57 protein-coding genes and 3 pseudogenes are annotated in these 56,154 nt (G+C 58.9%); 31 read left to right on the plus strand and 29 right to left on the minus strand.

Annotation, left to right across the window (positions count from 1 at the left end):
• Positions 1-866 precede the first annotated feature (866 nt).
• The 5 genes from PQQ52_RS07490 to PQQ52_RS07510 all read left to right on the plus strand — a co-directional run bounded on the left by PQQ52_RS07490 (position 867) and on the right by PQQ52_RS07510 (position 6,463).
• Positions 867-1,340, plus strand: a complete 474-nt coding sequence (locus PQQ52_RS07490; RefSeq protein WP_408208646.1) for a hypothetical protein — start codon at positions 867-869, stop codon at positions 1,338-1,340.
• Positions 1,341-1,690: 350 nt separating this feature from the next.
• A complete protein-coding gene (locus tag PQQ52_RS07495; protein WP_408208649.1) occupies positions 1,691-3,490 on the plus strand; it encodes a hybrid sensor histidine kinase/response regulator in 1,800 nt (599 codons plus the stop codon).
• Positions 3,491-3,699: 209 nt separating this feature from the next.
• The gene (locus PQQ52_RS07500; RefSeq protein ID WP_408208652.1) at positions 3,700-4,449 is read left to right on the plus strand and encodes a response regulator; all 750 of its coding nucleotides are present in this window, start codon (positions 3,700-3,702) and stop codon (positions 4,447-4,449) included.
• A gap of 676 nt (positions 4,450-5,125) precedes the next feature.
• Positions 5,126-5,395: a hypothetical protein gene (locus tag PQQ52_RS07505; protein ID WP_408208654.1), complete on the plus strand. Its 270-nt coding sequence runs from the start codon at positions 5,126-5,128 to the stop codon at positions 5,393-5,395.
• 666 nt (positions 5,396-6,061) lie between these two features.
• Complete coding sequence (locus PQQ52_RS07510; RefSeq protein WP_408208657.1) at positions 6,062-6,463, plus strand: VOC family protein; 402 nt, start codon at positions 6,062-6,064, stop codon at positions 6,461-6,463.
• A 230-nt stretch (positions 6,464-6,693) separates the two neighbouring features.
• Here PQQ52_RS07510 and PQQ52_RS07515 read toward each other — a convergent pair whose 3' ends face one another.
• From PQQ52_RS07515 to PQQ52_RS07525, 3 genes are all read right to left on the minus strand, one after another.
• Entirely contained in the window at positions 6,694-7,194 is a 501-nt protein-coding gene (locus PQQ52_RS07515) for a GNAT family N-acetyltransferase (RefSeq protein ID WP_408208660.1), read from the minus strand.
• Between the two features lie 268 nt (positions 7,195-7,462).
• On the minus strand, positions 7,463-7,756 hold the full coding sequence (locus tag PQQ52_RS07520; RefSeq protein ID WP_408208663.1) for a GNAT family N-acetyltransferase: 294 nt from the start codon (positions 7,754-7,756) through the stop codon (positions 7,463-7,465).
• Between the two features lie 278 nt (positions 7,757-8,034).
• A complete protein-coding gene (locus PQQ52_RS07525) occupies positions 8,035-8,925 on the minus strand; it encodes a LysR family transcriptional regulator (protein WP_408209541.1) in 891 nt (296 codons plus the stop codon).
• A gap of 103 nt (positions 8,926-9,028) precedes the next feature.
• Between PQQ52_RS07525 and PQQ52_RS07530 the strand changes: the two genes are divergently transcribed.
• The 6 genes and pseudogenes from PQQ52_RS07530 (at position 9,029) to PQQ52_RS07555 (ending at position 12,077) form a co-directional block, all read left to right on the plus strand.
• Positions 9,029-9,823: an SDR family NAD(P)-dependent oxidoreductase gene (locus PQQ52_RS07530; RefSeq protein WP_408208666.1), complete on the plus strand. Its 795-nt coding sequence runs from the start codon at positions 9,029-9,031 to the stop codon at positions 9,821-9,823.
• A 456-nt stretch (positions 9,824-10,279) separates the two neighbouring features.
• Positions 10,280-10,561 carry a CppA family protein gene (locus tag PQQ52_RS07535; RefSeq protein ID WP_408208669.1) on the plus strand — a complete coding sequence of 94 codons (282 nt, stop codon included), beginning with the start codon at positions 10,280-10,282 and terminating at the stop codon, positions 10,559-10,561.
• Between the two features lie 38 nt (positions 10,562-10,599).
• Positions 10,600-11,004, plus strand: coding sequence for a DUF2471 domain-containing protein (locus PQQ52_RS07540; protein WP_408208672.1), 405 nt, complete (start codon positions 10,600-10,602; stop codon positions 11,002-11,004).
• An 87-nt stretch (positions 11,005-11,091) separates the two neighbouring features.
• Positions 11,092-11,391, plus strand: a complete 300-nt coding sequence (locus tag PQQ52_RS07545) for a GNAT family N-acetyltransferase (RefSeq protein WP_408209544.1) — start codon at positions 11,092-11,094, stop codon at positions 11,389-11,391.
• A gap of 99 nt (positions 11,392-11,490) precedes the next feature.
• Positions 11,491-11,787, plus strand: a pseudogene (locus PQQ52_RS07550) (GNAT family N-acetyltransferase); the annotation flags it as partial.
• 26 nt (positions 11,788-11,813) lie between these two features.
• Entirely contained in the window at positions 11,814-12,077 is a 264-nt protein-coding gene (locus tag PQQ52_RS07555) for a glutathione S-transferase family protein (RefSeq protein ID WP_408209546.1), read from the plus strand.
• Between the two features lie 64 nt (positions 12,078-12,141).
• Here PQQ52_RS07555 and PQQ52_RS07560 read toward each other — a convergent pair whose 3' ends face one another.
• The 3 genes from PQQ52_RS07560 to PQQ52_RS07570 form a co-directional block, all read right to left on the minus strand.
• A complete protein-coding gene (locus tag PQQ52_RS07560; protein ID WP_408208674.1) occupies positions 12,142-12,591 on the minus strand; it encodes a nuclear transport factor 2 family protein in 450 nt (149 codons plus the stop codon).
• Positions 12,592-12,797: 206 nt separating this feature from the next.
• The gene (locus tag PQQ52_RS07565) at positions 12,798-13,397 is read right to left on the minus strand and encodes an NADPH-dependent F420 reductase (protein ID WP_408208677.1); all 600 of its coding nucleotides are present in this window, start codon (positions 13,395-13,397) and stop codon (positions 12,798-12,800) included.
• A gap of 71 nt (positions 13,398-13,468) precedes the next feature.
• A complete protein-coding gene (locus PQQ52_RS07570) occupies positions 13,469-14,203 on the minus strand; it encodes an SDR family NAD(P)-dependent oxidoreductase (RefSeq protein ID WP_408208680.1) in 735 nt (244 codons plus the stop codon).
• Positions 14,204-14,314: 111 nt separating this feature from the next.
• On the opposite strand from PQQ52_RS07570, the gene PQQ52_RS07575 reads away from it, so the two are divergent.
• A complete protein-coding gene (locus PQQ52_RS07575; protein WP_408208683.1) occupies positions 14,315-14,689 on the plus strand; it encodes a winged helix-turn-helix transcriptional regulator in 375 nt (124 codons plus the stop codon).
• A 358-nt stretch (positions 14,690-15,047) separates the two neighbouring features.
• Here PQQ52_RS07575 and PQQ52_RS07580 read toward each other — a convergent pair whose 3' ends face one another.
• Both PQQ52_RS07580 and PQQ52_RS07585 read right to left on the minus strand, forming a co-directional pair.
• The gene (locus tag PQQ52_RS07580; RefSeq protein WP_408208686.1) at positions 15,048-15,989 is read right to left on the minus strand and encodes an SDR family oxidoreductase; all 942 of its coding nucleotides are present in this window, start codon (positions 15,987-15,989) and stop codon (positions 15,048-15,050) included.
• A 50-nt stretch (positions 15,990-16,039) separates the two neighbouring features.
• Entirely contained in the window at positions 16,040-16,675 is a 636-nt protein-coding gene (locus tag PQQ52_RS07585) for an NADPH-dependent F420 reductase (RefSeq protein WP_408208689.1), read from the minus strand.
• A 125-nt stretch (positions 16,676-16,800) separates the two neighbouring features.
• On the opposite strand from PQQ52_RS07585, the gene PQQ52_RS07590 reads away from it, so the two are divergent.
• The gene (locus tag PQQ52_RS07590; protein ID WP_408208691.1) at positions 16,801-17,253 is read left to right on the plus strand and encodes a winged helix-turn-helix transcriptional regulator; all 453 of its coding nucleotides are present in this window, start codon (positions 16,801-16,803) and stop codon (positions 17,251-17,253) included.
• A gap of 236 nt (positions 17,254-17,489) precedes the next feature.
• On the opposite strand, the gene PQQ52_RS07595 is transcribed toward PQQ52_RS07590, so the two are convergent.
• A complete protein-coding gene (locus PQQ52_RS07595; protein ID WP_408208693.1) occupies positions 17,490-18,428 on the minus strand; it encodes an AraC family transcriptional regulator in 939 nt (312 codons plus the stop codon).
• A gap of 107 nt (positions 18,429-18,535) precedes the next feature.
• Here PQQ52_RS07595 and PQQ52_RS07600 point away from each other — a divergent pair, with 107 nt between their 5' ends.
• Both PQQ52_RS07600 and PQQ52_RS07605 read left to right on the plus strand, forming a co-directional pair.
• Positions 18,536-19,369: an SDR family oxidoreductase gene (locus tag PQQ52_RS07600; protein ID WP_408208696.1), complete on the plus strand. Its 834-nt coding sequence runs from the start codon at positions 18,536-18,538 to the stop codon at positions 19,367-19,369.
• Positions 19,370-19,953: 584 nt separating this feature from the next.
• A complete protein-coding gene (locus tag PQQ52_RS07605; RefSeq protein WP_408208699.1) occupies positions 19,954-20,775 on the plus strand; it encodes a hypothetical protein in 822 nt (273 codons plus the stop codon).
• A gap of 51 nt (positions 20,776-20,826) precedes the next feature.
• Here PQQ52_RS07605 and PQQ52_RS07610 read toward each other — a convergent pair whose 3' ends face one another.
• The gene (locus PQQ52_RS07610) at positions 20,827-22,197 is read right to left on the minus strand and encodes a hypothetical protein (protein WP_408208701.1); all 1,371 of its coding nucleotides are present in this window, start codon (positions 22,195-22,197) and stop codon (positions 20,827-20,829) included.
• 427 nt (positions 22,198-22,624) lie between these two features.
• On the opposite strand from PQQ52_RS07610, the gene PQQ52_RS07615 reads away from it, so the two are divergent.
• The 3 genes from PQQ52_RS07615 (at position 22,625) to PQQ52_RS07625 (ending at position 24,751) form a co-directional block, all read left to right on the plus strand.
• Positions 22,625-23,251 (plus strand): tyrosine-type recombinase/integrase, encoded by a 627-nt coding sequence (locus PQQ52_RS07615; protein WP_408208704.1) that lies wholly within the window; start codon positions 22,625-22,627, stop codon positions 23,249-23,251.
• 84 nt (positions 23,252-23,335) lie between these two features.
• Positions 23,336-23,842, plus strand: coding sequence for a DUF4431 domain-containing protein (locus PQQ52_RS07620; protein WP_408208707.1), 507 nt, complete (start codon positions 23,336-23,338; stop codon positions 23,840-23,842).
• A 165-nt stretch (positions 23,843-24,007) separates the two neighbouring features.
• Entirely contained in the window at positions 24,008-24,751 is a 744-nt protein-coding gene (locus PQQ52_RS07625; RefSeq protein ID WP_408208709.1) for a transporter substrate-binding domain-containing protein, read from the plus strand.
• A gap of 361 nt (positions 24,752-25,112) precedes the next feature.
• Here PQQ52_RS07625 and PQQ52_RS07630 read toward each other — a convergent pair whose 3' ends face one another.
• Positions 25,113-26,234: an FAD-dependent oxidoreductase gene (locus tag PQQ52_RS07630; protein ID WP_408208712.1), complete on the minus strand. Its 1,122-nt coding sequence runs from the start codon at positions 26,232-26,234 to the stop codon at positions 25,113-25,115.
• A 110-nt stretch (positions 26,235-26,344) separates the two neighbouring features.
• Between PQQ52_RS07630 and PQQ52_RS07635 the strand changes: the two genes are divergently transcribed.
• Positions 26,345-27,025 carry a TetR/AcrR family transcriptional regulator gene (locus tag PQQ52_RS07635; protein ID WP_408208715.1) on the plus strand — a complete coding sequence of 227 codons (681 nt, stop codon included), beginning with the start codon at positions 26,345-26,347 and terminating at the stop codon, positions 27,023-27,025.
• 184 nt (positions 27,026-27,209) lie between these two features.
• Here the strand turns inward: PQQ52_RS07635 and PQQ52_RS07640 are convergent, their stop codons facing one another.
• The 8 genes from PQQ52_RS07640 to PQQ52_RS07675 all read right to left on the minus strand — a co-directional run bounded on the left by PQQ52_RS07640 (position 27,210) and on the right by PQQ52_RS07675 (position 38,023).
• Positions 27,210-29,966, minus strand: coding sequence for a UPF0182 family membrane protein (locus tag PQQ52_RS07640; protein WP_408208718.1), 2,757 nt, complete (start codon positions 29,964-29,966; stop codon positions 27,210-27,212).
• A gap of 212 nt (positions 29,967-30,178) precedes the next feature.
• Positions 30,179-31,213, minus strand: a complete 1,035-nt coding sequence (locus tag PQQ52_RS07645; protein ID WP_408208721.1) for a porin — start codon at positions 31,211-31,213, stop codon at positions 30,179-30,181.
• A gap of 75 nt (positions 31,214-31,288) precedes the next feature.
• Positions 31,289-33,769 (minus strand): glucose/quinate/shikimate family membrane-bound PQQ-dependent dehydrogenase, encoded by a 2,481-nt coding sequence (locus tag PQQ52_RS07650; protein ID WP_408208723.1) that lies wholly within the window; start codon positions 33,767-33,769, stop codon positions 31,289-31,291.
• Positions 33,770-34,062: 293 nt separating this feature from the next.
• Positions 34,063-34,488 carry an organic hydroperoxide resistance protein gene (locus PQQ52_RS07655; RefSeq protein WP_408208726.1) on the minus strand — a complete coding sequence of 142 codons (426 nt, stop codon included), beginning with the start codon at positions 34,486-34,488 and terminating at the stop codon, positions 34,063-34,065.
• 362 nt (positions 34,489-34,850) lie between these two features.
• The gene (locus PQQ52_RS07660; protein ID WP_408208729.1) at positions 34,851-35,318 is read right to left on the minus strand and encodes a hypothetical protein; all 468 of its coding nucleotides are present in this window, start codon (positions 35,316-35,318) and stop codon (positions 34,851-34,853) included.
• Between the two features lie 834 nt (positions 35,319-36,152).
• Positions 36,153-36,908, minus strand: a complete 756-nt coding sequence (locus PQQ52_RS07665) for a hypothetical protein (protein WP_408208732.1) — start codon at positions 36,906-36,908, stop codon at positions 36,153-36,155.
• Between the two features lie 360 nt (positions 36,909-37,268).
• Complete coding sequence (locus PQQ52_RS07670; protein WP_408208734.1) at positions 37,269-37,547, minus strand: hypothetical protein; 279 nt, start codon at positions 37,545-37,547, stop codon at positions 37,269-37,271.
• Complete coding sequence (locus tag PQQ52_RS07675) at positions 37,547-38,023, minus strand: DUF2778 domain-containing protein (RefSeq protein ID WP_408208737.1); 477 nt, start codon at positions 38,021-38,023, stop codon at positions 37,547-37,549. Before PQQ52_RS07675 ends, PQQ52_RS07670 begins: the two co-directional genes overlap by 1 nt.
• A 522-nt stretch (positions 38,024-38,545) precedes the next feature.
• Between PQQ52_RS07675 and PQQ52_RS07680 the strand changes: the two genes are divergently transcribed.
• From PQQ52_RS07680 to PQQ52_RS07690, 3 genes are all read left to right on the plus strand, one after another.
• Entirely contained in the window at positions 38,546-38,725 is a 180-nt protein-coding gene (locus PQQ52_RS07680) for a hypothetical protein (RefSeq protein WP_408208740.1), read from the plus strand.
• A 147-nt stretch (positions 38,726-38,872) separates the two neighbouring features.
• Positions 38,873-41,002 (plus strand): alpha-galactosidase D, encoded by a 2,130-nt coding sequence (locus PQQ52_RS07685; protein WP_408208743.1) that lies wholly within the window; start codon positions 38,873-38,875, stop codon positions 41,000-41,002.
• 23 nt (positions 41,003-41,025) lie between these two features.
• On the plus strand, positions 41,026-42,231 hold the full coding sequence (locus tag PQQ52_RS07690) for a hypothetical protein (RefSeq protein WP_408208744.1): 1,206 nt from the start codon (positions 41,026-41,028) through the stop codon (positions 42,229-42,231).
• 168 nt (positions 42,232-42,399) lie between these two features.
• Here the strand turns inward: PQQ52_RS07690 and PQQ52_RS07695 are convergent, their stop codons facing one another.
• Both PQQ52_RS07695 and PQQ52_RS07700 read right to left on the minus strand, forming a co-directional pair.
• A complete protein-coding gene (locus PQQ52_RS07695; RefSeq protein ID WP_408208746.1) occupies positions 42,400-42,624 on the minus strand; it encodes a hypothetical protein in 225 nt (74 codons plus the stop codon).
• Positions 42,625-42,643: 19 nt separating this feature from the next.
• Positions 42,644-42,994: a hypothetical protein gene (locus PQQ52_RS07700; protein WP_408208748.1), complete on the minus strand. Its 351-nt coding sequence runs from the start codon at positions 42,992-42,994 to the stop codon at positions 42,644-42,646.
• Between the two features lie 317 nt (positions 42,995-43,311).
• On the opposite strand from PQQ52_RS07700, the pseudogene PQQ52_RS07705 reads away from it, so the two are divergent.
• Positions 43,312-43,419: pseudogene (locus PQQ52_RS07705) on the plus strand (TetR/AcrR family transcriptional regulator); the annotation flags it as partial.
• A gap of 21 nt (positions 43,420-43,440) precedes the next feature.
• Here PQQ52_RS07705 and PQQ52_RS07710 read toward each other — a convergent pair.
• Positions 43,441-44,145 (minus strand): SDR family NAD(P)-dependent oxidoreductase, encoded by a 705-nt coding sequence (locus tag PQQ52_RS07710; protein ID WP_408208750.1) that lies wholly within the window; start codon positions 44,143-44,145, stop codon positions 43,441-43,443.
• 182 nt (positions 44,146-44,327) lie between these two features.
• Between PQQ52_RS07710 and PQQ52_RS07715 the strand changes: the two genes are divergently transcribed.
• Complete coding sequence (locus PQQ52_RS07715; protein WP_408208753.1) at positions 44,328-45,254, plus strand: LysR family transcriptional regulator; 927 nt, start codon at positions 44,328-44,330, stop codon at positions 45,252-45,254.
• 74 nt (positions 45,255-45,328) lie between these two features.
• Positions 45,329-45,418: pseudogene (locus tag PQQ52_RS07720) on the plus strand (SDR family oxidoreductase); the annotation flags it as partial.
• Between the two features lie 46 nt (positions 45,419-45,464).
• Here the strand turns inward: PQQ52_RS07720 and PQQ52_RS07725 are convergent.
• On the minus strand, positions 45,465-45,611 hold the full coding sequence (locus PQQ52_RS07725) for a hypothetical protein (RefSeq protein WP_408208756.1): 147 nt from the start codon (positions 45,609-45,611) through the stop codon (positions 45,465-45,467).
• Between the two features lie 143 nt (positions 45,612-45,754).
• On the opposite strand from PQQ52_RS07725, the gene PQQ52_RS07730 reads away from it, so the two are divergent.
• From PQQ52_RS07730 to PQQ52_RS07740, 3 genes are all read left to right on the plus strand, one after another.
• Positions 45,755-46,468, plus strand: a complete 714-nt coding sequence (locus tag PQQ52_RS07730) for a hypothetical protein (protein ID WP_408208758.1) — start codon at positions 45,755-45,757, stop codon at positions 46,466-46,468.
• Between the two features lie 158 nt (positions 46,469-46,626).
• Entirely contained in the window at positions 46,627-46,947 is a 321-nt protein-coding gene (gene ppnP / locus PQQ52_RS07735) for a pyrimidine/purine nucleoside phosphorylase (RefSeq protein WP_408208760.1), read from the plus strand.
• 114 nt (positions 46,948-47,061) lie between these two features.
• On the plus strand, positions 47,062-47,445 hold the full coding sequence (locus tag PQQ52_RS07740) for a hypothetical protein (RefSeq protein ID WP_408208763.1): 384 nt from the start codon (positions 47,062-47,064) through the stop codon (positions 47,443-47,445).
• Positions 47,446-47,475: 30 nt separating this feature from the next.
• On the opposite strand, the gene PQQ52_RS07745 is transcribed toward PQQ52_RS07740, so the two are convergent.
• The 4 genes from PQQ52_RS07745 to PQQ52_RS07760 all read right to left on the minus strand — a co-directional run bounded on the left by PQQ52_RS07745 (position 47,476) and on the right by PQQ52_RS07760 (position 52,250).
• The gene (locus PQQ52_RS07745) at positions 47,476-49,401 is read right to left on the minus strand and encodes a potassium transporter Kup (protein ID WP_408208765.1); all 1,926 of its coding nucleotides are present in this window, start codon (positions 49,399-49,401) and stop codon (positions 47,476-47,478) included.
• A 388-nt stretch (positions 49,402-49,789) separates the two neighbouring features.
• Positions 49,790-50,197, minus strand: coding sequence for an RcnB family protein (locus tag PQQ52_RS07750; protein WP_408208767.1), 408 nt, complete (start codon positions 50,195-50,197; stop codon positions 49,790-49,792).
• Positions 50,198-50,455: 258 nt separating this feature from the next.
• On the minus strand, positions 50,456-50,956 hold the full coding sequence (locus PQQ52_RS07755; protein ID WP_408208768.1) for an ATP-binding cassette domain-containing protein: 501 nt from the start codon (positions 50,954-50,956) through the stop codon (positions 50,456-50,458).
• A gap of 271 nt (positions 50,957-51,227) precedes the next feature.
• Positions 51,228-52,250, minus strand: coding sequence for an aldo/keto reductase (locus tag PQQ52_RS07760; protein WP_408209548.1), 1,023 nt, complete (start codon positions 52,248-52,250; stop codon positions 51,228-51,230).
• A gap of 112 nt (positions 52,251-52,362) precedes the next feature.
• Between PQQ52_RS07760 and PQQ52_RS07765 the strand changes: the two genes are divergently transcribed.
• A complete protein-coding gene (locus PQQ52_RS07765) occupies positions 52,363-53,292 on the plus strand; it encodes a LysR family transcriptional regulator (RefSeq protein ID WP_408208771.1) in 930 nt (309 codons plus the stop codon).
• A gap of 27 nt (positions 53,293-53,319) precedes the next feature.
• On the opposite strand, the gene PQQ52_RS07770 is transcribed toward PQQ52_RS07765, so the two are convergent.
• The gene (locus tag PQQ52_RS07770) at positions 53,320-53,655 is read right to left on the minus strand and encodes a DUF2322 family protein (protein ID WP_408208774.1); all 336 of its coding nucleotides are present in this window, start codon (positions 53,653-53,655) and stop codon (positions 53,320-53,322) included.
• A 219-nt stretch (positions 53,656-53,874) separates the two neighbouring features.
• On the opposite strand from PQQ52_RS07770, the gene PQQ52_RS07775 reads away from it, so the two are divergent.
• On the plus strand, positions 53,875-54,336 hold the full coding sequence (locus PQQ52_RS07775; RefSeq protein ID WP_408208777.1) for a TerB family tellurite resistance protein: 462 nt from the start codon (positions 53,875-53,877) through the stop codon (positions 54,334-54,336).
• On the opposite strand, the gene PQQ52_RS07780 is transcribed toward PQQ52_RS07775, so the two are convergent.
• Positions 54,309-55,190 carry a LysR family transcriptional regulator gene (locus tag PQQ52_RS07780; protein WP_408208780.1) on the minus strand — a complete coding sequence of 294 codons (882 nt, stop codon included), beginning with the start codon at positions 55,188-55,190 and terminating at the stop codon, positions 54,309-54,311. The two genes, PQQ52_RS07775 and PQQ52_RS07780, sit on opposite strands and share 28 nt — an antisense overlap.
• A gap of 121 nt (positions 55,191-55,311) precedes the next feature.
• Between PQQ52_RS07780 and PQQ52_RS07785 the strand changes: the two genes are divergently transcribed.
• Positions 55,312-56,064: a TerC family protein gene (locus tag PQQ52_RS07785; RefSeq protein ID WP_408208783.1), complete on the plus strand. Its 753-nt coding sequence runs from the start codon at positions 55,312-55,314 to the stop codon at positions 56,062-56,064.
• Positions 56,065-56,154: the final 90 nt, after the last annotated feature.

Consider the following 56,154-nt stretch of genomic DNA (forward strand, 5'->3'; position numbering starts at 1 on the left):
AAAGGCGCGCTGCCATTCGCGTTGATGTACTGGTTCCTGCAAAAGACAAACGGATGGTTCGAGCAGAACCGCGCAACCGAAGTTGCGGACGTTCAACCCGCGTGAATATCAAGGGCGCGCACCGTGAGCGACATCTCGACTTTCTGAGCACTGAGCGGGTCGACGAAGCGCCGCAACAGCCGCAACGGCAGAGTAAGCGCGCGTTGCTGTTCCGGCCTGCCGCGGTCGAATAGCCTATAAGAGCTATTTGAATGTCCGCTTTAGCTGAGACCAACTGTCCCTTGTGGGTCGGAAATGTGAGTTCGCCGATGGAGAAAGCTGCCGTTCCGCTGTGTGGTGCCCTGACCGTCAGCAATCCGTCACATTGCTGACGTAGAACCAAGCCGGCCTCAACGTCAGCAAAGGCCGATGAACCGCCATCCATCGCCAAGTTCGAACATTTGCAAAGCCCAGATACACCTGCGCGCTGACTGTCGGCGTAGAGACGACTAACCGCGCGCCCTCTGCGGCCTCCGAATTCGCGACAACACGCTAACCTCCGCCGAAGCCTTATCCAATCGGCCAAACGCAAACACTTAGCCAGCCTGGTTGAACGCTACGCCGCTGCCTTGATTTATAATCATCAAGCCATCGGGAAACACCCGGCGGTCAGGTTTGGAAGCCTGCTAGCTAAACCCGCACACCCGCTCAGGCGGGTCGTGCGTCTACCTCTGCACGTCTATATTCCAATGGGCGGGTCGTGGTGGGGGAGCCGCAAGGCTCGCCGGTTTGGTTTAGCGCCGGTCTTCCAAACCCGCCACGTGCCCGCTCACCCACTTCCCCAAGCGAGTGTCGGGCGATCCAAGATGTACCAGGGAGGTCGCACCATGAGCAGCAAACCTACAAAACAATCTCAACCCGTTTCACGCCCGCCTGTCGACGCGCTCCAGTACGAAAAACTTGCATTGCAGACCTTCGATCTATGCAACCGGCAGTTGAGCCAACTCAACACGCTGATCACACTTGCGTCTTCAATATGTAGGAATCCTGCCATCACGAGCGACGAAAGACGACGTCAACAGACGATGCTTGAATTGCTAGTCGACACAGCAGAGCAATATCAGCGAGAGCTCGAGTGTGACCGTGAGCTGTATCAAGTGATCGCGCTCGACGCGAAGGGTGTTCCACAAAGCCGCATCACCGCGAGCCGTGCAGCGCGCCTTCTCGCAGAGGCGTCACAAAAAGCGGCGACGGAAACACCGACAGCCACGAAGCCGAGCCCGAGCAAACAAACGTCAGCCAAACCCACGACAAACGAAGAAGCAGACGCGGCCCAACAGCCTGCTCCCACCCAGCACTAACCATCGCGAAGGTGAGCGACTTCAGTCGTTCAGATTTGCAGGATGCCTGCCCTCAGTCACAAGCCTGAGCGAGCGCCACAAGCAGATGTGGGCAGGCGTCGTATAAACCTAAACACCATCAGGCGTCCGCCATCGATCGAATCCGGAAAGACGTAGCCGCTCCTGCTCTGCCAGCCGCATCTAGACCACTACATTTGTAGGTATAACTTTGGATAGCGCCCTGCTATCCTGTTTGAATTGCACGCTGCCCTATCCGCGGGCAGCGAATTTCCTGATCGAGCGTCGTCATGAGATCGTCAGGCCTCAGGGTGCGCAGGTTCAGCTCGGCGGCTCAGGAACGCGCGTTCCGGATGGACTACGCGCGACGCTTCTCCGGACAGCGCAGACTCGCCATCGCAATCTTCACCGCGTTGTGGGTCGTATTTTCCATCCGCGACTTCCCCCGGTTAAACGTACTCGATCCCGCCCATCTGCACCACAACGAGCTCATTCTCCTGCGAGTCGCCGGAGCGATCGGCATGGCGATTCCCGTGCTGTTCTGGACCCCGCGCGCACTCGATGAGCGTTGGGCCGTCGGGCTGCTCAGTGTCTGGACGATCAGTTGCTGGTTCACCACCCTGAGAATGCTGCAGTTTTATCCAGGCGACCTTGGCTGGCGGGAAATCTATCCGGTGCTGATGCTTTGCCTTTTCGTGATATTCATGGCCTTTCGGCTTCGGGTCATAACGGCGGCTTGGCTAATCGGGATATGCATCGTCAGCTATCTGATCATGCTTTATTTCAAACCCGTCGGCGGGAGTGTCGAACTGCGCGTGGAGTCGGTGGCTGCGCACGCCACGATGCTGCCGCTAATGTCTATCGTCGGCGTGCTGCTCAGCATCCCGCTGGAACGTGCCGCGAGGCGCGAATTCATGTACAGACGCACCTTGCGCGCGGCCAAGGCGCGCGTCGAAGCGGCGTCGCGCGTGGTCAACGAGCAGAACAGACGCATGCAAGAGCTCGTCAGGGAGAAAGAGCGGTTCTTTTCATCGGCGTATCACGACATCCAGCAGCCTCTCGCCGCAATCAACCTTTTCATCCGAAGCGCCCGGACGAGGATCAGGGGCGGCCGCGCAGTGGATCGCGAGCTTGATGTCATCGAGGAGACCGCGTCCGACATCCTCGACATGTTCAAGGACATTCAGGACTACAGCGAGCTGGGTTCATATGTTCCCCATGTAGTACCGGTCGATACCCACGCGCTATTGACCGAGGTCTTCGAGCAATACCAGGAGATGGCCCGATTGCGTGGCATCGATCTGAGAATCGCGGGGCGGCGAGCGTACCCGCCGTCCATCGAGACCGACCGATCGCTCTTCAAGCGGTCTGTGTCGAATCTCGTCTCGAACGCGATCAAGAACACGTCATCGGGTGGCGTTGTGCTCGGCTGGGTGCAACTGAATGAACGGCTGCGCGTCGATGTATGGGACACCGGCATCGGCATTGCGCCCGCCCATCGAGACGCGATCTTCTCCGAGTACTATCAGATCAACAATCCAGGGCGCGACCGTTCGAAAGGGCTGGGACTGGGGCTGTCGATTGTGCATCGTGCGATCCACATTCTGCCGGGACACAGCATGCGTTTCGCCTCCGTGGAAGGGCGCGGATCGCGATTTTCCCTTTACGCGACGGTTTCGGCATCAACCCCGACCGTCGGGGCACATGCTCAGGATGGCGACGTCTACACGTCCGATCTCACTGGCACGTTCATGCTCCTGTGCGACGATGAACCTACCGTCCTCGAAGGCCTGAGGCGTCTTTTCTCAAGCGCGGGCGCGCTCGTGTACGCCGCTGAGTCGATGGCCGGATTCGAAGCCATCCTTGCCGATGACAGCCGCATTCCCGATCTCATCGTCGCGGACATCCGTCTACGCGAAGGAGCCACCGGCAAGGAGGTGGCTGATCGGATCAGGCGTCATTTCGCATGGGCGGGCGTTATTCCCGTCGCATTTATCACCGGCGAGCTGCTGTCCGATCACGTCCTTCGCGACTTCCCCGAACCGTTCGTGCTATTGCGCAAGTCCTCCGCCCCCAAAGACCTGCTGGCCGAGATCAGCCGGTACGTGGCCGCTCAGCGGAAGATGAAATTCGATCTCGCAAACGATCAGTGACTGAACGCGTCCCGAGCACGGTGGTCCTTTCGGTACGCCATCATTCGTCTAATGATGGGCGAAAACCGCCACTTTTCAGGCGACACCGTATAGATCAGCCGCCACTGTGTACTATCAGACCTGAAGACATCGGACGATCACTACCGATTTAGCCATCCTCCGATGTCTAATCGCAGCCCGACTCGAAGACAGTTCTGGGAGACGATTGAATGCGCGTACTGATCGTCGACGACCATGAACTCTTCAGAGCCGGATTGGCGCTTCTACTAACGGAGCTCTTTCCGAACATCGAGTTGCTGCACGCGAGCACATTGTCGCAAGGGGTGAATCATGCGCTTTGCGAGCTCCTGAACATCGTATTTCTCGATCTCGACCTGCCCGATGGCAACGGTTGCAACGCGCTTGCCGAATTGAAGGAGTCGCGGCCGTCTTTACCGGTGATCGTGATATCGGCCGATGAGCGAGTGGAAACCATCAGTCGATGCATCCAACTTCGCGCCATGGGATACGTGCCCAAATCGTCGCCGCCTGAAGCGCTTCGTGCGGCTATAAGCGCAGTGCTTGCGGGGGGCGTGTTCCTACCAGCCTCCAGCATCGCTAGCCTCAGTCGTGATATGGACACTGACAAGGCTCGGGAAAATGGCCCTGAGGATAGACAGCCGCGCGTTAAATCGGAAACGAGCAATGCATCCGAGCTGGGACTCACACCGAGGGAGTTCGAAACGTTGGCGTGGCTGGCGCGCGGACTTCCGTCCAAGGCCATTGCCCTGAGAATGGGGCTCGAGGACATTACGGTACGGAAATACGTCAGTCATCTGCTTGCGCATTTCAATCTGCGGCGCCGTACGGAACTCATCGTCATGCTGGCGAATAAAGGGATCAAGCTCGGCGTCCCGCCGGTCACGGATCCGGCGCTTGACCGAAACCTGCCGAATACCGGCGGGCACCCAACTCACTGACTTCAGCTAGCGTGCTTTCGATCGATCGCCTTCGATACACAAATGTATCAGCGATGTGACATGCGCTCGCCCCGTACCTGAGCAGTTCAGGAAGGCGCCGTTGGGACGCGAGTATCCGCCCATGTCACCGGAATCGGACGATGACAGTGCATACATCTTTCGTCGACGATTGCTGTCCACCACCTACGCATGTGCGTTGCGACGGCGTTTCGCCTGACCAAGAATGAATATGACAGCAACGCTGAGGGGGCATTCGTCGAGTGCTCCCTCAGCGGTGGGTCGTCGTGATGAGCTGAACCGGCCTTGGCTCGTGCGAAACGCGAATAGCGAATCGCATGAGTGGAAAACTCAACGTAGTTAAAGGAACCAACATGAAATCACCTCTGATAGTCGCATCCGCTGTCGTGCTGTTTGTCGTGGCCGGTGTTGCGCATTCGCAAGGCGCGCCGCAAGCCTCTCAACCCGCCCCGCAAGAAAACGCCGCAACGCAGGCCTCTGACCCGAGTGCGGGGATGGAAGCATACGGCGGTACGCCCGACACACAGGTACAAGGCGGTACAAAAAATGTCAGACCGTGCCGGATGGATCCGCAATGCAACGTTTTTTTCGGCGGGAGCTAACAAAGATCTGACGGCGCGCGAGCCATGCAACCTGTTGATGACGAAAAGGTGAAGAAATGAAAGTGCAGCTCTCGGCTGTAATCATCGCGCTATTCCTGCTCACCGTAGCCGGCGCGGCCGACTCTCAGGAAATGCAACCGTCAGACGTCGCTAGCCACTCGTCCAGTCAGCAGCCGATAAATTCATCGCAGCGGGCGATGCCGATGGACGGCGATAGTACGTGGGACTACGGAGCCCAACCGGGCGGACGCAATGGTTACGGCAAAACCCGAGACGGTCAACCGTGCGTGGTGGGCCTGTCGTGCGATATCTATCAGGGCAGTTAGCCAGGGTGGCTGTGTCGCGATAGGCTACATAGCTGACGTAGAACCGAGCCCGCTCCAACGTCAGCTATGGCCGATGAACCGCCGGACAAAGCCAAAATCCAAATCAGCGATATTGGCCAGGTTCTCCCAAAACCCGGGGGCGCGGCCTGATCGCCGCAGATGAACGCATGACAGGTGGAATCTTGCGTGACCGTGGCTTCTCGGTACAGCTTTAACAATAGTGTCCCAGTGTCCGTCCATTCGTGGATGGACACGATGCTTCCGAACCCCTTGATGCAACTCGAGACCTCCTGTCCGTGGGCTTAGGACGCATCCGAGGTCAGGCGACGAGGTTCGTCTAGAGTCCGTTTCCCAAAACCTTAGCTGGCTAGTGGCGCGGCATATGCCGATCGCACAAGGCAGTGACCGGCCAGTTTGAGACGTTCGACATCGTCCCCGAAATCGTCGACAAAGTGGCGTCCCTTCGCATGTGTTGCTTGACGCAAACGGCACGGACCAGTCAGAGAATGATTCAGCAAATTCCTGCACTTGTTTGGTGGAAGCTTTCGGCGCGGGTAACATAGGCAACGCTCGCATAGAAGAAAAGCGACGGTCGGCTTTCCGATGCGGCCTATGATAAAAATCTGTTTAGCGAGGGAGGACGGCGTGGCTGAGACATGTAACTGGTTGATCGATCATACCGGCATCGGGGTCTCCGACATTTACCGGTCGGCGAAGTTCTACGAGGCAGCACTGAAACCGATCGGTGCCGCAGTGGTAGCGCGCATTACGCGTGACTTCAGTCCGGCGGGAGAAGGCGACGCGGACCTAGCCGGCGTAGGTTTTGGCTACGATTACCCAATCTTCTGGATTGATGTTTTTCACCCACACAACCTTAAGCAACATACCGCATTTCGAGCTGTTAGCCGGGAACAAGTCGAAGCTTTTCATCGCGAAGGTTTGATAGCTGGCGGAGAGGACAATGGAGGGCCCGGCCTTCGGTCTGGTGGATACCCGAAGGGGTACTATGCGGCTTTCCTAATCGATCCCGACGGCAACAACATCGAAGCCGTGTTCCGAGAAAAATAATAAACGATCGGGTTTTATGCGGTGAGCCTACTGACCCAGCGTGAGCGACCGTTTTAGAGGTTATCGGCCGACCGTTGTGGGTCGCACTGAGACAAATAACCACCGCCCACGACGCTGGCCACCGACCTGCGCCGAACTTCCGTAGCCGACCCACAGCAGCCTGTCGATTTTCTCCGAAGCTGCCGTTCAGCATTTCATGATGAGCGTGTCTTATTTCATCAACTCAGCGCTTAATTTTCGCTTTGTGGACCTGCCGAGATGCCGCGCTTGCCGGCAGCGCGTTGAATCGATGGACGCCTGCTGATTGTCGAGACCGACGCGAAGAATTCGACAGCTTTCTCGTTCTCACGCGTGATGTGAAACCCGAGCTTTCTATGGAAAGCCATCGATAGCCGGTTCGTCTTGTAGACGTTGCTTCGCAGTTCGACTATTCCCGTTCTGCCCGCGAGCTCGGCCAGTTTGGAAAGCAGTTCGGACATTACCGCCGGCGTTCGATGCAGCGGATGCGTGCTCAATCCACTCACGAACCAACAGGTTTCCGATTCCCGACGGAGCATGGCGTATGCAACAAGTTCACCCGCTCTTCGCACTGAACATACTTCGCAGTCTTCCAGCGATGCTTGTAAGCGAACACGATGCTGATCGGCATCGAAGACGTCGCCAGCGCGCTCGGTGTGTTCGCGCAGAGTGAGCAAGTCAAGCGTAAGGATTTCGTTGACCGTTGGCATCATGCTAAATGACTGAGTTCGTGGGTACGTCCATGGGTCCGAAACGCTCCGATTAGCCGTTGCTGTTGTGCCCGCTAATGGTCCCGAATACTTCTCTGGAAAGACACTGTGCCATACCAGATCGTTTCCCGCGCGGAACCACGTTTCCGAACTCAGCCGGATGACGAGCGACTCAGTTCGACCCTGAAGGGACCGTCGATTTTCGCGATAGCGGATCGTTGATCAAGCGCCAGAACCTACGCTGTGGGAGAGATGGGTCGTTCAGCCTTGATCAAGGAAAAAAGACGAACGTCGTGAAATGCGTCTTTCCAGTACCCCACTGTCGCATGATGCCTTCCTCTATAAATCCCAAGCCGCGCAGAAGCCCTATAGACGCGTGATTGTCGAGGTCGGTCGTTGCCTGAATTCGATTGATGTCCCAGCGATCGTAGGCATGGTCGACAATTGAGCTAAGAGCTTTGCGCATGAGACCTTGTCCCCAAAAGCGTCTCTCCAACTCGAAACCGATGCTCGCCGACCGGAAGGCCCCATTGATGGCGAGTCCGCAGGTACCAATAAGGCACATCTTGCCGGCAAACGGCAGACTTGCTCAATCATGAGTAACTCATCCTCCATCCTATCCAGAAGGAAGAACGTATGGCGTCTGGCTGTGCGACGAAACCTTCGGCAAGAATGGAATGTGAGGTGTTCGAGCAAGCGATACCAACCCTGTTTCAGGGGACTGGACCGTGTTCGTGCTCTGCTGCTTGAGCTTTCATGGCTCGCGCGATCAATAGGAAGTCCACTTGACTGATCCGAAGGCCCCCTCCGCCATCGCTGACAATTTTTCCTAAGTTCGGGTGACTAAATACGGCGAGGTATAGCCTCTGCGAAAAAATCGGTGACTTGTCGCACACGCGCCGGTACAAACCGGCGTCTTGGCCAGATGAGGCTTATGTCTCTGGCGTCGCCTATAAATTCGTCGAGAACGGTGATGACGTCCGGATGTCGGAGATCATCGGCAAGAGAGATCTTCGCAAACAGGCCGATTCCCACACCGGCTAGAACACCAGCCCGGATCGTTTCGATACTGTTGGACGTGAGATTTCCGCGCACGGACACGCTAAATCGACCTTCTGGCCCTACGAAGGGCCAATGCGCTGACTCCGTCAAGCCGCGATATAAAAGGCAATTGTGATCAACGAGCTCGACAGGAGTCTTTGGCATTCCGCGTTGCTCGAAGTAGCGACGGGATCCGACGCAGACGAGAGGAGTGCTGGCCACGCGCCTGACGATCGCGTCAGGATCGTTCACGGGCCCCACTCGGATCGCCAGATCAATCCCATCTTCCACCATATCTCGCACGAAGTCCGAGAGAATGAGATCCACCTGAAGGCCAGGATTGAGTGATAGCAGGTCGGGAATAAGCGGCAAAATATGAAGACGGCCAAAAGTACCTGATGCAGCAATCCTGATCAAACCCGAGACATTATGCGTACTGCTGGTCAGCTCGCTGTCGGCGTCATCCATCTCGTCAAGCAGCGGTTTTGCCCGATCGTAGTATCTCTGCCCCTGATCCGTCAGGGTCACGCTGCGCGTACTTCGGTTAAATAACACCACGCCGAGGCGCCTCTCGAGCGCGCCGATAGCCTTACTGATTGCCGACTGTGAATCGCCGGTTCGACGCGCGGCAGCTGTAAAACCGCCTGCTTCAACCACGGCTATGAAGGCGTTTAATTCGTGGAATCGATCCACTTCCATTCCCCCTGGGAATTAATGTTATGGCAAATTAAGCTATTATCATTGGTTCCGACATCACTCACAATCCAGCTCTCTCCACAGCTGAAGGAATGGTGTCATGAATATCGATCTCACTGGCCGCAAGGCCGTCGTTACTGGGTCCACGGCAGGTATCGGACGAGCCATTGCAGAAGGGCTGGGGCGCGCGGGCGCCGCGGTCGTGATCAACGGCCGCACAGAGAAGCGCGTCTCCACGGCGCTTCGGGAGCTTCGCGAACTCTTGCCGAAGGCGGAGTTTACCGGCGTCATCGCAGATCTTTCGACCCCGAAAGGCGCGGCGGACCTGTTCGCGCAGGCGCCGGATGCGGACATTCTCGTCAACAACGTGGGTACTGGGCGTCCGAAGTCCTTCTTCGAAATTGAGGACAGCGAGTGGATCGATCTCTTCGAACTTAACGTCATGAGCGGCATTCGCGCCTCCCGCCACTATGTGCCAAACATGACGAAGCGCGGCTGGGGGCGCGTCGTCTTCATCAGTAGCGAGTCCGCGCTTGCCATCCCCAAGGACATGATCGACTACGCCACGACCAAGACCGCTCAGCTTGCCATTGCAAGGGGCTTGGCCGAGGTGGTCGGCGGAACGGGGGTCACCGTTAATTCGGTTCTCCCTGGTCCGACGAATTCGGAGATCATGGGTGGTTGGGCGCAGGCGAACGCAGATGCGCAAGGCATTACGCGTGAGGAAGCCGAGCAGCAGTTCCTGAAAACGAATCGCCCGACCACGCTCCTCAATCGCTTCGCCACAACCGAAGAAGTCGCAAACCTAGTCGTCTATGTCTGCTCGGAGCAGGCGTCGGCGACAACAGGCACTTCATTGCGTGTCGACGGTGGTGTCGTTCGGACAATTGCATAGGGCGCCCGCTTGTTCACTCGCTCAACGCGGCCTCGGGAAGGGCCAAACCATCGGCTCCTTCCCGGAGTAGACGACAGCCCAAGTTGAATGTGCCTGCATTCGTACGTGTATTTCCACTCAAAAATAGCCACCCAGAGTTGCCTTAATCGCGCCGACCGGTTGGTCCACGGTGACACGATTGTCGACGATCCTCGCCTTAGGGTCGACTGTCCGCTCCTGGCCGCGCTCCGCCGGATAATGACCAGCGGTTCGCCACGTCCAACGCCAAAGATTCGCAGGATTGCGAAACAAGACCGTCACAACCGGCAGCCTCCTCTGCGTGCTCGACGACCAACTGCGCATCTACTTTGATCGCCATCTTCTCTTTCCGCCGAGTCCAACATCTTATGAATTGACTTGCATTCTGATCAAATACTGTATAAATTTACAGTACTGTTTTTATATACAGGATCGGTTATGAATCAGCTCATCCGCATCTTGAACGACGGTGATCGCGAAACGCTTGTTTGGTTGCGCAAGCATGTCGGAGACGCTCGCGTGGCTGCTGCTGCACGACATCAGGGAGGCAACGGCAAACCGTACGTGTCCGCCGTGTGCCGCTATCTCGGCGTACGTCCACCAACGCTTCATCAGCCCAGCCGGCCTGTTGAAGACTGCACGGTCGGCGATAACTATCTTGCCCAGATCCGCCAGTTGTTGGCACAACGAAACCAAGTGCTGTTGAAGCATCAACTTTGATGCCGCGAGTTACCGCAAGCCTTCAGGAACATAACAGCATGATTAACGACTCTGCTCTTGATATGGATGCCCACGACATCAATCCTGTCGCCCCCGAACGCGCACTCCGCAGCGCGTCGCTCGACCTCCAGCAGATCATTGCCACGGTCGCGGGTCGTTATCTCGACAGTGGCCGTCGCCGTTACTCAAGTGACGCGCGATTGCCGACCTGGCGCACGCTGCTGACAATCGACGAACAGGTCTTTGAAAATCGGGGCTTCCGATCGAGGCACAGCGAGACAGTACGCTCGACGTTTGTCCGGTTTGAGGACAGTCGTGTGTCCGGAATGGATCTCGACGAACCCGTCGACTGGCGACGTGACGACGACAACCTGCCAGCCGTGTACCTGCTTGTACGCGCACTGGTACAGGCCGACGCTACCGATGTGGCCACTCAGGACTAATATGCCGATATCGGCCCTTGAGCGTTATAGTTTTGGATGCGCGCCAGAAAGTTCAAAGTTAAGTGAATCTCGACAGTTAGCGGCGCAATCGGATTTCGTCGGCAAGCTGGAACTGCCGAGTTGCCGCCATATGTACTCGGACATATCGGCTTCTCAGTCGTCCCGTGGAAGCGAGGCAACGGCTACGCCAAGCAGGCGCTCAATCTGATGTTGGGCGAAGCGAGGCGGCAAGGTTTGTCCTACGTCGAGCTAACGGTTGATCCCGAAAATATAGCTTCGCAGCGGGTGATCGCAGCATGCAATGGTGTCTTGATCGAACGCTTCAAAAAGGCGGTGGCCTATGGATGTGCGGAGTCTCTTCGCTACCGCATTGAGCTACACGATTGAGGAGCCTGTCGGACCCTGTTCGACCAATCCGGACCTTGATTCGGCTCAGCTAGATCGGCGACAATCCAGGCCCCACACACGCTTATCAGGTGGATTGTCATGAGTGTCATTCAGATACACCGCGTGATCCGCGCTGACGCCGCTGAGTTGATCGCCGCGAACTTAGCAAGTCAGGACTACCACCTGCCGTGGGCCACATCCTTTACCGATCAGGCGGGATTCGATAATTGGTTCGCACGCGGCCTCACCGGATCGAACGTCGGTTTCGTTGCGCGGGAAATAGCATCGAATAGAGTTGTCGGCGTCGTAAACATTAACGAGATCGTCGCAGGCGCTTTTCAGAGCGCATACCTCGGGTACTACGGGATGTTGAACTTCGCCCGGACCGGGTGGATGCCGACAACGCGCTGGGCGCGACCCAAGTGCAAGCTCATGCCGAATCAAAGATCAGCATCTTGCTTGACCAGTTGGAGTCGCAACTTCAATCGAGCGATGGTCCCTGGTTGCTGGGGGAGCAATACACGATCCTTGATCCCTACGCGTTCATGCTCTGCCGGTGGACAAGGGGCTTCACGAAACCCGCGCGCGTATGGCCACTGCTCGGTCAGTATTTGCAACGGATGCTAGCGCGACCTGCGATCCAGCGCGTGATCAAAACGGAAGGGCTTGCTGCTCCATTGGTGTAATACGATCTCTGCCAGTTTGTTTGTCAGTTGATTCGAAGGTCTGCTGCACGCAGCTAAGCGACGTTCAGGCCATGATTTTGTTCGTCGGGTCAATTGCCGTTATCGATGCCGTGGCGCTCGCCTGGCGGACGACAGTTGCTAGTCGCGCGAGCGACGTTAGCTTGACCGTATCAAGGTGACCAATAAGGGCATCAATGAAAGCGAAGACCCAATCGTCCTCGAACGTCCTATTCGTGGCTTTGACTCTGCCCGTGGCGGAGCCGACGACCAGAACCCGGTCGCCCTGCGCTACGAATTCGGGGGGCTCTGGGTATGACGTTTCCACCATTTCCGAAGCCTTCTGAAGCAAATCCGCCAATCCCGCGTGTCTGCGGTGCGTGCCGGCCAGCGGCCACTCGCCCGGAATGATCCACTCAATGTCTTCGGCAGAAATCGTCAGCAGACCTTGCTTATCGCCGCGGCCCATTGCTGCAAAAAAATCCTTCACAATCTGGACATTCTCTTGCGTGCTCATCGAAATCTCTCCCTCTCTACAGGAACGGCAAGCGCGACGCCTCCCCGAGCTGGAAGGCGTCAAGCAGACCCATAAGCGAGCGCACGCCAGATGATCAGAGCGCGGCTTCCTGCCGGCGTCGCCCTCCCTTCAATCAAACTGTGGCTGCCGTTTGTCCAAGAGGGTCTGCGAGGCAGGATCGCATCAAAATTTGCGATCACGATTCATCAGTCGAACTTGACCAAGTCCTTGAAGATCAGTTGACCCCAGCTATTTCCGCGCGCCTGCACAAGCAGTCCACCTTCGGAAAGCCCGCCAAGTTTGATCGGCGAGAAACCGAGATTTTCCGCAAGTGCGCCAATCTCCGCTGCTGCGCCGTCATCATCGCTCGACAGGAAAACGACTCTCCTGCCACCGTGTACGGCCGGATCCTGGTCAAGGACGGCAGCGCCCAAATGGTTAAAACCCCTAACCAGTCTTGCACCAGTGAAGGCCTGCGCAACGACCTTGGAAGAAGGCTGACCTCCCAGTTCCTCAGGGGACACGCCGTAGGCATTGGTCACATCGATGATGGTCTTGCCCTTCCAATTGGGCAGCGCCTTAGCGACATCCCGGTGCGCCTCGAAACGGACAGCCAAAAAGATGATGTCCGCCTTGACCGCTTCCGCCAGTTTTTTGGGAATGATCTCGGGTCCGATCGCAGCCGCAGCGGATGCAAAGCTTTCCGGGTCGCGAGTGGTTGCAACGGACACTTCGATGCCCTTGCGGGCAAACGCCTTGGCCAGGGCCTGGCCAATATTGCCGAAGCCGATAATTGCGTAGCTCATATGTTCTCCTTAGGTTTACCACGCCCTACGGGCTCCGAATATCGAAATGGAGCGCCCGGCCGGGCGTAGCGTCAGAGTTGCGCAAGGCCGCCGTCGACGGCAACCTCGCTGGCGGTCATGAAGCTGCTGTCCGACGACGCGAGAAAGGCGGCCACGGCCCCGATCTCCGACGGATCGGCCATGCGCTGGAGCGGAGTCATCGCGGCATAGACCTTCTGGCCCTCCTCGCCGAGCGCTGCCTTCGCAAGTTCGGTCGCCGTCGCCCCGGGCGACAGCACGTTTACGCGGATGCCGGTGCCCTTCAGGTCCTCCGCCCAGGTCCGCGCGAGGTTGCGCACTGCCGCCTTGCTAGCGCTGTAGGCGCTCATTCCCGGGGCGCCCGTGGTGCCGGCGCTCGATCCGGTCAGGATGATCGAACCGCCCTCGCCCATCAGCGGCAGCGCCTTCTGGACTGTGAAGATCGTACCCTTCACATTGGTGTCGAAGTGTTCGTCAATGTGCTCGGCGGTGATCTTGCCGAGCGCAGCCTGGCTTCCCGCCCCGGCATTGGCGAAGACGATGTCGAGGGTTCCGCGCTCGGCCTTCACCGCCGCGTAGAGTCGGTCGAGGTCGGCCTCATCCGAGACCGAGCCCTTCACCGCGCGGGCATTGGGCCCGAGCTCGGCCACAGCGGCGTCGATCGTTTCCTGCCGGCGGCCGAAAATGAAGACGAAGGCTCCCTCTTCGATGAAGCGCTTTGCTGCGGCGCGGCCGATGCCGGTAGCGCCGCCGGTGATCACGGCGGTCTTTCCATTCAGTCTGGTCATCACGTGCATCCTTCCTTGGAGTTGTACGGAAGCAGGGAACTGCTTGCTTGAGACAAGTATGCAGTTCTGATAACCTAGGGACAAGTATGCACCTTTTGGTAACCATGAAAAATGACTGACTGTACTCAAAATAAAAATTGCGGTGGCCGCTACTCCTACGGGCTCGCCGCCACGCTCAGCATCATCTCGGGCAAGTGGAAGCCGCTGATCCTGTACTTCCTGCTCGACGGCCCGAAGCGCTACGGCGAGCTCAAGCGCAACGTCCATGGCGTCAGCGCCAAGGTGCTGATCCAGCAATTGAAGGAACTGGAGGCCGATCACGTGCTGGCGCGGACCGACTACAAGGAGGTGCCACCGCGCGTGGACTACGCGCTGACCCCGCTCGGCCGCAGTCTGGCCGACAAGATTGTCCCGCTGTGCACCTGGGGAACCGAGAACATGGCAGAAATGGTGAGCCTTCTCGCCGAGCGCGACAGCTTGCTTTAGCACGATGCTGGAGAACCGCTGAGTCGGATGACCCTTCGCATTCGTGGGAGGGCGGCAGGTCGAATTCTTGCGCGCCGGCGGGGGCGGCCTTGGCGGTTCGGCCGCCGATCGCCGTGGCCATGCCACCTGCGCCGATGATGCTGATAGTGCTCATGTGCAGTCTCCTGGTGAGTTAAGTGGTGCTCAGTACTTTCTAAACGGAGCATCCCCCGCTAAATGTTTCGTGTGTGCCGAGCAGCGTGGGCCATCCCTTATGCCATCCCCGGGTCGACAGCGTCTTTGCACCGATGAATCACGGCGTCGCGACATTGCTGTCCGTCGGGCTTCGTTGGGACTCGGCTTCCTGCCTCAGCTCAATTCAGACGGCAGGGAAGTAGTGGCCGTTGTCGAGGTCCTTGAGCAGGCCGGGCTGAGCAGGCTCCCAGCCGAGGGTCTGGCGGGTGATGAGGTTGGACGCCGGCAGGTCCAGCGTAACCAGATTCGCGAGGAATCCAAAATATCCCGGCAGCATCAGTACGTCCACGGGAATGCTCACGGCCGGTAGGCCCAGACGGCTGCCAATGGCCTCAGCGATCTCGCGGAACCGGATGCCCTCGCCTTCAATCCCGTGCCAACTTTTGCCAGCGGGACCCTTCTCCAGCGCCAGGCGGAACAAGGACGCGAGGTCACGGCTGTGCACGGCCGGCCACAGGTTCGCGCCGTCTCCGGGGTAGCCGATGGCGCCCTTCTCATTCGCGAGCCCGATTAGCAGCGGGAGGAAGCCGGCACTATCGGTCGTGCTGTGCGCGATGGGCGGAATCCGCACGACCGAAGACCGCACGCCCCGCTCAGCGAGGCCGACAACGGTGAGCTCCACGACGTTGCGAACCCGCAGGGTACCCCTGTACGCATCGCCGCCGGGAAGGGCCGGGTCCTCCTCGGTGGCTGGCCGGCCCAGGCCTTCCCACCCGGGCGAGCCAAGGCTCGCCGACACGACCAGCGGCTTTCCGGTGCCGGCTAGTGCCTCGCCATACGCGAGCATGATCTGGAGCTTCGCAGCGGCCACGGCGTCAAGCCCACCGGAGGGCAGCAGGTCTTGCCTGTGTGCGACGTGGATGACGCCGTCGGACTCCGCAGCCGCCGCCTTGAGTCCATCGAGGTCGGAGATATCCCCGCGACGCACCTTGGCGCCGAGCGCGGACACCGCCGCCACGGACTTGTCCGACCTGGCCAAGCCGGTTACCTCGTGGCCGGCGGCGATGAGCTCGGAGATGATGTACGAACCGATATGGCCGGTCCCGCCAGTGACGAAAACGTGCATGTTAGTGTTCCTTATGAGTGATGTGATGCGAGAAGGGGTGGTACCGGCGCTTAGCCGAGAAGGCTGACGCCGATTGAAAAATTGGTGTGCTTGACGGAGTGGATGAGGAGACCCAGCGACAGCAGGCAGGCGTGCTCCAGCGTCCTCGCCATGGGCAGCGGCCCGGTATCCATCGGGCGTAGCCCGAGGCTCTCGATAAACGCCGAGACGCGTGCCTTCGCCTGCGCGTCGTCCCCGGCGATGAACACGTCCAACGGGTGGCCCTCTGCGGGACCGGCAGCCAGGACGTGGGAGAACTGGGTGTTGAACGCCTTGACGACTTCCGCATCGGCAGGGGCGGCCTTGGCGATCTCCTGGGCGCCGAAACTGTCGCCGGGGGTCACAAAGCTCGTGTGGTCGGCGGCGACGGGGTTGGTGATGTCGACAAGAACCTTGCCTGCCAGCGCTTCGCCGTACTGCTTCACCACGTCAAGAACGGCGGAGTACGGAACCGCCAGGATGACAATGTCCCCGGCTGGGGCGGCGCCGAACGTTCCTGTCGTCGCGCCGGTTCCGACCTTCTCGGCCAGCGCCCGCGCCTTGGCGGCGTCGCGGCTCGTCACCTCGACGGTGTGTCCGGCCTTGGCGGCAAGGCCGCCGATCGCTGCGGCCATGCCACCTGCGCCGATGATGCTGATAGTGCTCATGTGCTGTCTCCTGTGAGTTGGGTGGTGCTCGTAACCACTAGCAACCATCCTATTCACATTACTTTCAAAAAACAAGTAAACATGAGATTTTACTTGCGTCATGCAAGCGATGTTAATATCTAGCCATGAAGACGACAGCTAAGGAAGACATTCGGTCTCATTGCGCAGTGAACTACGGCGTGGAGATCTTCGGCGACCGGTGGTCGCTCTTGATCATTCGCGACATCGTTTTTGTTGGCAAGAAGACGTATGGCGAGTTCCTGAAATCGGAAGAGGGAATCGCGACCAATGTCCTTGCTTCCCGCCTCGTGTTTCTTGAGCAGCAAGGAATTCTCTCGAGGGCACCCAGCCCCGACGACGGGCGCCGTGACTTCTACACGCTGACCGAGAAGGGGCTGGACCTCATCCCTGTCGTGCTTAACATTGTCCTTTGGAGTGCGAAGTACGATTCGAAGTCGTACGTGCGGCGCCGCAAGGAATTCGTTGCTCGATTAAGTCAAAGCCCCATACAGGTGAGCGAAGAGGTGAAGGCGTTAGTCCGCAATGGTGGATGTATGTTTCCTGAGAGCAAGGAATGAGCAAGACGGCAAGCGCGCCCTGTCACATCGCACGAACGATGTGCACACGCCACCGGCTACGAGATGCAGCGAATAGCGGGGCCGATGTCCGAAACGGTCCTGGAAGCGGCCATTAATGTTTCACGAACCCCAGCGGCTGCATTGGGTCGAACTGAGCCAATCGCATCAGGCAGAGTTCGGCCAAGAGCGGACGGTCGGCTCACGTCATCAGATGGTTGACGATCGCTGGTTGCTGCTTAAGGCCGCCGTCCCCCTGCGGGTGTGCGACGCCTTTCGGCATATCGTGCAGGCGAACATCCGACGATGCGACTGAAGGCTGTACTGAATGCGCTTGTCGATCCATAGCCGATCGCCGTAGCAATTTCGACTAATGGACGATTGGTGAAGCGCAACGCGTCTTTTGCCAATGCCATTCTCCAGTTCAACACATAGTCGATAGGTGTTGTTCCAACCACTCGCGTAAATCGATCAGCGAAGGCGGAACGCGACATTCCGGCGGACGCAGCCAACAATGCAACGGTCCATTGCCTCCCACTGTCCGCATGAACTTCGCGCAATGCAATCGCAAGCTGTTCATCGGCAAGGCCGGCCAGCAAACCGGGCTTTGTGGTTCCCTCTCCATCAAGGACGGCACTCTGGGATCGCAGCGCTTCTACAAGCATGATTTCCAGAAGACGGCTGAGGATAAACGTGCGTCCTGGGCGCGAGCATGATGCTTCCCGGTCGATCAGTTCGACGATGCCGCGCAAAGTGGAAGCCGAGGTGTTGGCATGACCGATGTGTATGACCGGTGACATGAGCCCGTTCAGCAAATCCGCGTTGGCCGTGGCAAAGGAAAAGTGACCTCCGATGATCCGGGTCGTCTCCACACCGCATCCAAACGACACCAGTGAATCCGACGAATGCCGAAGTGCATCAAATTCGACGGGCGTCCCAGTTTCGCCTTTAGTCAGCATCCACGCGGGAGGGGCGGGCATCAACAGGAAGTCACCTGCTTCCATAAGCGCAGACGGAAACCCTTTTGCTTCAAACCGGCAAGTGCCCGATATGAAGAGACCGAATACGACGTGGCTGTCCGCCGGGAAGCGAAGTGCCCAATCTCCCCCTCCCTCGAAATGTTTTAGGCCAAGCGCTTCCGGTCGCAGAAGGGTGATCAGTTGTGTAAGGGGTTCCATTCTGGACGATAACTAAAAAACTATGGAGCCTTACTTATAGACCGTCCAATTGGTGCCGTCTACAGTCCCAATGTGGCAATTGATTAACACAGAGAACGGGAAATAATATGGCGCAGACAGTTTTAATAACGGGTTGCTCATCCGGGTTTGGCAAAGCGACGGTGCAAGCATTTCTGACAGCCGGCTGGAACGTCGTCGCGACAATGCCTGACCCTTCCTGCTGGCTGGGTCAGGAGACCTCTTCAAACCTTTTGGTCGTCCCGCTCGATGTGCGACGCGTCGCAACGATCGCGTCGGCGATCAGCCGTGCGATCGAGCACTTCGGCCGCATCGACTGCCTTGTCAATAATGCGGGACTCGCGTTGTTTTCCGTGTTTGAAGCCACGCCGATGGACGTTGTTCGTGACTTGTTCGAAACGAATGTCTTCGGCTACATGCAGACAATGCAAGCCGTCATCCCGCATTTCCGGGGTCTCGGCCAGGGGAGAATCATAAATGTCAGTTCTGGATCCGCAATCCTGCCCGAACCACTGATGTCGGCGTACAGCGCGAGCAAGTGCGCGGTCGAGGGACTGACGGAATCGCTGCAGTATGAATTGCAGTCGCAAAACATCCTGGTCAAGTTGATAGAACCAGGCTTTGTGCCAGGAACGAGTCTGGTGCGCAAGACGGTCGAGCAGGCAGCGACGATCTCAGTACCGGTCGCCTATCAAACGCTCGTTGACCAGACTATGAACATGTACATGCAATCGTCAAAGCTGCAATTGGCATCTGAAAACGACGTGGCGCAAGCCATCCTTGATGCGGCGACAGACGAGGCGGGGCAGCTACGTTACGTCGTGGGCGAAGATGCGAAAGAGTCATCCAGGATGCGGCGCGAAACATCGGAAAACCTATACACATCGTGGGCGAGAGAGAAGTTTCAGGTGAGGCCGCGGTAACGCTGGCGGGGGGCGATGTCCGTCGCGGGATCGTCGGTTGAGTGACCGTTTCCGGGAATTCCGAAGGTCTCTTCAGGGTCGGCTACGGAAGTTCAGCGTTGGTCGGTGGCCAGCGTCGTGGGGCGGAGGTCATTTGTCTCAGTGCGACCCTGAGCGGCCCCTTAACGGTTTCTCACTTACGACCGAAAGTGGCCCGGAAGCAGGCCCGCGGCCGTTGCTGCCAAACTGCTCTACATCGCCGACCGCGGGTGCCGCAAAGCAGAAACCAAGCGGCAGAAGTCGTTGAATTCGGCCTACAGGAAAAAAAGATAATCGATAAATATCCATTCTTAACTATGCGATTTGGATATTTTCGAAAATCAATGGCCAATTTCACCAAGGTTCACCGGCACTACATATCCGAATGAGGCTGCCCTCTGTAGTCGGCGCGCCACTCTAAAATCTGGTGGGCAACATGCTTCTCGATTGGCAACTGTGAGCTGCCTAACACGCCGGCCGTCGGAATACTTATTTATCCAGAAAATCAATTCAAGTTTCTCCGTACTCCGCCGTAATACGATCACAACCTTAAAAATGAGGATGGCATGAGCATTTCGATAAATTCCGCGAACTCCACGACGCTATCTGTATCCGACTCGGCACTCAACTCCGCAGCGCCAACGCCGGGCGTTTCAGCTTCGCAGACCACTCCTTCATCGATTACCGTCAGTGCCGTTGACACCCAGGACCATACCCGTATTGACAAATACCTGGATGCACTGAATGCACCATTGAAAATGGGAGTCGATGCTCAAAGCATTGCTGATGCGCTAGTGCCGACAATGCAGTCCGTCATAAAAGAACGGCCGGATCTTGCAAATGCGCAATTCGACTTCGCGGCGGACAATGGTGCCATTGCTGTCTCTTCGACAACAATGAGTAACAGTGACAAAACCTGGCTTCAGGGAAAGCTAAATAGCAATACATCCCTCGTCCAGGCTGTGAAATCATTTCATGATGACGCAGTCGCCGGTTATACGACTTGGGCGAAGGCGGATGGCAAGCCACTTTCACAGTCCGAGACCGACTCCATAAGCAAACAGGCAGATAATTTGACGAGCTTTATGGACCTGTTCAAGAACCTCGGCGCCGGGGCTCAATCTTCGCTGATGAGAGATGGCACTTACAGCACCTCAGGCGGAGCACCGCTGAATCTCGCTCAAGATCCCGGCAGCGCGAAGGGATTCTTGAGTTTTATGCAAAGCGTGCAATCTGCGAAGAACGGCACTGCCACTTTCGCGACCTCTTCGGGGCAGTCCTTGCACGCAGTTCTTCAGATGAATATTTTCGAAATGAATAGTTCAGCGATGCCGAACTTCTTTCCGCCATCGGACACTCAGTCACTAGGATTTAAGGAGAAAGCCTGATTCCAAGACGTAAGCACGGTGATTCGGCCCGGTATCACCGGGCCGAATTATTTAGTATCGGCCGAGGTAGGTTTCTGTGCAGATGTGAGTGAAGTACGCGTACGACGAGCTGGCGCTCAGCGCCTGACTGTCCGTATAGGCGACCGCGAAGGAATTGGGGTTGTACGTGATCTGCCAATGATCAGCCGGCGTGGACAGTGTTTGAAAAGTCCCGGTACTGGTCCCTTGCCCTTGGCAGACTCCTACGTTCAATGGAGTAACAAGTGTGCCCGTGGATCCCGTATAGCCCGAGGTAGTGGTCAACAGCGTCAGCGCACCTGTCGTACTGCGGTCATACGCTTGAATGGTGACATGCTCACCCGGCGGCAGTCGAACATTGCCGGTGTGGTCCCAGGCGATCACGCCCGGAGTTATCGTGCGCGCCACATTTTCGTGTCCGGGGGCAAGATGCGTAATGTTTTCGGTATCCGTGAACTGATAGAACCCGGCAGTGCCGCCGCCATCTGAAACGCGCAGCGCGTATGTCTGTCCTGCAGGGGCGGATGTCCCCGTGTCGTAAGCGCGCATCAGCAATGTAGCGCCGGCGGACGATGTAACGTTGTACGTTGTTCCTGACGTGAGAGAGGCCCAAGTGTTTGGTGCTGTCTCCAACTGGGCGGTTTGGGTCGCAGATCCTGTGAAGGTAATCAGATTGGCGGTTTGTGTGCTTGATGTCTGAATCGCGTAATAGTCAACGTCGCTTACAGTATCCAGATTCGCGTTGATTAGTTGATTGCCCGGCAGCTGTGTCGGGTGGAGAATTGAGTCGTTCGGTTCGTACGTATCGTAGCCGGTCGTGCCAGTCACTTGAAACTGGAACGTCGCACCACCTGCTCCCTGTTGTGAGTCTACGAGCAATAAAAGTCGGACAGGACCGCCGGGTATGCCTTCGACGATTTTGTTCTGCGACGAATCGCGTTCGTCATCCAGATACGTGAAAGAACCATCCGAATTGACCTGGACCAGGTGGGCGTCGTGTTCTTCATTAAATGGGAGATTAACGACATAGGCCACTGTCTTGGTTACATCAGCTGCAACGAACTCAAAACAATCTGTTTGCCCGGAAGGCGCTGTACTTGCGTTGTACGCCGCACCAACTTGAATGTCCGCACAGCCCGTAACAGGCGGCGCTACCGTCGCAGCGGTAAATGTGGTATCACGCGTTGTTCGCAGCGATTGGAAGCGGGTAGTTGGAAGACTCCATGGCCTTACGGTGATAGGTTTCGCAGCTGCGGACTTTAGGCGGGCGATGGCAGGTGTGTCGTCGTTGACGCTAATTCCCGAAGTGTGGGACTGTGCATTAATAGTTTCGGCCCAACTGAGTTGCGGCATATAAATCGCCGTACCAATGAGCACGCTCAAGAACAAGGCTTTTGTTTTCATATTTTTTAGCGGAATGAGTTGCGGATGAGATTCGGACAGCGGCACTCATGTTAAGGCTAATTTCCAATTATTTATTAAAATATATCAATCATCGGACTCGCATATGCTATTCAAATACATGAATTTTCTATGTGCCGCTCAAAAGCTTTTTCCCAGCACTGCTCCAGGAGGGAGATAGAAGCCAAGTTTTGTCGGTACCGAATTGCAGGCGTGGATAATGCCCTTTGCATTAAATCGATGCCAATTTGGCGCCAATCAAATTTGCATCGACCATGTGAGGCGGCCTCTATTCGCTGACGGTGCGAATGCTGAAAGCGTGACGAAGAGAGACACTCGCGCTCGCTGCGCGTCCGTCGCTCTCTGCCCGTTTGTCGCCTCCGGTGGTTCGCGCAGACTGGAACTCCCTTCACTTGGAAAGGAGATCGTCATGGAAGCTAATACCGTCGCCAGCCCGGCACGGGTGCCTTGGAACAAAGGCAAGCTTACTGGGCAGAAGCCCCCGCTAAAACTGAAAGAGATCTGGGCGATACGGATTCGTCTGCAACTGGCCGCGAGAACCCGCGACCTTGCGATGTTTAACCTGGCCATCGACAGCAAGCTGAGGGCATGCGATCTGACCAGGCTACGCGTGCGCGATGTCTGCCTCGGCCAGCGTGTAGCGTCACGAGCGATGATCATGCAGCAGAAGACTCAACGTCCGGTCCAGTTTGAAATCACCGAGCAGACCCGCGATAGTGTGGAGGCCTGGATCAAGCTGGCGAAGCTAGTGGCGCCCGACTTTCTATTCCCGAGCCGCATTCACGGGTCGCCGCACCTGTCCACGTGCCAATACGCCCGTCTGGTGCACCGCTGGATAGGGTCGATCGGCCTTGACGATACCGCATACGGAACGCACACAATGCGTCGAACCAAGGCGTCGCTAATTTACCGCCGCACGAAGAACCTGCGGGCGGTACAGTTGCTGCTCGGTCACACGAAACTGGAAAGCACAGTTCGATACCTTGGCATCGAAGTCGACGGTGCACTCGAGATGGCAGAGCAGACCGAGGTTTGAGCTACGGTCAGGCCGGACGGTAACGGTCGCTGTCCGGCCACAAGCGGACCTTCGACAATCATGTGAAGATCGTCGACAATTCTCGTGCTCGACGTGAGCGCGAAGTTTGAGCGTTCGTTAGCCACGGGGGCAGACGTCGACGCTGCAACATTCCTGGCGTTTATGAAAGCTACCCGTCTGGCCTTCGCTTCGGCTTTATTCTGCATGGTAGGAGTTGGTACGGCAGCCGAGCCTTCACCTTCGATCACACTCGAGGGAACCTTGGAGATCGGAGAGTTTTATGGGCCGCCCAACTACGGCGAGAAGCCAAGTAGCGACCGCGTCGAACATTCGCTGTATCTGCAGTTGCCCGCTACGCTTACCACACAGCTTTCCGATTCTGCAGCATTGGCCACGCTTGGCCCCGACGCACAGAGGACGTATTTCGTTCAAGTCGTTGTTCATGATCCCGAACGGGCTGCGGCAGAAAAGGCGATTGGTCACAGAGTGCAAATCGTAGGCGACCGGCTTGAACCTCTGACAGGTCACCACCGATCACCCTTGCTGATAGATGTGAAATCGCTCAAGCCAATTGACGCGTGGAATTGGTAGCGCTTTCGGTTGAGAGTCGCGAGTGCCCTCCGCCCCCTCGAAACAGTGCATGCAATTTGCATGAGGCATCACCCGGCCAACATGCGACGTTCACGCATGCAAGTAGAATCGTCAACAATCGGCTGAACACGCCCGATGGCCCTTCCAATTTCGCGAGGTATACCGATGAAGGTAGCAATTGCTTATATTGAGGAGCCGCCGTTCGGCTGGACGGACGCGGGAGGTATGGCTACCGGCGCCGACATTGATCTTGCCGACGCGATTCTTCGCGCGATCGGTGTCACCCAGATCGAGCATAACCGGACGACGTTCAGTGAACTGCTGTCCGGAGTCGAAGCCGGCCGGTGGGATATGAATGTTCCGCTCTTCGTTACGCCTGAACGCGCTAACCTGGTTGCGTTCAGCGTGCCCGTGTGGGCGATAGGAGACGGGTTTCTGGTTCGCGCTGGAAACCCGAGAGCGCTCGACAGTTATGCGTCATTGGCCGAACAACACGATGCGCGCCTCGGCGTCATTGCCGGGCAGGTGCAGCATGACTCAGCAAAAGCGTCAGGCATAGGTGAGCACCAGATTTCCATTTTCGCGGACCAGGCCGAAGCTATCGAAGCGGTTCGCTCGGGGGAGATCGATGCGTATGCAAGCACCGCCCTGGGAAATCGCATATTGGCGGATCGAATCGGCGGTTCGGTGCTAGAAGCTGTTGAGCACCAACTGGGAACGAATGGCAAACAACAAAAACTCCCATTCGGAGCATTCTCCTTTAACAGAAGAAACAGCGATCTGCGCAATGCAGTCAACACGCAACTTCGTTTGTATCTCGGCTCACCAAACCATCTTGCTCGCATGGCACGATTTGGCCTGACGCATAACGAGATCAATCCCGCGCTCGAGAGGGCGGCGGCTGCCTGAGACGCGAATCGGGCTGGAACCGCAGCTCGTCAAGCTACGCAGGAGCGTGTCAAAACTTGTGCCGCATGCCAACTCTTAGGATTGCATGGTTTTGTGTCGATGAGGCCGTGAGCAAGTATATGTTAGCGACCGGCGATCCTGACGCGTTTGCGAATAAAGCTCCGCCGCCTGTGTGTTGATAGGCAAGTTCGGTGTATACGTCTGTGCGCTTTGAAAAAGCATAGTCGAGCAAGCCACCAATCTGATGAATTTTAGATTGTCGCTCTCGATGACCGCCGTCTGATCAATCGCATGTGTCGTGTTGCCTTCCGGTATCCGCCGACGGAAACGATCGCGCCGGCAGGACAGCTACTTTGACGGGCTAATTGTTGGTGAAGAAATCAACGAGGCTCTGAGGCGCGTCGGGGCCGAGACATACCTTGAGGATTCTTTCCGACTCCGCGGCTTCGGACTCGCTGCGGGGAAAGAGGTCCCTTTCATACGCAATGAGTGCGGCTTCAACGTTCCCCGGGTTGGCGGCGATGGCCTTCCCGAGTTCAGCGCCGTCGAACATTGCGAGGTTGGCCCCTTCGCCAGACGGGGCCATCAGATGTGCGGCATCGCCGAGCAGCGTCACCCCGGGCACGCGATCCCATCTGTGCTCGACCGGGAGCGCATGAATAGCGCGAGGCACGGGGTCCGTCTCACTGTCAGTGATGAGCGCTGTCAGTTCCGGCGCCCAATCGTCGAATTCCTCGGCAACGTAGGCCAAGGCAGTCGCCGGGTCGGAGAAGTCGATGGTGTCAATCCAGTCCTTGGGCTTGTTCAATTCCACGTACGTGTGCAGCACTCCATGGGGCTCGCGGTGGGCGGCGATGCCTTTTCCCGGCGTCAGCGCAAACAGCGCGCCATTGCCAACCGCTCCCGCGCTCGCCTTGTGACGGGTGTCGCTGTCAAACAGGTATGTCTCGATGAATGACGTGCCGACATACTCTGGCTTCGCGTTGGAAAGAAGTGGACGAACTCTCGACCAGGCACCATCGGCCCCAACAAGAAGATCGGTCGTCACCGCTGCGCCGTTAGCAAAGGTCAACGCGTGCCGTCCACCGCCGAGCGGAGACACCGCGGTGACTTTGTGTCCCCAGCGCACCGTGCCGACAGGCAGTGAGTCAAGCAGAATCCGGCGAAGCTCTCCTCGGGGTACCTCAGGTCGACCGCCTGTACCATCGTCGAAATCTTCGAACAGGACGTTGCCATCCTTGTCGAGTACCCGCGTTGCCTGACCGCCGGCGTGAATGATCTCGAGGAATTGATCGAAGAGTCCCGCTGCCTTAAGCGCGAGCTGGCCGTTGTTTTCGTGGATATCCAGCATGCCTCCCTGCGCTCGCGCGTTTACCGAGGCTTCCGCTTCGTAGACCGTCGCGGCGATGCCATGGACGTGAAGCACCCGGGCAAGAGTCAACCCGCCGAGCCCTGCGCCGATGATCGCAACTGAAATATTCATCCTGTTTCCCTGAAGATCGGAGATCGCCACGAGTCCATACTTTGGACAGACTATGGAACGTCATTCCATAGTAATATTGGAACAACATTCCATAAGTGTCAAGACGAGGCATGGCAAAAAAAGCACGTAGCGCTCAACGTCGGGAGGAATCGCTCTCGCCCGATCAAATCATTGAGGCATCGATTGAGCTCCTCGATTGCGGAGGCGAGAAAGGGCTGACGTTCCGCGCCCTGTCCGAGCGGCTCGCCACTGGTCCTGGTGCTATTTACTGGCACATCTCCAGCAAGAGCGATCTGCTGACCGCTGCGTGCGACGCCATCGTCGCTCGCACGCTGAACGCGCCGGTTGACGGTTCGACGCCGAAAGCAAGCATTCGCGCGCTCGCGCTGGCCATGTTCGATGCAATCGACGAGCATCCGTGGGTTGGCTCAGCGCTGACACGTGCTCCCGGACAGCTGCCGTTGGTGCGCATTCTCGAACGCATCGGCCAGCAGTTACGCGCGCTTGGTGTGCCGGCCAAAGCGGAGTGGGCAACGGTGTCGGCGTTGCTGAGCTACATCCTTGGCGTCGGTGGGCAGAACGCGGCGAACACGCATTTCGCTCGGGAGCAAGGTCTCGATCGCTCCAACTTTCTGGACGAAGTGTCGAGCGTGTGGTCTCAGTTCGATCCGGATGAGTATCCGTTCACCCGCAGCGTAGCCGGACAGTTGCGCTCTCACGACGACCGTGTCGATTTTCTCGCCGGAATTGATCTCATGCTTCGCGGGATCGAGTCGGCGCGCGGCCGCTGATCTGGACTGGCCATTCGCGATGTTGGTCGGTAGTTCGCAATGCAAGGGTTGACGTACCGGGACGTAGCGCGTGCGTTGGCACTTTCGGAACCAACACGGAGTTTTTGTCGAGCGGCGCGCTGGCGGTGGCCAAACGACAAATCGATGAATTCACCGAAGAACGGTCTCGAGATTTTCGGTTGAATCACTTCTTCCCCTCCGACCGCCCTCCACCCAGCGCCTCAAGCAGCGGCCGCAGCGCATCCAGCTCCACACCGAACCCACTCCAGTCCCCCGCCTTCAATCGCTCGATTGCACGGTCATAATGTGCAAGTGCCTCGCGAGCACGCGCATCCGCCGTACCCTGAGGCTGCGCTCCGAGCGGGGCGCTTTCCTTGAAAAGCGCCGCCAACGCTTCACCCAAAGTTTCCCCCATCACCACCCGATCCCCATACGCAGCGATCACCCGCTTCAACTCAGGTAACTGCCCCGACTCCGCACGCAAGTACAGCGGCGAGATGTAAAGGATCGAGTTCTCAATCGGCACGACAAGAAGATGGCCGCGAATGACACGCGAGCCCATCTGGTTCCACAGCGAAATCTGCTGCGAAATCTCAGTGTTCTGCTGGATGCGCGCCTCGATCTGGAACGGCCCATAGACGAGCTTATCTTTCGGGAACGCGTAGACGACAAGCTTGCCGTAGTTGGGCGGATCGCAACGCGCAGCGAGCCACGCGATCATATTGTCGCGCTGGCTGGGCACCATCGGCAGCATCAGGACGAACTCCTCGCGCGGTTCCTCAGGCAGCCGCATGATCATGTAGTAAGGCGTCATCGGTGTGCCGGGACTATTCCCACCATCAATGCCAATCAATTCCCGCGGGACCTGCCAAAGATCCTCGCGATTGTAGAAAACCTCCGGCGCATCCATGTGATAGACCCGATAAAGTTGCGCCTGAATCTGGAACAGCTCTTCCGGGTAGCGGATATGTTGCTGCAGATCTTGTGGCATCGCTGCGAGCGGCTTGAACAGACTCGGGAAGATGCGCTGATACGTCCGCATGATCGGATCGTTAGGATTACTGACGTAGAAATCGACCGTACCGTTATATGCGTCGACCACAACCTTGACTGCGTTGCGGATGTAGTTTCCGCCATCGTCGAAGCCCGGCTGTGCGTAGGGGAACCAGCTGCTTGTCGTATACGCGTCCTGCATCCAGAAAAGGCGTCCGTTGCTTGTGACGAGGTAGGGATCATGATCGAGCCTGAGGAACGGGGCGATCGTGCGCACGCGATCCTGAATGTTACGGTGCAACAGAATGCGGCTACCGTTCGTGATGTAATCGGTTAGCAGGATGTTCGGATCGTTGAACTGCCAGGCGAAGAGGCTGCGGCGCGCGGTGCTCCCGATGCCAATGCCATCGCTCCCGCTGTAAGCGGTGTAGACATTGTCCTTGCCCTTGGGGTAGTCGAATTCGGGAACGCTGCCTTTTACGATGACGTAGCCCTCACCCCCTTCGCCGAAATACAGACGCGGCTCTCGAATGGCAGGCCCGCCATGGGCGACGGGCGGAATGTCCTGCAGATAGAAGGACGGCAAACCTTCCGTCGATTTTTCGGTAACGGGCGACATCACCACGCCGTTACCATGCGTGAACAGGAGGTGCAGGTTCACCCAGGTCTGGGCGTTCGCGGGGAGCATCGAAGGCTCCAGTTCGCGGGCCGACAACATCACCTGCCGATAACCGGCGTCGAGCCGGTAACGATCGATGTCGACGGAGAAAAATTTGTAGTACGTCCTGATCTCCTGCAACTGCGCATAGGTATCCATCAGCGGCTGCACATCCCACAGCCGAATATTGTCGATGGTCGCGCGATTGGCCTCGAGCGAGGCAAGATTCAATTCCTGCTCGGCTGGAAACGGCTTTACCGCGACCTGGTTGAGGCCGTAGGCCATTCGCGTTAGCGCGATATTGTGTTTGATATAGGGCATCTCCAGTTGCAGTTCGCTCGGCTTGACATAGAGGCGCTCGAACAGCGCCGGATAGATCAAGGCGAACACGAACGATGTGCCGAACACCAGCAACACCGAGGCGACAGGAATTCGATAGTCCTGCCGGCGCATATTGACCCAGCACGCGACGGCTGCAACAGCAGCAAGGCCGACGAGCACCCATAAGACCGGGAGCTCGACGTGGATGTCGGTATAACCGGCGCCGACCACGACGCCGTTATCGCCGTAAAGCAGCAGGAAGCGGTCGAGTGTGTAGGACCAGGCTTTCAGGAGAAAGAACGCACCGAGCAGCGCTGAAGCATGAGCGGCGGCGGCGACAGAGAGTACGCGCGGCGCCCGCTCGAACGTGATGTCGCCGCGAACCCCGTACACCGCGGCTGCAACGAGCGCACTGCAGAAGATCAGCTGCAGCAGCCAGTTCTTGAACGCAAGATAGGCGGGCAACGAGAACAGATAGAAGCTGATGTCCCGCCCGAAAACAGGATCACGGTCGCCATAGGGCACCTGATGCAGGAAGCGCAGCACCAGATCCCAGTTGGAAATTTCGCCGCCAGCGATGAACAGTGCCAGGACAATAGCGCTGCCCGCAACGCTGGCGCGCCAGGGAATGCGCGGTGCGAGTTGCTCCGCCAGTTCACTGATGAACTCCGGCGTACCTGCCAGACGGGCCGTTTCGACTTGCCAGTTACCGGGACGCCGCGCGTAACGATGCGCAAGAAACCCTGATGCGGCTATCACGCTCGCCGACGCTACGAACGCGGCGGCAAAGAGGAGCGCCTTGGCGGAGACAGTCGTCCAGAAAACATCGACGTAACCGATTGAAGCAAACCACAGCCAGTCGACCACGACGCCAGTGAGGCGCCCGGCGACAATCACGGCGCCCACGACAACCGCAACCATCATCGCGATGCGTCTGACGTTCATGCCGGAGCTTGGTTGCCAATGCATCGCCCCTCCTTTGCCGGGACGCCACTTGTGGCTGACTGCGATCAGGTCTGCTTAAACCGCTACTCAGCTGCAAACCCGTTTGATCGGTTTGAAGCCGGCGCGCAGCCAATGAATGATTAGGGTCACATAACTGATTGTAGTCCGGTGAGGCAGCGAGCGTACGCTCACCCCGTTCGTGCAGGCGTGGACCGACGGGCGCCCACAGCGCAACGTTAGAAACGCTCGATCATGCCGAACTGCACACCCCGCACGGAGGCCCCTGGCCACGACGGCGTGAGCCCCGTCACGTTCACCCCGCGCAACGTGAACTCGCCCTGCCCACGATTGCGCAACCACCCGGCGCTTGCATAAAGCAAGGCGCGTTTCGAGAGGTCGTACTCGCACGCCGCGCTGAACTGGTCGGCGTTGTTGTCACCACCCGAGCGATCACGCAGATAGGTGTAGCCGAGTGAGGCACGAAAGCGCGCACTCACGGCATAGCGCGCGGAGACGGATACACCGTCGTTGTGATATCGCGGCGTACCGCCATCGCCGTTGAAGAACGATAGAAAGCCCGTGACGGGGCCAAAAACGTACGAGACACCGCCCAGGTTAGCGCGCATCGCGCCGTCGCCGTGAGTCTGTTGATGCGCGTACGAGATGCGGAACGGTCCCTCGCGCCATGCGAAGGTTTCGATGTGACCGGCGAGCCCGTTGCCATCATTGCTGGCGTCGCCGTCACGCAGCGCTGCCATGATGGTCGTGGAAAATCCGTGGAATTCCGGCGAAAGATAGGTAATCGCATTGCTCTCGTAGGGCGTGATCTTGGAGAGATTGTCGAGACCGGAAGCGATCGTGCCTGCGTCGAACGCATCGAGCCCGCCCTTGAACGGGATATAGATCGGCGAGTACTGACGGCCGACACGCACCGTGCCGTAAAGCGTATCCAATCCGATCCAGGCCTGGCGGTTGAAGATCGTGTTCGCGACGGCGAAGGTGCCGTCGGTGGAACCGAAGCCGTTCTCCAGAGTGAACAGGATCTTGACGCCATCGCCGATGTCCTCGACGCCGCGCAGGCCGACGCGCGATCCCCGATAAGCGCCGGAATCCATGCGAGCAACGTAGCCCGCGCCCGGATTGGTAACTTCAATGCTCGTGTCGAGTGCGCCGTAGAGCGTGACGGAACTTTGCGCATGCGCAAGCGTGGCGTGCATCGCGATCGAGGCCAGCACGACACAGGCTCGCGGCGCAAAGCGTGAATGGTTCATTCGACAATATAGAAAGCGGCGCATTGAATGCGCCGCGTAAGGGACAAGAAAAACCGCATGCGCGGCGTGTGCCGCTTACTGCGGCGGTAACGCGTAGGCAATCACATAGTCGCCGAGCTTTGTGCCGAACGAGCCATGCCCGCCCGCCGCGATCACAACGTACTGACGGCCGTTGATCGAATAGCTCATCGGCGTGGCCTGCCCGCCTGCGGGAAGGCGGGCCTCCCAGACCTGCTCGCCGTTGTTCACGTTGAACGCGCGGATGTAGTTATCAGCCGTCGCGCCAATGAACGCGACACCGCCCGCCGTGACGATCGGACCGCCCAGCATCGGCATGCCCATCTTGAACGGCAGAGGAATCGGCGAACTGTCGCGCACAGTGCCGATGCGCTTCTTCCACACAATCTCATTGGTCTTGAGATCGATCGCGGAGATGTAGCCCCATGCCGGTTGCTTGCATGGCAGGCCCAGCGGCGAGAGGAACGGATTGATCGTCACGCCGTACGGCACGCCGTACTGCGGCTGGACGCCTGATTCCGTGCCGCTGCCCTTGGCGCCCTCCACCGGTTCCAGCGGGTTGCCCGGCCCGCGCGGAATCAGGCGCGAGACGAACGGCAAGCCGATCGGGTTCGCGACAGCAATCTGGCGGTCGGTGTCGACCGCAAGACCGCCCCACTCGAACACGCCCAGGTTGCCCGGGAACACGAGTGTGCCCTGTAGCGACGGCGGCGTGAACGTGCCCTCGTACCTCAGCTGGTGGAACATCACGCGGCACACAAGCTGGTCGAACATCGTCGCGCCCCACATGTCGGCGTCGGTCAGGTTCTTCGACGGACGATACGTAAGCTGTGAGAACGGCTGTGTCGGCGCAACATGGTCGCCGGGGGCTGCGCCCTGCGGCACGGGCGTTTCGGGCGCCGGCACGACTAGCGCACCGGTGCGGCGGTCGAGCACGAACAGGTTGCCGGTCTTGGCCGGCGCGTACACGACCGGCACGGTCTTACCATCCTTGTCGGTGATGTCGGCGATCGTGGGCTGCGACGGCTGGTCCATGTCCCACAGATCGTGGTGCACGCTCTGGTAGAACCAGGCAAGCTTGCCCGTCGAGGCGTTGAGTGCAAGCAGCCCGGTGGCGTATTGCTCCAGCTCCGGCGTGCGGTCGCCGCCCCAGATATCCGGCGTCTTCACACCCATCGGCAGATAGACAATGTCGAGCTTCGCGTCGTAGGCGGCGGGCGCCCACGAGTTGGGCGAATTCCACGTGTAATGCTCGCCCGGACCCGGAATGTGATTCGGGTCCTTCGCGCCCGGATCGAACGCCCAGAGCAATTCGCCCGTGCGCACGTCGAAGCCGCGGATCACACCCGAAGGCTCGCGGTTCGAGAAATTGTCCTCCACGGCGCCCGCCACGACGATCACCTTGCTGGTGATGATCGACGGCGAGGTGGGCTCGTACATGCCCGGCGTTGTGACAGGCTGGGCGTGTTGAAGGTCGAGGTCGCCGTTGTTGCCGAAGCCCGCGCAACGTTGGCCCGTCAGCGCGTCGAGGGCGTAGAGGTGGCCGTCATTGACTGGCAGGTAGATGCGGCGCGTACAGGCAGCCGTAGCGGGGCCTGAGGCGTCCGCGACTGCGACGCCCGAGGCAGCGGTGGCAGCCGTTGCAGCAGCGCCCGAGGCGTCCGTGGCTGCGGCGGCATCGCTCGCCGGCGCCGCCGCGGGTGCGGCCGCCGTGGCACTGGCCGACAGATCGACATACGACACGCCACGGCACGTCACGTGCTGGAACGACGGGTCATTCTTCAGTCGCGGATCGAACTTCCACTTGAGCGTGCCCGTCTTCGCGTCGAGCGCGAACAGGATCTGATGCGGCGAGCATAGATAAAGCAGGTCACCGATCTTGATCGGCGTGACTTCGTTGGTAATCTCGACAGGATCGTTGGGCCCCTTCGTGTCACCGGTGCGGAAGGTCCAGGCCACCTGGAGATTCTTCGCATTGTCAGGCGTGATCTGCTGCAATGGCGAATAGCGCGTGCCTTCCTGGGTGCGCCCATAGGCGGGCCAGTCGGAGGGGTCGATCCCGGTGCTGGCGACGCTCGCGGGCGCGGAAGCGTTCAGTGTGCCGTTGACCTGTTGCGGATCGTTGAAGTTCGCGTACACGAGTATGCCCGCCCATGCCACGAGCGCGATGACGAGCGATGCGACACCCAGCTTGCGCTCGCCCTCCAGCCGCCAGCTTACGAGCAGCAGCAACCACACGCCGAAGATGACGAGGACACCGGAGCGCGGCGCGAGCGCCCAGAAGTCCGGACCCGACTCGTAGAGCGCCCAGATCGCCGTGCCGATAAGCACGAGTGCATAAAGCAGGAGCGCGGCGGGACTGCGCCGCCAAAGCAGCCAGGCCACGCCCAACAGCAGGATGCCTGTGATGACGTAGTACGCCGAGCCGCCGACGGCCAGCAGCCATACGCCACCGATCAAGAGATAGAGCGCGGTCAGCACCGTAAAGAGCAAGGTGATGACGCCGATCGCGCCCCGCGAATTCGATTGACTGGTCATGATGATCTCTACCCTCTTGAGTGGATACCGCCTGCCAGTGGTACCGACATCGAATTCGCATGCCGGCGCACGGTAAAAAGCATATCAGAACGCTAACTACACATATTAGGAGACGGATCGACTACCGGGTATGACATATTCGTTGTGGTCGGCTACTGCGCTTCGCGCCGCCCGATCAGATGCGCAGCCAACAAGACGAGGAAAAGTATCAGCAGCATCACCAGAATGGCGCGCCGCTTGTGCGGCACGGCATCCGCTGCTTGCACTCGAAATAGCGCATGATGACGCGCGGCTTAGACCAGCGTCAGCTTGACGTCGATGTTGTTGCGGGTCGCGTTTGAATAAGGACAGACGACGTGCGCCTTGGCGATCAGCACTTCCGCCTCCGCGCGGTCCATGCCCGGCAGCGAGATTTTCAGTTCGACTTCGATGCCGAAGCCATTGGGGATCTGTCCGATGCCGACGCTGCCATCGATGGCGACGTCCTTTGGCAAGGTAATCTTTTCGCGCGCGCTAACGGCCCTCAACGCCCCGATGAAGCATGCGCTATATCCCGCCGCGAAGAGTTGCTCGGGGTTCGTTCCGTCGCCGCCTCCGCCGCCGAGCTCCTTCGGCGTGGTCAGCTTGAGATCGAGGTTGCTTTCGGGAATCGTCGCGCGTCCGTCGCGACCGCCGGTGACGTGCGCGTGAGCACGATACAAGACTTTTTCAATCGACATTCAAGACTCCTTTGTGTGCCAGGATGATCGACGCCTTACGCCGCCTTTTCTGTTCACGTTCTGCGACATGAGGTCTCGAAACGTTGATGCCAAAGCTAACAGGCATAGTAATCGGGTCAACTCGGACCGGCAACCGGGATGGAGGTGCTTCTCCTACTTTAAGCGCTCTATTGGCGGATTAATATGACATGTTCCAGGTAGGCGTTCTCATATGCGTGTGAGGTTGCGCCGTGTGACAAGGCTTGCTGATGGTCAGGGTCATGTGACAGCACTGAGACGGACGACGGCCGTCTCAGTGTGGGTGGCTTCCGAACGATTCCTCGGCTGTACCGCCTTGTCAGCCGATGGCCCTTCTCGATCGCCTAGTGTTGCGCGACGACCGGTTGCTGCGCAGCGTCGGTTCTTAACGTTGCGGCAGTTTTTTCTGCCGGGGTCTGGCGTTGCGGTACATTTGCGGTGGCTGTCGGTTCTCCTGCTCGTTGAGCCACCTCCTCTGCAAGCAGGTTCGCTGCGTGGCGTGCCGTGATGCGGCTTTGCGGAACGCCCTTCGCATCGAGCGCAATCACCTTGTACAACTCGCGGTCGCATTCGAGTTCCTGCTGATATCGCTCAGCCGTGTCCACCAGCAATTCAAGAAGCGTCTGACGACGTCGTCTTTCCTCAAGCGTGATGGAAGGATTCCTACATATCGAGGATGCAAGTGTGATCAAGGTGTCCAGTTGAGCCAAGTGCCGGTCGCATAAATCGAAAGCGGACAGGGCAAGCTTTTCGTACTGGATTGCGTCGACAGACGGACGTGAAGCGGGTTGAGTTTTGGTGGACTTGCTCATGGTGCGATCTCCCTGTTACTTCCTGGATCGCCCGACACTCGCTGGAAACGTGGGTGAGCGGGCACGAAGTAGGGTTGACAGACCGGTGTTCTAACGAGCCGGCGAGCCTTGCGGCTCCCCTACCACGGCCCGCCCATTGGAATATAGACGTGCAGCAGCAGACGCACTCCCGCGTGAGCGGGTGTGCGGTTAGAACAATCAGGCTGTCAAACCTGGTCGCCAAGTGTTTCCCGACGACGTGGTAATTATAAATCAGGCGATGCGGATTGCCTTCAATCTTGTAGGCTAAATGTTTGATTTGGCCGAACGGATAAGGAGAGATAGGACGAGGGTGGAATGTCTTCCGCCGAGCCCGTCATTCGCCCGTCGGCGTTGATGGACCGAAGCTCAGCTACGCACGAATCGCAGCACTTGACTACGCTGCGGCGCGAGCAAAGCCGACCGGCCACCGGCGCTAAAGCTCAGGCATACGCGCTGTCGCTGGAGCGCCTCGCGCTGTGGATCGATCGCTTGATCCACACCAACCGGCAAACACCACACCGTGGAAATTTGGCTCGGGTCGAAAGGATGCCATTACCGTAGGCCATAGCCGATACGGCGCGGAATTCCCAGCAGCAAGTCATCGGCCTTTGCAATCGTTGGTCTTCCATCTGAGAGCAGGCGTCGAATGACTGCTCTTAGAAAACGCGGAGGACTGAAGTCGACCCGGAGCGGTCAGTCGTTGGCTCAGAAAGCGGTCGTTCACGGCTACAACTCGCATCTCAAGAATGTTTAGTGCCTGGATGCATGAAAACCGACATCAGTCAGTCTAAAAACGAAATATTCAAATGCTACTCATGCACCCAACAATGCTGCATCCAACTGCGGTTTAACGTAATAAAGCCCAGATGGAAGGATGACTGCATCCATTTTAGGATTGAGCTGATCCCACAACACTCTATCTACGAAGAGCCCACCGCGATTCTCGATGATGTTCGTCGAAACGACTGCCAAGGGAGGATAGCCTTGGCAGTCGTGCACCAACCGATTCTGGGTTGGCCTTCGGAAGCATCCCGAGATCTCCTCCCCTATAGCCGCTGACTTTAATGGAACTCGTGCGTGGACAGCATCTACAATCTCGGCAAAAACGTCGCAAAGCAATGCAAGCCACGGTTGCGATCGCATTGTCCAGCTGTCGTCGACATGGAACTGCTTCGCCAGTTGGGCCGAAGTAAGATTCAGAGTAAGCCACGCAGAATTCTCCGGCACTCGATCTTGTATGTATGGAACCAGCGTGCCTTTTTCCACTGTCAGCACTCCCTCTTCAGTGATGGGAAAGAGAGCAAACGGAAGTGGCGCACTGTCGCTGCTAATGGTCAATATACCGAACTGCGTCTTGTCTAGAAGTTCTGGACGCATCGGAAAACTCGTGTGTTCAATGTCACCAAAAGACGAGGATTCGAGCCACGGCCCGGTGACACGACGACACTCCCAGAAGGACGAAAGCGCCCGTTCCATCCTCCGATGATCACGTCCAAATCCAAGTTCCAAGGTGAGTTGAAACGCCGGACCACCTGACAATTTTTCCACGTTCACTGGTTCCGGCTTCATTATCGATATCCAGGCGATGCACAGTTGTGCGGGCAGTACCCCGCGATGGGCGGCTCCCGTCACAATATGAAACGAGGTTGCTCGCCAGTACAATCCAATCTGGGCGAATACCTGAGCATACCCAATCAGTTTTAAACGGCATCTTCAACGAAGTGAAGGGGTCGTCCGGCCGAATAGCTCACTTATTGTAAGCGTCGACGATTTATGGCGCGATGTCGAACGTCCAAAATTGGCCGCGTTGAGTCCGTCGTGTTGAGCAACAGCCATGCAGCGCGTGCGCCCGATCCGGCAGCCGCTAAAGCAAGTGCGCCAGCGACAATTTTCGAAGTCCACATGTCTAGCTTCTAATTGTCCTGTGATTCATCGATGGGCCGTTCGCCGATAGCGTCGTGCGCCGATGTTGACCAGCCACACAGCCAGTGCGGCGACGAGCAGGCAGGCGAAGAAAATCACCACCCCGGCAAGATCGAACATATCGTCAGCGTTGTCGTAACTGCGAATGCCGAACAGGTGCAGCACGAACCGTATTGAGCCGGTCAGCCACGGCCATTCGACGGGCAGGTTAGCCACGTACCGGGCGAGTAGTACGCCCAGCAACAGCGTGACTGCGACGTTTGAAATATAACGGGCAAGTTTCATTACTGTACGTCCACGTAACCATAGGCCTTCAGCGTGCTGCCGGGAATCGGCAGCGTAGCGCCCTGCTTATGCAGATAGTCGGCTAGTACGTTGAACTGGTCGGGATTGACGATCGTTATACATCCCTCTGATAACCCGCGCGGCCCCATGGGATGCAGACGGAAAGCACCGCGTTTAATGCCGTTGATTAGCGTCGTGTCTCCCGTGCCTTCACGCCACAGCATGAACCAGTGGCGGCGATCAGCGCCATACACCGCTGCCGCCAGATCGCGAATCCATCCAGCACGTCCGCCGCTTTGTCGATCAACGATGTAATACCTGCCAGGTGGCAACGGCCCGATATCTGACTGTGCGACGGCCTTGGGATTATCGCGCCCGGTGGACGTACCTGAAAATGCGCTGAATAACCCCACACCGGGGCACGATAGCACCGATGTTTTTTGAGCATTCAAACTGAATGTACATGCAGCAGGCATAAAAGCACCCGTTTCATCCGTAGCGATTTGCGCATGCTACCAAAGTCAGTTGATCACGCCCGCAGAAGCCAGTAAACCCTTTACTGGCGTTGGATTGCAGTCTAGCGCGACGCTGCGTGAGGTGCAGGTGGTCGGAAGTTCAAATCCTCTCGCCCCGACCGAACAAATCAAGGCCTCATGGATGCATGTCCATAAGGCCTGTTTCGTCTGGGGGCGGATTTTTGCCCCACGTCTGCCACCACACGACGGACGGCTCTCGCGGAAACAGAGCGGAATTGTCAGCATGGACGAGGGGATCACAGCGTTCGTTGTTCGCATGCAATAAAAAATACGGTTTCCTAACCTTTGCAAAATTCCAATCCACATACACCGCACAGCAACATCAATTCCCCCGCCTCCCCATCCCACCATTTGCAACACGATACCAGGGGAAAAACCTAATGTCTGACAAATCCTTACGCGTGCATATTTGAACTAAGTATTCATTAGTGGATTCAACATAAATACCCGGCAGGAGACACGGTGAAGATTTCCATCAGTCAAAAGCGTCACAAGCTGCTGAAGTCAGGCAGTGCTGCTGTCATCCCCCGGTTGCAGCACGTGCCGTCGCCGCAACCTTCCTTGCCCGACGCGACCAGCAATCCATCTTCAGTTCCACCTAACACTTTCGATTCAGCCAACGCTTCGCCGCAGGCAAATTAAATTCGGCGCGAGCAAACCTAAGGCGCTCTATCTAAACGAAATCACGTTGCGCTCGGTCAGCAAGAACGATGTCAATCTGGCCGACACGACGACAGGGATGAGCACCTACCCGGAAGTCCCAGTTTCATTTTTCAGCAAAGGAAAATCATGAAGACCCTGGGTCGCACACAGGTGTATCTGTTCTTCGCGAGCATCGTGATGGCTTTCGTTTTGTCCGGCTGCGGAGGCGACCAGCAAGGTTCCTCCAACGCCGCGAGCGTCGCGCAGGTCGCGGCCAACTCCGCAAACGTTTCCGCACAAGACGCGTCATCGCAAACTCGGGCCCGAGGGTCGATTGCACTACCGCCTATGGGTTGGGCCTCGTGGAATGCGTACGGCTGCAACATCACCGAGGATCTGGTGAAAACGGCCGCGGACGTTATCTCCGACGGCCTGAAGAAAGATGGGCCGTTGATGAAAGCGGGCTACAGCTATATCAACGTCGACGACTGCTGGTTCGCGCCATCCCGCGATGCGCAAGGCAACCTGGTCGCCGACCCCGTGAAGTTTCCCAGCGGCATCAAAGCGCTGGCCGACTACGTTCACGCCAGAGGTCTGAAGTTCGGCATGTATGAAGTGCCCGCTGCCGAAACCTGTGCACAGCGTAACAATCTGTACCCTGGACACACCAATCCGATGGGCAGTCTTGGGCACGAAGTTCAGGATGCCAATACATTCGCGGCATGGGGCGTCGACTACGTGAAGTACGACTGGTGCACGCCAGATGGCACCGTCGACGATCAGGTGGCCGGTTTCCAGAAGATGCGCGACGCGCTGAATAGTGCGGGTGCCGCCGTGAATCGACAGATCGTCTACAGCATCAATCCGAACAGTTTTCACACCGACAAGACGGGCAGATCGTACGACTGGGGGCAAGTCGCGGATCTGTGGAGAACGACCGAGGACATCACGTATGACACCGGCACGCCGGGCCATCAAAGCACGCCTGATTTTTCCAGAATCGTGAACCAGAATTTCTACGGCAATCTGTTTCCGGAAGCCCAACATACGGGTGTCTATAACGATGCGGACATGATGCTTGCCGGTTTCGGTCTGACCGCCGCGCAGGATCAGACGCACATGAGCCTGTGGGCCATTTCCGGTGCGCCGCTTATCCTGGGTCTCGATCTCACGACGCCGGTCAGCCCGGCAACGATGGCGACGCTGACCAATCCGGAGGTGCTCGCCGTCGATCAGGACCCGCGTGGCCTTCAGGCGATCCGGGTGGCGGTGCCGCAGAACGGTCTGGGCGTGTGGGCCAAGCTGCTCGCCGGTCAAGGTAGTCGCGCGGTAGTTTTGCTCAACACGACCGGGTCGGCCGCTCCGATCACGGTGAACTGGAAGGATCTCGGGCTGGATCCCGCTGCTTCGGCCAGCGTGCGGGATATCTGGGCGCACAAGGATCTTGGTTCGCACACGTCCGGGTACACGGTGTCCGCTGTTCCGGCTGGCGGCTCCGTCATGCTGACCATCGCCGGCGTGGACGATGCATCGAAAATCCACCCAGCCAAACCGGGCAGACATGAAGACGGCGCAGCACGCTATACGGTGAATGCGACCACGGGCGGCTACATTGAGGTGACGTACCGGAACGAAGGAAAGTCTTCGCTGAAGGTGCCGTTGACGCTCAACGACAGCGTACTCACGACGATCGAGTTGCCCGTTACCACCGGACATGCTCAGGGCACCGTCACGCTATACATGCCGTTCGTGCCGGGAAGCAACACGCTGAGTTTCGCTCTTCCGGACAAGGGCCACCACGCGCCGTCGATCGGCAAGGTGACGCTGATCGCCGCTCCGCAACCCGCATTGCCGCCCGTTGCCTATGAAGCAGAAAGCGCCACCAACATCATTCAGGATGCAGCAGTCCAGGCATGCAACATATGCAGCGGCCACGAAAAGGTCGGCAATTTTGTGAACTCGGATTCGAGCATCCAGTTCAACGGAATCGTGGCGCCTGCCGATGGCGAGTATGCGGTCCCCGTGGTGTATATCAGCGCGGACGACGGCGGCGGTTCGCCTCGTGCAATGAGCGTGAGCGTTAACAACGGCCCACCGGTTCCCGTGCAGTTTCCTGGCGAAGGCACCTGGGACTTTCCGATCCTGTCGAGTGTTCAGGTCATGGTCCCTCTGAAAGCCGGTGCGGCCAACACCGTCAAGTTCTCGGTGATTTCCGGCAATTATGGTCCCGACATCGACGGCTTGGGCCAGGCAGTCATCCAGCCGGTCAAACAGTGAACCGGCGATCCTTGGAGACAGGCATGAAGAACTTCTTGATACGGATTGCGCTGCCGTTGGTATTGGCTGCGAGTGGGGTGCAGGTGTCCATTGCCGCCGACGTGACGGCCCAACCGAATGCCGCAGCGGCGGAATCGTGGAACAAAGGAGCGCGCTTCCGGCACGACGAAGTGGCGGTCCTGTTCGTGATGGGGCAGAGCAACAGCGCCGGTCTTAACGGCCTGCCCGCGGATCTGACGTTGACGGGAGCCTCGGGTGCAGGTGCGAGCACCGGCGGGATGCCGGCACCCAATGTATGGGGCATCCGCAACGACGGCTGGGGAAACATCGCCGGTAACGCCGACGGGCCGGGTGCGCCATTTACCCAGCCGATATCCGCGATCGATCACGTGTCGTGGGTCAACTGGTCGGACAGCACGTCGTCCGACATGAATCTCGGCTACTACGGCGGCAGCGGAAATGCCGCCAATTTCGCCGCGTATGCGTGGCAGTCGGCGATCAATGCAGGCGAGCCGCTGCCCGATCTGTACATCATTCATATCGGCTGGGGCAGTCAGGGCGTGGACGTCGCCGACGATGCGTTCAGCGGCTGCTGCGGCTGGACGGTGCATGGCGTTAATCTCTGGCAACCCCTGCTAGATGCCAGCAAGACGCCGACGTATGCGCTTGCACCGTTCGCGCGCCGCATGATGTATCTGGGACTGAAGCAGATTCTGGCGACTGGCAAGAAGCCCCGTATCCTCGGCCTGGAGTGGAACCAGTGGGAGGCAGAAGCTGCACCGCTGAATTCTGCCGGCAACGCAACGACGATTCATCGCGCGCCGCAGAATTACGCTTACCTCTTCAGCAGTTTCTTTGCTGCGGTGGGTTCGACCTTCCCGGTGCTGATCGTGAAGCCGTTGTCGACCGCTTACGACAACGTCACCAACGCGGTCGCGCCTTATAATCCCGCCGCGCTTGCGTCGATGCAGAACGTGTTCGGCGGCTTCGTCGACGCGAATCCTCGCATCTTCAGTTTCGCCGATGCATCGCAGTCGCCGGACTGGAATGGACAGCCGCCCGGCTTCGGTATTTTCCAGGGCGGCACGTTAGGCGGCGGAGACGGCAGCGTGCACTACAACCTGGACACACAGAAATGGTTCGGCGAGCAGGCGCTTGCATCGTGTCTCGGGCACGCCCAATTCTGTGGGCCGCGCATCACGGATCTTCCGAGGCGCCTGCCGAATTAACGAACGGATCACTCTGCAACGCTCGACGCTGTGGCATGACGCCACGGCGTCGAGGCATGAGACGCGCGCTAGCATCCCAATCGATACGCAACGCAATCTGGTCATGTTGCGCGAAGTCGAAGCAAGCACCTGAATCAGGAAATCTCGCAGGGCCGGCAACCTTTCGATCTACTGCCGCAGAAATAGATAGGCAATGAAAGTGCCAATCAGTACAACACCCGCGCTGTAGAACACCAGTTTGTTTCGCAACACATCCAGCGTGGACACGGGGGGGTCACTTTCACCGTCGAGGTCCCAATAGTCAATGCCTGGATCTCCCGTGATATTGACGATAATCAGCCCGGCTGAGCCGACAAACAGCACGAGCAAAATCACGAATATTGACGTTGACATCTATGTCCCTATGCTCCGCTTAGTCATTCATCCAACGCATGAAGACGGGTAGTTCTTCCTGATACGTGTCGTTCGCAGCGCCAGCCGCCATTCCACCTAGGTTACTGCCGATAAACACGAGAGCAACTGCACATGCAGGTTCTGCCGGACCGCAGACAAATGAGACGGCGAGCCCAGCCAGACTTCCCCCAATCATGCCGCCTGCAATGATGCTTCCCTGCCTAGCGGCCTCTTTGACTTTATCTTTGGCAGCAACCACTTCACCGGTCGCCAGAACCGCCGTGAATATGATGGCAATCCTTCCATCACGAGTGAGGAAAGACGACGTCAGAAAACCATGCTTGAATTTCTCATCGACACGGTAGAACAATATCAGCACGCTCCCGAGTGTGACCGTGAGCTATATCAGGTGATCGCACTCAATGCTAAGGGCGTCCCTCAAAGCCGCATCACCGCGAGCCGTGCAGCGCGCCTTCTTGAAGACGCGTCACAGATGGTGGCAGAAACGCCCAAAACCACGAAGCCTAGCCCGAGCAAACGAGCATCAGCCAAAGCAGCAGCAAGCGTAGAAGAAGACGCGGCCCATCAACCAGTTCCCGTGCACCACTAACCCCCAATCGCAGCCAACGTGCCGCGTCAACAAGTGACCGAGCGGAGCGCGAGACAAACAAAACCGGAGGCGGCCAATGCGCCGCCATCGCAGGTGTCCAACGCTTCGCAAGAAGTCGCGCGGATATCTCGCTCTATGACGCGTCAATCGACAGCTATCGCGTGGCGGGCCTCCTACCGGCATAGACATTTATGCCGCCGCTCCGCTCACCAGGGAACAACTCTTCCCAGGTAGTCCAGGTAATGCAACCCGGAGCGCCCTTCATAAGCCTCGATTGTGCTCAGCAGGTTCGGGATACTTTCCTCGATCGTCAGACGCGCGTCAGGGCCGCCCATGTCCGTCTTGACCCATCCAGGCGCCATTAATAGCAAGGTTTTCGCATCGTTTTGGTGGCGCGCCGCAAAGCTGCGCATGAGCATGTTGAGTGCCGCCTTACTGCCCCGGTAGACCTCGTAATTGCCGTTAGTGTTGTTGGTGAGGCTACCTTGCCCGGACGACATGACACCAATCGTTCCGGTCGACCGCACAAGATACTGAAACGCCTCGATCACTCTCATCGGGCTCAACGCGTTCGTCACCATGACGCGCACAAATTCATCGGTCGAAACATCGGCGATCGTTTCACCATCGTCGTTTTTTACGCCGGCATTCACGAACAGCACATCCAGTCGACGATCCTTAAGACGACCGTGTAAAGCGGTGACCTGGTCGGGAATCGTGATATCGACTGCTTCAACTTCCAGCACACCTTGAGTGCTGTCCGAGAGTTGGCGCAGCTTTTCTGTTGAGCCTTCCCGCCCGGTGGCGATCACTCGCCAGCCACGCTTCAGGTATTCCTCGACCATGGCAAATCCGAGGCCGCGCGATGCGCCGATGAGAAGGACCGTTTTCTGCGGAGATTTGTCGTTCATTGATAGCTCCCTGTAGTGAGACCCGGGCAAGACCGATAGAACGTGGCTCTGAAATACCACGCGTCCGGGCACGAGTCGATACATGGAATATATCGACGAGCGAGACATGGCGGAAGACGCAGCAGTTGCACTTATAACCTGCACCAAACGCCATGTCTCGATGGATGATGCTACGATCAGGCATGCCCGAACCCGATCTGAATTTACTCATTGCGCTCGACGCATTGCTTGCCGATGGCAGCGTGGCCGGGGCTGCGCGTCGACTGGGGTTGAGTGCCTCCGCAATGAGCCGAACCCTCACCCGGCTTCGCGAGGCAACCGGCGACCCGTTACTGGTTCGGGCGGGACGTCGTATGGTGTTGACGCCGCATGCGGAGGCCCTGCGTCAACGCACGCCCAATGCGGTTCACGAGGCACGCGCCGTACTGCGTCCCTCAACGTCTGAACCGGATTTTTCAACGCTGCAGCGCACCTTTACCATTCGTGCCAACGACGGTTTTGTGGAAGCGATCGGCGCTTCACTGATCGCCGCGGCGACCGCGGCCGCGCCGCTCGTGCGTTTGCGTTTTGCGCCCAAGCTTGAAAAAACAGCGGCTTATTTGCGCGATGGCTCCGCTGATCTTGAGATCGGTGTGCTGGGCGAAATGGGTCCGGAAGTTCGCCTGCAGGCATTATTCCGGGACCGCTTTCTTGGCGTGGTCAGACAGGGCCATCCACTCGCCGCGGAGCGCGAGGTGACGGCCGAACGGTACACCGCGTTCGGCCACGTCGTCGCTTCACGGCGCGGCCGCACAAGCGGACCGGTTGATGAGGCACTCGCCGCTTTAGGCCTGGAACGAACAATCGTCGCCGTCGTTCCGAGTTTTCCCGCCGCGCTCGCAGTGGCGCGAGCCTCCGACTTGATCGCGCTTGTGCCGGCTTCGCTTCTAGGCAAGCGGTCTGAACAGCAGGCATTGCCCGCATCCGCCGCCGCGCACTACGCCTTCGAGCTTCCCGTGACGACCGGCGAAATCACGGTATCGCAGATGTGGCATCCTCGCTTAGAGGTCGATCCTGTTCATCGTTGGCTCCGGCAACTGGTGCTAAACGTATGCCGGGAAAGGCTGTAAAGGCTGAATGTAGTTGATGGGCCTTCCAGTCAGAGCCAGCGCAATGCCCGTTCAATCTCCGTCATCCCGATCCCTCGGTGCTTTATCTGGCGTCCGATGACTCGTCCTTCGTGACCGGCACCGCTTCGCTAGTCGATGGCGGCGCATCGATTACGCGCACGTAAACGCCTACTTGCCGCGAATATCGAGGAATCCAAACCCATTCCGGAATCACGTCCCGATTCCGGAAGCATGATCCTCGATGTCCTCGGCAAACCTCTGCAGCAAGCGCACGAGGTCATCGATTTCTTTCTGCTCCCATCGGATGAACAACGCGCGGCCCAGCCGGTCGCACGCTGCATCCACCGCGTCAGTCATCGCCTTGCCCTTAGGTGTCACGACGGCTTGCCGAACGCGACCGTCCTCACTGCCGGCTCTTCGCTCGTCAACCGCTTTGCGCCGAGACGATCCCTCGGAATCGTTACAATGGCCCGCATGAATCCCCCTCTCAACAGCATCGAATGTCAGACATGCTGACCTCCTATTTCTGGAGCGGCGACGCTATCCGCAGTCGGCGCGTGAGCGACATCGTGCTATCGGGCATCGTCGACGTGCCGGCGCCCCCCGTACGTCTGCTTGCAGATTGGGAAAGGGAGATATCGTCGCGTATGGTTCTGGAGCCCGGTGACGTCGAACCCATGCCTTTGCCGCGAGCGCGGGCGCGCTGGCCGGACTACACGCGCTGCGTGCAGGCAATGTCCGATTGGACGGGCGCGCTCGGACTCCCCGCGGTGCTTGCCGCCAGCGACGTCGCCCTCATGGCCAGTCGCGGCGCGAGATACCACCATGACGGTGCGCAATATGGCGGTGCGGCCTTTTGCAATCTCTTCATGAGCGAGGATAGGGGGCTGGACTTGCATTTTCCCGCTTTGGATCATCGCATTCCGCTGACCCGGGGAACGGCGGTGATATTCGATACAGGCCAGCCTCACGGCGTCATTCAGCGCGGCAGCAGCGGTTTTGATGCCGCCGACTTCGCGCCGGACCGGGATTGCGTGCAGATATTCCTGACGTGGGAGCTTCCTATCGAAGATGCCCATGTCGCGCACGCACTGAAGGTTGCCTTCGACGTCGCCCCTGCGGCCTCGTTGCAACCGGATACAGAGCAAGTCTGCCTGAACGGCGATCCGGTCATTGTGTGCCCGGAGTCTGGTCGTTGGTGCCGGGTTGACTAATCATCGTCAGGGTCACTGACTGACGCCACTCGCCGCCTGTATGATTGCGGGTTTGCGCCCAGCGACAACCCGCGCGGGCGGTTCACACAGATCGCGCACCGCCCGCTGCCTACGCTACGCCACCGTATCCATTCACGACAACCCTAAGGAAGACCGCCATGACGGCCACAACGCAATTCGATCAGGTTTCCGTTATCAAACGCGCCAACGTCTACTTCGACGGCAAGTGTGTCTCGCACACCGTTCTCTTCGGCGACGGCTCGCGCAAGACGCTGGGCGTGATCTTGCCCGGCGCGCTCAACTTCGGCACTGACGCACCGGAACTCATGGAAGTGCAGGCCGGCCAATGCCGCATCCGTCTCGAAGGCGGTGATGAGTGGAAGACGTACGGCGCGGGCGAGTCATTCTCGGTGCCCGGCAAGAGCCGCTTCGATATCGACGTAATCGAAACACTCGACTACATCTGCAGCTATCTGTAAATGTAAAGACGGCCGGGCACATCGTGCCCGGCAATGTGCACGCCACTTCGCGCGCGTGCGGCGGCGCAGGCGTGTAAGCTTAGCTTCGCCTTTGTCGCCAGGGACTTCACGTCAATGCCCTCTTCCATCCGCAACTCGCTCGTCTGGATCTTCGATGCATTCGAGCGCGATTCAACCTTTATCAGCAAACGGATGTTCGGCTGCGATGCCGCGTATATCGACGGCCTGTTGTGTCTGGTTGCCGCCGATCGCGACAAGCCGTGGAATGGTTTGCTGATATGCACATCGCAAGAGCGCCACGCCGCGCTCATCGATGAAATGCCCGCCTTGCGGCCGCATCCGGTGCTCGGCAAATGGCTTTATGTCCCGCAAGATGATCCGGCGTTTGAAACCATCGTGGAAAGGATGACGGCCCTCGTGCTCGCACGCGATCCGCGCGTGGGCGTCGAGCCGAAGCCGCGCAAACGTGGCGGCAAATCCACCTTGCCGAAGACATAAGAGATCGCTGCCGCCCGCCTTCCTGCGTGGTCAGATTTCCACGCGCGCGCCCAGCTCGATCACCCGATTGGCTGGTAGCTTGAGATAAGCCGCGACGTTACCGACGTTGTGCAGCATGACCGAGAACAACCGCTCGCGCCACATCGCCATGCTGCTATCACGCGTGGGCACCAAGGTCGCGCGGCTGAGGAAATAGGACGTCTCCGCGGGTTCGAAGGTCAGGCCATACGCCCCACAAACTTTAAGCGCGCAAGGCAGATCGACGACGTCCATGAAGCCATACGTGATCGTGATCTGGTAACAGCCCGAATCGAGCGGGTGCACGCTCACGCGCTGACTCGCGGGAACCCATGGTATCTCCTCATTGTTCACCGTCGCGAAAACGACGCGTTTGTGGAGCACGTGGTTATGCATCAGATTGTTGATCAACGAATGCGGCACGCCATCCGCATCAGGCGACAGAAAGATTGCCGTACCGTCGACCCGGGTCGGTGAACGGGCCAGCAGCGTCGTCAGATAGGATTTGAGCGGCATCGTCCCGGCTCTCACGCGTGCTTCGGCCCGCATCATCTCCCAGCCTCGTCCCCATGTCGCCATGATCGTGTAGATGATCAGCCCGACCAGAAGCGGGAACCAGCCGCCCTCCACGATCTTCAGCAAGTTGGCGGAGAAGAACGCCGCGTCGATGATGAAGAAAAATACGGTCGCAAATACGCAGAGGAACCAGTTGTAATGCCACGCGTAACGAATGACGAAGAACGTCAGGATCGTCGTGATCAGCATCGTGCCGGTGACAGCGATACCGTACGCGGAGCCGAGCGCGGTAGAGGAACCGAAGCCGATCACAGCAGCCACGACGGCAGCCAGTAACGTCCAGTTGATTCCTGGCACGTAGATTTGCCCCATTTCCCTTTCCGACGTGTAGACGACGTTCATGCGCGGCAGGAAGCCGAGTTGCATCGCCTGCTTGGTCATCGAATACGTACCCGAAATAACGGCTTGGGACGCGATGACGGTCGCGACCGTCGACAGCGCGATCATCGGAAACAGCGCCCATTGCGGGAACAGCTTGTAGAACGGATTCTGCAACGCCCCCGGCTCGGCAAGCAGCAAGGCGCCCTGCCCCAGATAGTTCAGGGCGAGCGCGGGAAACACCAGGCCGAACCACGTCAGCCGGATCGGCCTCGCGCCGAAATGTCCCATGTCGGCATACAGCGCTTCCGCGCCCGTCAACGACAAAACGACCGCGCCCAGCGCAACGAACGCCAGCACGCGGTGATGGAGGCAAAATGCCAGCCCCGTGATTGGATTGAGCGCAAACAGAATCGCGGGCGCCCGCATCACGTTGACGACGCCCACCACGGCAAGCACGATGAACCAGAGCACCATCACCGGTCCGAACACGATACCGATCCCGGACGTGCCGCGCTTCTGCATCAGGAACAGGGTAACCAGCGCAATCAGCGTCACCGGAATCACACAGGTCTTGAGAAACGGCGCCGCGACCTCCAGACCTTCGACCGCGCTCAGCACCGAGATTGCCGGCGTAATGACACTGTCGCCGTAGAAGAGCGCCGCCCCCATGATGCCGACAGCCAGCAGCGTACGGCGCAATCGCGGCCGCGTAGCGACCGACGACGCGGCCAGCGCCAGCAAGGCCATGATGCCGCCCTCGCCATGATTATTCGCGCGGAGAATCAGCGTGACGTACTTGAGCGAGACGACGACAATCAGCGACCAGACGATCAGCGACACGATGCCGACTATGTTCAGCGCATTGAGCGACAGGCCATTGCCCGAATCGAACACAGTCTGCAGCGTATACAAGGGGCTGGTGCCGATGTCGCCATACACGATGCCCAGCGCAGCAAGCGCGAGTGCAGGCATCGCCGGACGCTGATGCCCACGCCCGCCGGGATGCCCCGCATCGGGCACGGCGGATACTGACTGGCTCATGTCTCGCTCCAGTTAGCGCTCTCGCAGTGCAACACACGGGCCAGACGGTTGCGTGCGGAACGGCTTAATACTTTTATCTGAAAGTCAGCGTGCCACTCATTCAAAATACACCATTGGCCGGTGCGTATAGAAGGAATTGAACACCATGTCCGACAGCATGCGATGCGCGAGCTTTATTACACGAACCTTTCGTCGCGGTAAGTTCGCACCTGTCTTGGGGGAATAGCTGGCTTCTGCCCAGCACTGAGACCATCCATCGCGACGGCGTGGAAGCCAATTCACGAAGCGGAAGAAAGGGTGGCCCGTCATGACGGGCCACCACGCTCACGATGCATGGAATGAAAGATCGTTTCCAGGTATGGAAATCGATCGATTCCGCTCCGGTTGCTTAATGCCCGGAAAGCAGAACGTTTGCGATGACACCCGTTGCGATCGCTGCGAGCACATAGTCACCGTTCACACCGACCCACTGATACCCGCGCGGCGGCGCTTGCAGGCCATGCTCGTGCCAGTTGTCGACAACGTAGTTACGATCGCGGTACTCCGTCGGCAGCCGCTCTCCCTTGTGCCAATCGTTGTGAGGAACGGGACCGCCCGGCCCACCCAAAGACGCATCGCGCGGCCCGGGCCCACGGCCATATCCATGCTGATCGCCGTGTCCCGGATTGGGTCTGCCGTGCGAAGGCTGGCCGTTGCCGTGATTGTCGTGATTGTCGTCGTGTTGCTGCGCGAAAGCGGCAACAGGCGCGCCGAGTAACGACATGATCAACAGCGGTGCGACGAATGTCGATTTCATGACTTTGCCTCCCAGAGAATGCGATAACAGTGTGGTGTTCGAAGGTGTATCTGTAGTGACGCGCCAGCTGCGTGTTGATCGGCCGCCTATGCGACGTGGTTCATTCATCAACGTCCGCAACGTCTGCGCTGGCAAATAATGTCATAAGAACGCCTGTTCGCCAAAACCGCGCGTGGTTGCTTCGTTGACTCAAGTCACGTGACACGGATTTCTACGATCCTCTACCGCGGAGGCAGGGTCTCTCGAGGCACGACGCACTCAGTGCGCAAAGCTGATCGGCATACCGCTGTGCGGATGCGGCACGGTGCCCATCGTGATGCCGTAGATCGCACTCAGCGTGTCGGCGCGCATCATCTCGGCAGCGCCGCCGCTCGCCAGCAGGTGGCCGCCTTTCAGCGCGATCAGATCGTCGCAAAATCGGCCTGCCATATTGACGTCATGCAGTACCACCACGACGCCGAGGCCCCGCTCTTCGCTGAGTTTGCGTACAAGCCCGAGCACTTCAACCTGATGCGCGATGTCGAGTGCCGAGATCGGCTCGTCGAGCAGAAGCCACTCGCTATCCTGTGCAACGAGCATCGCCAGCCACACGCGCTGACGCTCACCGCCGGAGAGACTGTCGACCGTGCGATCGGCAAAACCGGTCACCTCGGTCAGCTCCATCGCCTCGCGCACCTTGTCCGAGTCTTGCGCCGAAAAACGGCCCAGCGCGCCATGCCACGTATAGCGGCCCAGCGCGACCAGTTCTCGCACCGTCATGCAGTCCGCTGCCGGTAGCTGCTACGGCAAGTAGGCAATTTTGCGCGCGAGTTCGCGGCTGTCCCAATCGGCCAGCCGCTGGCCCGCGAGGTGTATCGTGCCGCCCGTCGGCCGCTGCTGACGCGACCATTGCCACGCAACTCGGCTATACCAACTCGAGTGCGTTCATCACCATGTTCAGGCGGACGATGGGCGAAACACCACAACGCTATCTGAGATGAACAAGCTGAGGGAAACGAGCGGTACGTGAGACGTTTTGTGAGTCAACCTTTCAACCAGCGTGCCCCTGACCGCCCTTTTCGCTGTCGAGATGCGCCATCTGCGCCGCCGCGTAACGTTCACCTGCGGCAGCCCCGTTCGGTACTGCCTGCGCGATCGCAGCCAGATCCTCCGCCGTGAGCGTCACGTCAAGCGCACCGAGCGCTTCGGCAAGACGATCGCGCCGGCGCGCGCCGACGAGCGGCACGATATCGCTGCCTTGAGCGGCAACCCACGCAATCGCGATCTGCGCCACGGAGACGCCCTTCGCTTCGGCCACCTTGCGAAGCGCATCCACGAGCGCGAGATTGCGATCGACATTGTCTCCCTGAAAGCGCGGACTCATGGCGCGGAAGTCGCCCTTCCCCGCCGAGTCTTTGCTCCAGTGACCGCTGATCAGGCCACGCGATAACACGCCATACGCCGTCACGCCAATCCCGAGCTCACGGCACGTCGGCAGTATCTCGTCTTCAATGCCGCGCGAGATCAGCGAGTACTCGATCTGCAGATCGCTCACCGGATGTACCGCCGCCGCACGGCGAATGGTCGTGGCGCCCACTTCGGACAAGCCGACGTACCGCACATAGCCGGCTTTGATCATGTCGGCAATCGCCCCGACCGTGTCCTCGATCGGCACGTTGGGATCGAGCCGCGCAGGACGGTAGATGTCGATATGATCGACACCCAGCCGCTGCAGCGAGTAGGCGAGAAAATTCTTGACCGCCGCGGGCCGCGCATCGTTAAGCGACCAACCGCCTGCGGGGTCGCGCATCGCCCCGAATTTCACACTGATGATCGCCGCGTCGCGGCGTGACGGCGGTGCGCTTTTCAGGGCCTCGCCGATCAGGATTTCGTTGTGGCCGGAGCCGTAGAAATCGCCGGTATCGAGTAACGTGATGCCGGCTTCGAGTGCGGCGTGGATCGTCGCGATGCTTTCAGCGCGGTCTGATGGACCATACATCCCAGACATACCCATGCATCCAAGACCGATGGCGGAGCTTTGCGGACCCGTCTTACCCAGTTGAAGATGTTTCATCATGTTCCTTGGTGGTTGCGCCGCAAGAAAGGCGCTTGACCTGAAGTATCGGCCGAATTTCAGCGTGCGATAATCCCCCTCAATCTGGATGACCCGTGCGGAAATGCGAACAATGCAGGAACCCGATCTTTCCGATCTGAAAGCATTCGTCGCTGTTACGCGGGCACGCGGCTTCCGCCATGCTGCGCTAACGGGCGGCGTGTCGGCTTCATCGCTGAGCGAAGCGGTTCGCCGGCTCGAACAGCAGCTCGGCGTCAGGCTGCTCAATCGCACGACGCGCAGCGTCACGCCAACGGAAGCAGGGCAGCGGCTTTTCGAGCGGCTGGCGCCGGCATTCGGGGAAATCGCCATCGCACTGGATGCGGTGAACCTCTTTCGCGAAAGTCCCACCGGAACGCTAAGGTTGAACGTTCCGTCGATCGCGGCAAGAGAAATCCTGCCCGCTCTCCTCTCCCGTTTCCTGGCCGCTCACCCGGGCATTACGGTGGACGTCGGGACCAACGACACGTTCATCGATATCCTTGCGGCGGGCTTCGACGCCGGCATCCGTTACGACGAACGGCTCGAGCGCGACATGATCGCCGTGCCGATCGGCCCGCGCGTTCAACATTTCGTCGCGGCGGCCTCGCCGTCCTATCTCGCGGCTCGCGGCATACCGCAGCATCCAGGTGAGCTGCTAAACCACGCGTGTATCGGCCACCGCTTCGACAGCGGCGTGCTTGCGACATGGCAATTCGAGCGGGGAGACGACATCGTACCGATCGAGCCAAACGGGCCGATGATCGCCTCCCTGATCGACCTGCAAAGAAGGGCGGCTATCGACGGGCTGGGGATCGTCTATTCGTTTGACGAGTTTCTGCGGCCGGCCATCGAGCGCGGCGAGCTCGTACCGGTACTCGATGAGTGGTGCCAATCCTTCACTGGACCGTTTTTGTACTACCCGAGCCGCACGCATATGCCGGCGCCGCTTCGGGCGTTCGTTGACTTTATTCTTGCCGCTGACGAATCGAGCATTCATCCGCAGCACGGAACGCCAACGTGAACCGGTGCGGGTCACGGCATGGCGTACTCATCGAGTTCTGACAACAACCTCGATCCGCAACGCTTCCCCACCGGCCACAATCGCGAGCAAATGGTCGACGTTCGGATGGGCACCCGGGCGGTTGCGTGCGTCGGCCGTATGCTCCGCGAACACCGCGAGGCCGTGTTCAGCCGCTTTGGCGTCCAGCGTGCCGAAGGCCTGCTGCAGATAGTGGTACACCGCCAACGAGCCCTGCTTGCCCGGCTTGTTCTCGATGCTTGCCACCACGGCGCCCTTGCCGTCGATCAGATCGATACGTTCGATACCGTCAATGGCAGGCAGTTGGGCGAGGTTATCCTTAAACACGTTGCTCGGTTGAATCACTGAAAACACTCCTTCAATTCTAAAAATGGCGGCGAGCCGTATCTTATCCGATAGGGTGTTTTGCATCGCACCCGGCGATGACGCTTCGTGCAGTCTGTTGCGGATGGTTCGGTTTTTACGAACTTTCGCTCCCGGATTAGCAGATTTATCCGATTCATAACCTGCTGCATACTCAGGCTCATTACCACGGCGGACATTGTCCGCGACAGGAGCCCGAACATGCGAACCTACCCGCGCAACAGTCCTCAGGCCGCAGCACGTATCGTCGCGCTGGCCCTCACTTCCGACGGACACGTCAGCAGCGCGGAAGAGCGCGCGCTCGAAAGCCTCGATATTGCCGGTGAACTCGGCCTCGCACCCGCGCAATTCGCGCAGATCGTGCAGGCGCTCTGTGAGGATCAGTCGCTCGCGAACACGCCGTTCACGCCGCCGGTCGGCCAGGTCGACGCGGCCCTGCTCGTCACGCTGATCGACGAGATCGACGACCCCGCGTTGCGCCGCAAGGTGATTCGGTTGTGTATCGCCGTGACGATCGCGGACAACTATCTGGCGGACGGCGAAATCACCCTACTCGCTGCGGTGTTCAACGCGTGGGGGCCCAAGCCCAACCAGAGCGCTAGCCGGCACATCCCGCTGCCGGGCACACTACACGCTCACGCACGTACGGCCGCGATCACCTGAGAAGCGAGCGCATGATGTTGCCCGCGCCGCGAGCGGATCGCGTGGATCTCTTCCACCACGCCTTCCGCTCGACCGAGCCAGCGCAGCCCGCGCAGCAGTGCCACGTCTTCAGCGCCCAGTTCCGCGAGCGGAAACACGCCGAGACCGCGCGCGGCGAACACGGCCATCAGCGCGCTGTCTTCGAATTCCCCGACGATCCGCGGCCGGATATCTTCGGCTTCGAACCAGCGGTCGAGCCGCGCGCGCAATGCACTGTGCCCGGTGGGCAGCAGGACGGGCAGATCGGCGAGGCACTGCGGAAAACCGGCACGGGCGGCCTTGCGGATGATCTCCGCCGGCCCATACCAGTCGACCGGCGAGCCGACGAGACGCTGGCTCACGACGCGCAGGTCCGCATTGTGCGGCGCAGGCTGGCACGCCAGAACGAGATCGAGCCGATGGAGCGCGAGTTCGGACAACAACTGCGCATGTTCGCCCTCATGACATAGCAGTCTGAGCGACGGCGTATCCAGCACCGGCGCGAGCAGCGCGTGTGCGGCGAGCTTGGAAATGCCGTCGGAGAGACCCACCGCGAGCCGCGCAACCCGTTCGCCGCCGGTCTCGCGCATCTCGTCGAGCAGCGCCTCGCCGATCTGAAAAATCTGCTCCGCGCGATTGAATGCCGTCTCGCCGGCTTCCGTCATGGTGACGCCGCGCCCTGCCGGTTTCAGCAATTGACGCCCGATCGATTTCTCCAGCTCACGCACCTGCGCGCTGATCGTCTGAACGGCCATGTCGAGACGCTCGGCCGCGCGCGCGAAGCCGCCCTCCTTCACGACGATCCAGAAATAGTAGAGGTGACGGTAGTTGAGCATGCTGTGGACACTTCGAAAAAAACGATATATCGCTCAGATTATCACTGATTTATCCGAACCATGAAGACGGCGATGATGACGACATACCGACGTTGCCCGTCACCCTTTGCTCACGGACCTCATGGACTCTCTACTCATCCTCGCTGCCGACCCCGCCGTATGGGCTGCGCTTCTCACGCTGGTCGTGATGGAAATCGTGCTCGGCATCGACAACCTGATCTTCATCTCGATTCTCAGCAACAAGCTGCCGGAAGCACAACGCGCGCGGATACAGCGCCTCGGCATCATGCTCGCGCTCGTGTTGCGGCTCGGCCTGCTTGGCACCGTCGCGTGGATTGCGCAACTGACCGCGCCCGCCGTGACGCTCTTCGGCCACGCGTTTTCATGGCGCGACCTGATCCTGCTCGGCGGCGGCCTGTTCCTCGTCTGGAAGGCGACCAGTGAGATTCGCCACCACGTCGTCCAGGTTGACGAGGCACGCGACCAGGCGGGCACGATCGTGCAGTTGACTGCCATGGCTGCGATTGGACAGATCCTGGTGCTCGACATCGTGTTTTCGGTCGACAGCATCATCACCGCGGTCGGAATGACCGAGCACATGCCGATCATGTTCATTGCCGTGATTGCCGCGGTCACGGTGATGCTGTTCGCCGCCGGCCCGCTGTCGCGCTTCATCGAGCGTAATCCGACCATCGTCATGCTCGCGCTCGGCTTCCTGCTCGTGATCGGCATGACACTAATCGCAGAGGGTTTCGGTTCGCACATCCCGAAGGCCTACATCTACGCGGCCATGGCGTTCTCCGCGTTTGTCGAAGCACTGAACATGCTCGCGCGCCGGGCGAAATCGAAGCGCACGGTTGCTGCGAGTCAATAAGCGCCCAGGTTACGGGCGCGTCCGAAAAGCGCGGTTCGACATGTTCGATTTCGACTGAACGTGTCCGCGAGTAGAAGAACCCGGCAGCCA

The sequence above is a fragment of the Paraburkholderia sediminicola genome, from assembly GCF_046030555.1.
GTDB lineage: Bacteria > Pseudomonadota > Gammaproteobacteria > Burkholderiales > Burkholderiaceae > Paraburkholderia > Paraburkholderia sediminicola_E.

Bases quoted from the DNA above. Each gene is read 5' to 3' on its own strand.
- PQQ52_RS07490 (WP_408208646.1), top strand. From the start codon at position 867: ATGAGCAGCAAACCTACAAAACAATCTCAACCCGTTTCACGCCCGCCT.
- PQQ52_RS07495 (WP_408208649.1), top strand. From the start codon at position 1,691: ATGGACTACGCGCGACGCTTCTCCGGACAGCGCAGACTCGCCATCGCA.
- PQQ52_RS07500 (WP_408208652.1), top strand. From the start codon at position 3,700: ATGCGCGTACTGATCGTCGACGACCATGAACTCTTCAGAGCCGGATTG.
- PQQ52_RS07505 (WP_408208654.1), top strand. From the start codon at position 5,126: ATGAAAGTGCAGCTCTCGGCTGTAATCATCGCGCTATTCCTGCTCACC.
- PQQ52_RS07515 (WP_408208660.1), bottom strand. From the start codon at position 7,194: ATGATGCCAACGGTCAACGAAATCCTTACGCTTGACTTGCTCACTCTG.
- PQQ52_RS07520 (WP_408208663.1), bottom strand. From the start codon at position 7,756: ATGTGCCTTATTGGTACCTGCGGACTCGCCATCAATGGGGCCTTCCGG.
- PQQ52_RS07530 (WP_408208666.1), top strand. From the start codon at position 9,029: ATGAATATCGATCTCACTGGCCGCAAGGCCGTCGTTACTGGGTCCACG.
- PQQ52_RS07535 (WP_408208669.1), top strand. From the start codon at position 10,280: ATGAATCAGCTCATCCGCATCTTGAACGACGGTGATCGCGAAACGCTT.
- PQQ52_RS07540 (WP_408208672.1), top strand. From the start codon at position 10,600: ATGATTAACGACTCTGCTCTTGATATGGATGCCCACGACATCAATCCT.
- PQQ52_RS07560 (WP_408208674.1), bottom strand. From the start codon at position 12,591: ATGAGCACGCAAGAGAATGTCCAGATTGTGAAGGATTTTTTTGCAGCA.
- PQQ52_RS07565 (WP_408208677.1), bottom strand. From the start codon at position 13,397: ATGAGCTACGCAATTATCGGCTTCGGCAATATTGGCCAGGCCCTGGCC.
- PQQ52_RS07570 (WP_408208680.1), bottom strand. From the start codon at position 14,203: ATGACCAGACTGAATGGAAAGACCGCCGTGATCACCGGCGGCGCTACC.
- PQQ52_RS07575 (WP_408208683.1), top strand. From the start codon at position 14,315: ATGACTGACTGTACTCAAAATAAAAATTGCGGTGGCCGCTACTCCTAC.
- PQQ52_RS07580 (WP_408208686.1), bottom strand. From the start codon at position 15,989: ATGCACGTTTTCGTCACTGGCGGGACCGGCCATATCGGTTCGTACATC.
- PQQ52_RS07585 (WP_408208689.1), bottom strand. From the start codon at position 16,675: ATGAGCACTATCAGCATCATCGGCGCAGGTGGCATGGCCGCAGCGATC.
- PQQ52_RS07590 (WP_408208691.1), top strand. From the start codon at position 16,801: ATGAAGACGACAGCTAAGGAAGACATTCGGTCTCATTGCGCAGTGAAC.
- PQQ52_RS07595 (WP_408208693.1), bottom strand. From the start codon at position 18,428: ATGGAACCCCTTACACAACTGATCACCCTTCTGCGACCGGAAGCGCTT.
- PQQ52_RS07600 (WP_408208696.1), top strand. From the start codon at position 18,536: ATGGCGCAGACAGTTTTAATAACGGGTTGCTCATCCGGGTTTGGCAAA.
- PQQ52_RS07605 (WP_408208699.1), top strand. From the start codon at position 19,954: ATGAGCATTTCGATAAATTCCGCGAACTCCACGACGCTATCTGTATCC.
- PQQ52_RS07610 (WP_408208701.1), bottom strand. From the start codon at position 22,197: ATGAAAACAAAAGCCTTGTTCTTGAGCGTGCTCATTGGTACGGCGATT.
- PQQ52_RS07615 (WP_408208704.1), top strand. From the start codon at position 22,625: ATGGAAGCTAATACCGTCGCCAGCCCGGCACGGGTGCCTTGGAACAAA.
- PQQ52_RS07625 (WP_408208709.1), top strand. From the start codon at position 24,008: ATGAAGGTAGCAATTGCTTATATTGAGGAGCCGCCGTTCGGCTGGACG.
- PQQ52_RS07630 (WP_408208712.1), bottom strand. From the start codon at position 26,234: ATGAATATTTCAGTTGCGATCATCGGCGCAGGGCTCGGCGGGTTGACT.
- PQQ52_RS07635 (WP_408208715.1), top strand. From the start codon at position 26,345: ATGGCAAAAAAAGCACGTAGCGCTCAACGTCGGGAGGAATCGCTCTCG.
- PQQ52_RS07640 (WP_408208718.1), bottom strand. From the start codon at position 29,966: ATGCATTGGCAACCAAGCTCCGGCATGAACGTCAGACGCATCGCGATG.
- PQQ52_RS07645 (WP_408208721.1), bottom strand. From the start codon at position 31,213: ATGAACCATTCACGCTTTGCGCCGCGAGCCTGTGTCGTGCTGGCCTCG.
- PQQ52_RS07650 (WP_408208723.1), bottom strand. From the start codon at position 33,769: ATGACCAGTCAATCGAATTCGCGGGGCGCGATCGGCGTCATCACCTTG.
- PQQ52_RS07655 (WP_408208726.1), bottom strand. From the start codon at position 34,488: ATGTCGATTGAAAAAGTCTTGTATCGTGCTCACGCGCACGTCACCGGC.
- PQQ52_RS07660 (WP_408208729.1), bottom strand. From the start codon at position 35,318: ATGAGCAAGTCCACCAAAACTCAACCCGCTTCACGTCCGTCTGTCGAC.
- PQQ52_RS07665 (WP_408208732.1), bottom strand. From the start codon at position 36,908: ATGAAGCCGGAACCAGTGAACGTGGAAAAATTGTCAGGTGGTCCGGCG.
- PQQ52_RS07670 (WP_408208734.1), bottom strand. From the start codon at position 37,547: ATGAAACTTGCCCGTTATATTTCAAACGTCGCAGTCACGCTGTTGCTG.
- PQQ52_RS07675 (WP_408208737.1), bottom strand. From the start codon at position 38,023: ATGCCTGCTGCATGTACATTCAGTTTGAATGCTCAAAAAACATCGGTG.
- PQQ52_RS07685 (WP_408208743.1), top strand. From the start codon at position 38,873: ATGAAGACCCTGGGTCGCACACAGGTGTATCTGTTCTTCGCGAGCATC.
- PQQ52_RS07690 (WP_408208744.1), top strand. From the start codon at position 41,026: ATGAAGAACTTCTTGATACGGATTGCGCTGCCGTTGGTATTGGCTGCG.
- PQQ52_RS07695 (WP_408208746.1), bottom strand. From the start codon at position 42,624: ATGTCAACGTCAATATTCGTGATTTTGCTCGTGCTGTTTGTCGGCTCA.
- PQQ52_RS07710 (WP_408208750.1), bottom strand. From the start codon at position 44,145: ATGAACGACAAATCTCCGCAGAAAACGGTCCTTCTCATCGGCGCATCG.
- PQQ52_RS07715 (WP_408208753.1), top strand. From the start codon at position 44,328: ATGCCCGAACCCGATCTGAATTTACTCATTGCGCTCGACGCATTGCTT.
- PQQ52_RS07725 (WP_408208756.1), bottom strand. From the start codon at position 45,611: ATGACTGACGCGGTGGATGCAGCGTGCGACCGGCTGGGCCGCGCGTTG.
- PQQ52_RS07730 (WP_408208758.1), top strand. From the start codon at position 45,755: ATGTCAGACATGCTGACCTCCTATTTCTGGAGCGGCGACGCTATCCGC.
- ppnP (WP_408208760.1), top strand. From the start codon at position 46,627: ATGACGGCCACAACGCAATTCGATCAGGTTTCCGTTATCAAACGCGCC.
- PQQ52_RS07740 (WP_408208763.1), top strand. From the start codon at position 47,062: ATGCCCTCTTCCATCCGCAACTCGCTCGTCTGGATCTTCGATGCATTC.
- PQQ52_RS07745 (WP_408208765.1), bottom strand. From the start codon at position 49,401: ATGAGCCAGTCAGTATCCGCCGTGCCCGATGCGGGGCATCCCGGCGGG.
- PQQ52_RS07750 (WP_408208767.1), bottom strand. From the start codon at position 50,197: ATGAAATCGACATTCGTCGCACCGCTGTTGATCATGTCGTTACTCGGC.
- PQQ52_RS07755 (WP_408208768.1), bottom strand. From the start codon at position 50,956: ATGACGGTGCGAGAACTGGTCGCGCTGGGCCGCTATACGTGGCATGGC.
- PQQ52_RS07760 (WP_408209548.1), bottom strand. From the start codon at position 52,250: ATGAAACATCTTCAACTGGGTAAGACGGGTCCGCAAAGCTCCGCCATC.
- PQQ52_RS07765 (WP_408208771.1), top strand. From the start codon at position 52,363: ATGCAGGAACCCGATCTTTCCGATCTGAAAGCATTCGTCGCTGTTACG.
- PQQ52_RS07775 (WP_408208777.1), top strand. From the start codon at position 53,875: ATGCGAACCTACCCGCGCAACAGTCCTCAGGCCGCAGCACGTATCGTC.
- PQQ52_RS07780 (WP_408208780.1), bottom strand. From the start codon at position 55,190: ATGCTCAACTACCGTCACCTCTACTATTTCTGGATCGTCGTGAAGGAG.
- PQQ52_RS07785 (WP_408208783.1), top strand. From the start codon at position 55,312: ATGGACTCTCTACTCATCCTCGCTGCCGACCCCGCCGTATGGGCTGCG.